General features: G+C 68.4%; 60 protein-coding genes (2 of these 60 only partly in view). 34 read left to right on the top strand and 26 right to left on the bottom strand.

Features of this window, described 5'->3' with window-relative positions; translation table 11 throughout:
* Positions 1-2,533, top strand: the 3' portion of a protein-coding gene (locus ACFWFP_RS16595; protein WP_379295860.1) for an ATP-dependent Clp protease ATP-binding subunit. Its footprint begins 35 nt before the window's first position; 2,533 of the gene's 2,568 nt are visible here — the last part of the coding sequence; the start codon falls outside the window, past its left edge; its stop codon occupies positions 2,531-2,533.
* Positions 2,534-2,730: 197 nt separating this feature from the next.
* A complete protein-coding gene (locus ACFWFP_RS16590) occupies positions 2,731-3,579 on the top strand; it encodes a helix-turn-helix domain-containing protein (RefSeq protein WP_379295858.1) in 849 nt (282 codons plus the stop codon).
* Here ACFWFP_RS16590 and ACFWFP_RS16585 read toward each other — a convergent pair.
* The gene (locus ACFWFP_RS16585) at positions 3,560-4,750 is read right to left on the bottom strand and encodes an MFS transporter (protein WP_379295856.1); all 1,191 of its coding nucleotides are present in this window, start codon (positions 4,748-4,750) and stop codon (positions 3,560-3,562) included. The genes ACFWFP_RS16590 and ACFWFP_RS16585 overlap by 20 nt on opposite strands.
* A gap of 96 nt (positions 4,751-4,846) precedes the next feature.
* Positions 4,847-5,305: a DUF1877 family protein gene (locus ACFWFP_RS16580; protein ID WP_379295854.1), complete on the bottom strand. Its 459-nt coding sequence runs from the start codon at positions 5,303-5,305 to the stop codon at positions 4,847-4,849.
* A 126-nt stretch (positions 5,306-5,431) separates the two neighbouring features.
* Between ACFWFP_RS16580 and ACFWFP_RS16575 the strand changes: the two genes are divergently transcribed.
* Complete coding sequence (locus ACFWFP_RS16575) at positions 5,432-6,079, top strand: VWA domain-containing protein (protein ID WP_379295852.1); 648 nt, start codon at positions 5,432-5,434, stop codon at positions 6,077-6,079.
* A gap of 4 nt (positions 6,080-6,083) precedes the next feature.
* Here the strand turns inward: ACFWFP_RS16575 and ACFWFP_RS16570 are convergent, their stop codons facing one another.
* Positions 6,084-6,779: a response regulator gene (locus tag ACFWFP_RS16570; protein ID WP_379295850.1), complete on the bottom strand. Its 696-nt coding sequence runs from the start codon at positions 6,777-6,779 to the stop codon at positions 6,084-6,086.
* Positions 6,776-8,062 (bottom strand): sensor histidine kinase, encoded by a 1,287-nt coding sequence (locus tag ACFWFP_RS16565; protein WP_379295849.1) that lies wholly within the window; start codon positions 8,060-8,062, stop codon positions 6,776-6,778. Before ACFWFP_RS16565 ends, ACFWFP_RS16570 begins: the two co-directional genes overlap by 4 nt.
* A gap of 145 nt (positions 8,063-8,207) precedes the next feature.
* On the opposite strand from ACFWFP_RS16565, the gene ACFWFP_RS16560 reads away from it, so the two are divergent.
* Together ACFWFP_RS16560 and ACFWFP_RS16555 are read left to right on the top strand one after the other, a co-directional pair.
* A complete protein-coding gene (locus ACFWFP_RS16560; protein ID WP_379295847.1) occupies positions 8,208-9,107 on the top strand; it encodes an ABC transporter ATP-binding protein in 900 nt (299 codons plus the stop codon).
* Positions 9,104-9,964, top strand: coding sequence for an ABC transporter permease (locus ACFWFP_RS16555; RefSeq protein ID WP_379295845.1), 861 nt, complete (start codon positions 9,104-9,106; stop codon positions 9,962-9,964). Before ACFWFP_RS16560 ends, ACFWFP_RS16555 begins: the two co-directional genes overlap by 4 nt.
* A gap of 10 nt (positions 9,965-9,974) precedes the next feature.
* On the opposite strand, the gene ACFWFP_RS16550 is transcribed toward ACFWFP_RS16555, so the two are convergent.
* Positions 9,975-10,451, bottom strand: a complete 477-nt coding sequence (locus tag ACFWFP_RS16550; protein WP_379295843.1) for a DUF4240 domain-containing protein — start codon at positions 10,449-10,451, stop codon at positions 9,975-9,977.
* A gap of 45 nt (positions 10,452-10,496) precedes the next feature.
* On the bottom strand, positions 10,497-11,102 hold the full coding sequence (locus tag ACFWFP_RS16545; RefSeq protein ID WP_379295841.1) for a TetR/AcrR family transcriptional regulator: 606 nt from the start codon (positions 11,100-11,102) through the stop codon (positions 10,497-10,499).
* A 103-nt stretch (positions 11,103-11,205) separates the two neighbouring features.
* Between ACFWFP_RS16545 and ACFWFP_RS16540 the strand changes: the two genes are divergently transcribed.
* The 4 genes from ACFWFP_RS16540 to ACFWFP_RS16525 are packed head-to-tail and all read left to right on the top strand — an operon-like array spanning position 11,206 to position 13,172.
* A complete protein-coding gene (locus ACFWFP_RS16540) occupies positions 11,206-11,859 on the top strand; it encodes an FMN-dependent NADH-azoreductase (RefSeq protein WP_379295839.1) in 654 nt (217 codons plus the stop codon).
* Positions 11,856-12,176 carry a DMT family transporter gene (locus ACFWFP_RS16535; protein WP_379295837.1) on the top strand — a complete coding sequence of 107 codons (321 nt, stop codon included), beginning with the start codon at positions 11,856-11,858 and terminating at the stop codon, positions 12,174-12,176. Before ACFWFP_RS16540 ends, ACFWFP_RS16535 begins: the two co-directional genes overlap by 4 nt.
* A gap of 55 nt (positions 12,177-12,231) precedes the next feature.
* Positions 12,232-12,678, top strand: a complete 447-nt coding sequence (locus tag ACFWFP_RS16530; protein WP_379295835.1) for an SRPBCC domain-containing protein — start codon at positions 12,232-12,234, stop codon at positions 12,676-12,678.
* Between the two features lie 56 nt (positions 12,679-12,734).
* Positions 12,735-13,172 carry an OsmC family peroxiredoxin gene (locus ACFWFP_RS16525; protein WP_379295833.1) on the top strand — a complete coding sequence of 146 codons (438 nt, stop codon included), beginning with the start codon at positions 12,735-12,737 and terminating at the stop codon, positions 13,170-13,172.
* 14 nt (positions 13,173-13,186) lie between these two features.
* On the opposite strand, the gene ACFWFP_RS16520 is transcribed toward ACFWFP_RS16525, so the two are convergent.
* The 4 genes from ACFWFP_RS16520 to ACFWFP_RS16505 form a co-directional block, all read right to left on the bottom strand.
* Entirely contained in the window at positions 13,187-13,639 is a 453-nt protein-coding gene (locus ACFWFP_RS16520; RefSeq protein ID WP_379295831.1) for a hypothetical protein, read from the bottom strand.
* A 36-nt stretch (positions 13,640-13,675) separates the two neighbouring features.
* On the bottom strand, positions 13,676-14,461 hold the full coding sequence (locus ACFWFP_RS16515; protein ID WP_379295829.1) for a CbtA family protein: 786 nt from the start codon (positions 14,459-14,461) through the stop codon (positions 13,676-13,678).
* Positions 14,452-14,652: a CbtB-domain containing protein gene (locus ACFWFP_RS16510; RefSeq protein ID WP_379295827.1), complete on the bottom strand. Its 201-nt coding sequence runs from the start codon at positions 14,650-14,652 to the stop codon at positions 14,452-14,454. Before ACFWFP_RS16510 ends, ACFWFP_RS16515 begins: the two co-directional genes overlap by 10 nt.
* Positions 14,653-14,878: 226 nt before the next feature.
* The gene (locus ACFWFP_RS16505; protein ID WP_379295825.1) at positions 14,879-15,202 is read right to left on the bottom strand and encodes an antibiotic biosynthesis monooxygenase family protein; all 324 of its coding nucleotides are present in this window, start codon (positions 15,200-15,202) and stop codon (positions 14,879-14,881) included.
* Positions 15,203-15,247: 45 nt separating this feature from the next.
* Here ACFWFP_RS16505 and ACFWFP_RS16500 point away from each other — a divergent pair, with 45 nt between their 5' ends.
* A complete protein-coding gene (locus tag ACFWFP_RS16500; RefSeq protein WP_379295823.1) occupies positions 15,248-15,991 on the top strand; it encodes an alpha/beta fold hydrolase in 744 nt (247 codons plus the stop codon).
* Positions 15,992-16,039: 48 nt separating this feature from the next.
* On the opposite strand, the gene ACFWFP_RS16495 is transcribed toward ACFWFP_RS16500, so the two are convergent.
* A complete protein-coding gene (locus tag ACFWFP_RS16495; RefSeq protein WP_379295821.1) occupies positions 16,040-16,918 on the bottom strand; it encodes an A/G-specific adenine glycosylase in 879 nt (292 codons plus the stop codon).
* Positions 16,919-17,008: 90 nt separating this feature from the next.
* On the opposite strand from ACFWFP_RS16495, the gene ACFWFP_RS16490 reads away from it, so the two are divergent.
* On the top strand, positions 17,009-17,632 hold the full coding sequence (locus tag ACFWFP_RS16490; protein WP_379295820.1) for a carbonic anhydrase: 624 nt from the start codon (positions 17,009-17,011) through the stop codon (positions 17,630-17,632).
* 81 nt (positions 17,633-17,713) lie between these two features.
* Entirely contained in the window at positions 17,714-18,391 is a 678-nt protein-coding gene (locus ACFWFP_RS16485) for a hypothetical protein (protein WP_379295819.1), read from the top strand.
* A 154-nt stretch (positions 18,392-18,545) separates the two neighbouring features.
* Here the strand turns inward: ACFWFP_RS16485 and radA are convergent, their stop codons facing one another.
* Entirely contained in the window at positions 18,546-19,946 is a 1,401-nt protein-coding gene (gene radA, locus ACFWFP_RS16480; RefSeq protein WP_379295817.1) for a DNA repair protein RadA, read from the bottom strand.
* A gap of 81 nt (positions 19,947-20,027) precedes the next feature.
* Complete coding sequence (locus ACFWFP_RS16475) at positions 20,028-20,750, bottom strand: hypothetical protein (RefSeq protein WP_379295815.1); 723 nt, start codon at positions 20,748-20,750, stop codon at positions 20,028-20,030.
* Positions 20,751-21,101: 351 nt separating this feature from the next.
* Between ACFWFP_RS16475 and carD the strand changes: the two genes are divergently transcribed.
* From carD to ACFWFP_RS16445, 6 genes are all read left to right on the top strand, one after another.
* Positions 21,102-21,590, top strand: coding sequence for an RNA polymerase-binding transcription factor CarD (gene carD, locus ACFWFP_RS16470; protein ID WP_019044685.1), 489 nt, complete (start codon positions 21,102-21,104; stop codon positions 21,588-21,590).
* 14 nt (positions 21,591-21,604) lie between these two features.
* Positions 21,605-22,351 carry a 2-C-methyl-D-erythritol 4-phosphate cytidylyltransferase gene (gene ispD / locus ACFWFP_RS16465; RefSeq protein WP_379295813.1) on the top strand — a complete coding sequence of 249 codons (747 nt, stop codon included), beginning with the start codon at positions 21,605-21,607 and terminating at the stop codon, positions 22,349-22,351.
* Positions 22,348-22,815 carry a 2-C-methyl-D-erythritol 2,4-cyclodiphosphate synthase gene (gene ispF / locus ACFWFP_RS16460; protein WP_379295811.1) on the top strand — a complete coding sequence of 156 codons (468 nt, stop codon included), beginning with the start codon at positions 22,348-22,350 and terminating at the stop codon, positions 22,813-22,815. The genes ispD and ispF overlap by 4 nt, the downstream gene beginning before the upstream one ends.
* Positions 22,816-22,946: 131 nt before the next feature.
* Positions 22,947-24,350 (top strand): cysteine--tRNA ligase, encoded by a 1,404-nt coding sequence (gene cysS / locus ACFWFP_RS16455; protein WP_379295809.1) that lies wholly within the window; start codon positions 22,947-22,949, stop codon positions 24,348-24,350.
* Positions 24,350-25,333, top strand: coding sequence for a 23S rRNA (guanosine(2251)-2'-O)-methyltransferase RlmB (gene rlmB, locus ACFWFP_RS16450; RefSeq protein ID WP_379295807.1), 984 nt, complete (start codon positions 24,350-24,352; stop codon positions 25,331-25,333). Before cysS ends, rlmB begins: the two co-directional genes overlap by 1 nt.
* Before the next feature lie 287 nt (positions 25,334-25,620).
* On the top strand, positions 25,621-25,899 hold the full coding sequence (locus ACFWFP_RS16445; protein WP_379295805.1) for a DUF4190 domain-containing protein: 279 nt from the start codon (positions 25,621-25,623) through the stop codon (positions 25,897-25,899).
* 2 nt (positions 25,900-25,901) lie between these two features.
* Here ACFWFP_RS16445 and ACFWFP_RS16440 read toward each other — a convergent pair whose 3' ends face one another.
* From ACFWFP_RS16440 to kstR, 7 genes are all read right to left on the bottom strand, one after another.
* A complete protein-coding gene (locus ACFWFP_RS16440; RefSeq protein ID WP_379295803.1) occupies positions 25,902-26,705 on the bottom strand; it encodes an enoyl-CoA hydratase/isomerase family protein in 804 nt (267 codons plus the stop codon).
* Positions 26,706-26,719: 14 nt separating this feature from the next.
* On the bottom strand, positions 26,720-27,895 hold the full coding sequence (locus ACFWFP_RS16435; protein ID WP_379295801.1) for an acyl-CoA dehydrogenase family protein: 1,176 nt from the start codon (positions 27,893-27,895) through the stop codon (positions 26,720-26,722).
* A gap of 71 nt (positions 27,896-27,966) precedes the next feature.
* Positions 27,967-28,833 (bottom strand): metal ABC transporter permease, encoded by an 867-nt coding sequence (locus tag ACFWFP_RS16430; RefSeq protein WP_379295799.1) that lies wholly within the window; start codon positions 28,831-28,833, stop codon positions 27,967-27,969.
* On the bottom strand, positions 28,833-29,681 hold the full coding sequence (locus ACFWFP_RS16425; protein WP_379295797.1) for a metal ABC transporter ATP-binding protein: 849 nt from the start codon (positions 29,679-29,681) through the stop codon (positions 28,833-28,835). Before ACFWFP_RS16425 ends, ACFWFP_RS16430 begins: the two co-directional genes overlap by 1 nt.
* Positions 29,682-29,689: 8 nt before the next feature.
* Complete coding sequence (locus ACFWFP_RS16420; RefSeq protein ID WP_379295795.1) at positions 29,690-30,574, bottom strand: metal ABC transporter solute-binding protein, Zn/Mn family; 885 nt, start codon at positions 30,572-30,574, stop codon at positions 29,690-29,692.
* 134 nt (positions 30,575-30,708) lie between these two features.
* The gene (gene otsB, locus ACFWFP_RS16415; protein ID WP_379295793.1) at positions 30,709-33,279 is read right to left on the bottom strand and encodes a trehalose-phosphatase; all 2,571 of its coding nucleotides are present in this window, start codon (positions 33,277-33,279) and stop codon (positions 30,709-30,711) included.
* Between the two features lie 343 nt (positions 33,280-33,622).
* Complete coding sequence (gene kstR / locus ACFWFP_RS16410; protein ID WP_378631587.1) at positions 33,623-34,240, bottom strand: cholesterol catabolism transcriptional regulator KstR; 618 nt, start codon at positions 34,238-34,240, stop codon at positions 33,623-33,625.
* Positions 34,241-34,387: 147 nt separating this feature from the next.
* On the opposite strand from kstR, the gene ACFWFP_RS16405 reads away from it, so the two are divergent.
* From ACFWFP_RS16405 to ACFWFP_RS16375, 7 genes are all read left to right on the top strand, one after another.
* The gene (locus ACFWFP_RS16405) at positions 34,388-36,511 is read left to right on the top strand and encodes an acyl-CoA dehydrogenase family protein (protein WP_379295791.1); all 2,124 of its coding nucleotides are present in this window, start codon (positions 34,388-34,390) and stop codon (positions 36,509-36,511) included.
* A 4-nt stretch (positions 36,512-36,515) separates the two neighbouring features.
* Positions 36,516-37,595 (top strand): acyl-CoA dehydrogenase family protein, encoded by a 1,080-nt coding sequence (locus ACFWFP_RS16400; protein ID WP_379295789.1) that lies wholly within the window; start codon positions 36,516-36,518, stop codon positions 37,593-37,595.
* On the top strand, positions 37,580-38,743 hold the full coding sequence (locus ACFWFP_RS16395) for an acyl-CoA dehydrogenase family protein (protein ID WP_379295787.1): 1,164 nt from the start codon (positions 37,580-37,582) through the stop codon (positions 38,741-38,743). The genes ACFWFP_RS16400 and ACFWFP_RS16395 overlap by 16 nt, the downstream gene beginning before the upstream one ends.
* A gap of 14 nt (positions 38,744-38,757) precedes the next feature.
* The gene (locus ACFWFP_RS16390; protein WP_379295785.1) at positions 38,758-39,747 is read left to right on the top strand and encodes a bifunctional MaoC family dehydratase N-terminal/OB-fold nucleic acid binding domain-containing protein; all 990 of its coding nucleotides are present in this window, start codon (positions 38,758-38,760) and stop codon (positions 39,745-39,747) included.
* 76 nt (positions 39,748-39,823) lie between these two features.
* Positions 39,824-40,246 carry a MaoC family dehydratase gene (locus tag ACFWFP_RS16385; protein ID WP_379295783.1) on the top strand — a complete coding sequence of 141 codons (423 nt, stop codon included), beginning with the start codon at positions 39,824-39,826 and terminating at the stop codon, positions 40,244-40,246.
* On the top strand, positions 40,243-41,442 hold the full coding sequence (locus tag ACFWFP_RS16380; protein ID WP_379295782.1) for a lipid-transfer protein: 1,200 nt from the start codon (positions 40,243-40,245) through the stop codon (positions 41,440-41,442). Before ACFWFP_RS16385 ends, ACFWFP_RS16380 begins: the two co-directional genes overlap by 4 nt.
* 25 nt (positions 41,443-41,467) lie before the next feature.
* On the top strand, positions 41,468-41,905 hold the full coding sequence (locus tag ACFWFP_RS16375) for an NUDIX domain-containing protein (RefSeq protein WP_379295780.1): 438 nt from the start codon (positions 41,468-41,470) through the stop codon (positions 41,903-41,905).
* Here the strand turns inward: ACFWFP_RS16375 and ACFWFP_RS16370 are convergent.
* Entirely contained in the window at positions 41,878-42,516 is a 639-nt protein-coding gene (locus tag ACFWFP_RS16370) for a TetR/AcrR family transcriptional regulator (RefSeq protein WP_379295778.1), read from the bottom strand. The two genes, ACFWFP_RS16375 and ACFWFP_RS16370, sit on opposite strands and share 28 nt — an antisense overlap.
* A gap of 64 nt (positions 42,517-42,580) precedes the next feature.
* Here ACFWFP_RS16370 and zapE point away from each other — a divergent pair, with 64 nt between their 5' ends.
* The 6 genes from zapE (at position 42,581) to ACFWFP_RS16340 (ending at position 48,092) form a co-directional block, all read left to right on the top strand.
* Positions 42,581-43,768, top strand: a complete 1,188-nt coding sequence (zapE, locus tag ACFWFP_RS16365; protein ID WP_379295776.1) for a cell division protein ZapE — start codon at positions 42,581-42,583, stop codon at positions 43,766-43,768.
* A 138-nt stretch (positions 43,769-43,906) separates the two neighbouring features.
* Positions 43,907-44,836 carry a DUF4129 domain-containing protein gene (locus ACFWFP_RS16360; protein ID WP_379295774.1) on the top strand — a complete coding sequence of 310 codons (930 nt, stop codon included), beginning with the start codon at positions 43,907-43,909 and terminating at the stop codon, positions 44,834-44,836.
* 64 nt (positions 44,837-44,900) lie between these two features.
* Positions 44,901-45,395 (top strand): hypothetical protein, encoded by a 495-nt coding sequence (locus ACFWFP_RS16355; protein WP_101464691.1) that lies wholly within the window; start codon positions 44,901-44,903, stop codon positions 45,393-45,395.
* A gap of 17 nt (positions 45,396-45,412) precedes the next feature.
* Positions 45,413-46,375 (top strand): AAA family ATPase, encoded by a 963-nt coding sequence (locus ACFWFP_RS16350; RefSeq protein ID WP_378970823.1) that lies wholly within the window; start codon positions 45,413-45,415, stop codon positions 46,373-46,375.
* The gene (locus ACFWFP_RS16345) at positions 46,372-47,646 is read left to right on the top strand and encodes a DUF58 domain-containing protein (RefSeq protein WP_379295772.1); all 1,275 of its coding nucleotides are present in this window, start codon (positions 46,372-46,374) and stop codon (positions 47,644-47,646) included. The genes ACFWFP_RS16350 and ACFWFP_RS16345 overlap by 4 nt, the downstream gene beginning before the upstream one ends.
* Positions 47,643-48,092 (top strand): hypothetical protein, encoded by a 450-nt coding sequence (locus tag ACFWFP_RS16340; RefSeq protein WP_379295770.1) that lies wholly within the window; start codon positions 47,643-47,645, stop codon positions 48,090-48,092. The genes ACFWFP_RS16345 and ACFWFP_RS16340 overlap by 4 nt, the downstream gene beginning before the upstream one ends.
* 7 nt (positions 48,093-48,099) lie before the next feature.
* Here the strand turns inward: ACFWFP_RS16340 and ACFWFP_RS16335 are convergent, their stop codons facing one another.
* Positions 48,100-48,933 carry a GNAT family N-acetyltransferase gene (locus ACFWFP_RS16335; protein WP_379296007.1) on the bottom strand — a complete coding sequence of 278 codons (834 nt, stop codon included), beginning with the start codon at positions 48,931-48,933 and terminating at the stop codon, positions 48,100-48,102.
* A 65-nt stretch (positions 48,934-48,998) separates the two neighbouring features.
* Positions 48,999-49,346, bottom strand: coding sequence for a winged helix-turn-helix transcriptional regulator (locus ACFWFP_RS16330; RefSeq protein WP_379295768.1), 348 nt, complete (start codon positions 49,344-49,346; stop codon positions 48,999-49,001).
* 70 nt (positions 49,347-49,416) lie between these two features.
* Here ACFWFP_RS16330 and ACFWFP_RS16325 point away from each other — a divergent pair, with 70 nt between their 5' ends.
* Positions 49,417-50,178, top strand: a complete 762-nt coding sequence (locus ACFWFP_RS16325) for an SDR family oxidoreductase (RefSeq protein ID WP_379295767.1) — start codon at positions 49,417-49,419, stop codon at positions 50,176-50,178.
* 80 nt (positions 50,179-50,258) lie between these two features.
* Here ACFWFP_RS16325 and dmpG read toward each other — a convergent pair whose 3' ends face one another.
* From dmpG to ACFWFP_RS16310, 3 genes are read right to left on the bottom strand one after another with little or no spacing between them, the layout of a single operon-like run.
* Positions 50,259-51,308 carry a 4-hydroxy-2-oxovalerate aldolase gene (gene dmpG / locus ACFWFP_RS16320; protein WP_379295766.1) on the bottom strand — a complete coding sequence of 350 codons (1,050 nt, stop codon included), beginning with the start codon at positions 51,306-51,308 and terminating at the stop codon, positions 50,259-50,261.
* 12 nt (positions 51,309-51,320) lie between these two features.
* Complete coding sequence (locus ACFWFP_RS16315) at positions 51,321-52,226, bottom strand: acetaldehyde dehydrogenase (acetylating) (RefSeq protein ID WP_379295765.1); 906 nt, start codon at positions 52,224-52,226, stop codon at positions 51,321-51,323.
* A 24-nt stretch (positions 52,227-52,250) separates the two neighbouring features.
* On the bottom strand, positions 52,251-53,036 hold the full coding sequence (locus tag ACFWFP_RS16310) for a 2-keto-4-pentenoate hydratase (protein ID WP_379295764.1): 786 nt from the start codon (positions 53,034-53,036) through the stop codon (positions 52,251-52,253).
* A 214-nt stretch (positions 53,037-53,250) separates the two neighbouring features.
* Here ACFWFP_RS16310 and kstD point away from each other — a divergent pair, with 214 nt between their 5' ends.
* Together kstD and ACFWFP_RS16300 are read left to right on the top strand one after the other, a co-directional pair.
* Positions 53,251-54,945 (top strand): 3-oxosteroid 1-dehydrogenase, encoded by a 1,695-nt coding sequence (kstD, locus tag ACFWFP_RS16305; protein ID WP_379295763.1) that lies wholly within the window; start codon positions 53,251-53,253, stop codon positions 54,943-54,945.
* A gap of 93 nt (positions 54,946-55,038) precedes the next feature.
* Positions 55,039-55,198, top strand: the beginning of a protein-coding gene (locus tag ACFWFP_RS16300) for a MaoC/PaaZ C-terminal domain-containing protein (RefSeq protein WP_379295761.1). 701 nt of this gene lie beyond the right edge of the window; only the first 160 of its 861 coding nucleotides appear in the window; it begins with the start codon at positions 55,039-55,041; its stop codon lies beyond the right edge, outside the window.

Genomic DNA, 55,198 nt, shown 5'->3' with positions numbered 1-55,198 from the left:
CGTTGTCCTGGCCCAAGAAGAGGCCCGGATGCTCAACCACAACTACATCGGCACCGAGCACATCCTGCTTGGGTTGATCCACGAGGGCGAGGGCGTGGCGGCGAAGTCGCTGGAGTCGCTTGGCATCTCGCTGGAGGGTGTGCGTAGCCAGGTCGAGGAGATCATCGGGCAGGGCCAGCAGGCGCCGTCCGGTCACATCCCCTTCACCCCGCGTGCCAAGAAGGTGCTGGAGCTGAGCCTGCGCGAAGCGCTGCAGCTCGGCCACAACTACATCGGTACCGAGCACATCCTGCTCGGCCTCATCCGCGAGGGCGAGGGCGTCGCGGCCCAGGTGCTGGTCAAGCTCGGCGCCGACCTCAACCGTGTCCGTCAGCAGGTCATCCAGCTGCTGTCCGGGTACCAGGGCAAGGAGCCCGTCGAGGGCGCCGGTCCGCGCGGCGAGGCGGGTACCCCGTCCACGTCGCTGGTGCTCGACCAGTTCGGTCGCAACCTCACTCAGGCGGCTCTGGAAGGCAAGCTGGATCCCGTCATCGGGCGCTCGAAGGAAATCGAGCGCGTGATGCAGGTGCTCTCGCGCCGCACCAAGAACAACCCGGTGCTGATCGGCGAGCCCGGTGTCGGTAAGACCGCGGTCGTCGAGGGCCTGGCACAGGCCATCGTCAACGGCGAGGTCCCCGAGACCCTCAAGGACAAGCAGCTCTACACCCTCGACCTGGGCTCCCTGGTCGCGGGCAGCCGCTACCGCGGTGACTTCGAAGAGCGCCTCAAGAAGGTGCTCAAGGAGATCAACACCCGCGGCGACATCATCCTGTTCATCGACGAGCTGCACACGCTCGTCGGCGCGGGTGCTGCCGAAGGCGCCATCGACGCGGCCTCGATCCTGAAGCCGAAGCTGGCCCGTGGCGAGCTGCAGACCATCGGTGCCACCACTCTCGACGAGTACCGCAAGTACATCGAGAAGGACGCCGCTCTGGAACGCCGTTTCCAGCCGGTGCAGGTGGGCGAGCCGACCGTCGAGCACACCATCAACATCCTCAAGGGTCTGCGCGACCGCTACGAGGCGCACCACCGGGTCTCCATCACCGATGGCGCGCTCGTCGCCGCCGCCACCCTGGCCGACCGCTACATCAACGACCGGTTCCTGCCGGACAAGGCGATCGACCTGATCGACGAGGCGGGCGCGCGCATGCGCATCCGCCGGATGACCGCTCCGCCGGACCTGCGCGACTTCGACGACAAGATCGCCGATGCTCGCCGGGAGAAGGAAAGCGCGATCGACGCGCAGGACTTCGAGAAGGCCGCGCGTCTGCGCGACAAGGAGAAGCAGCTCGTCGCCAAGCGTGCCGAGCGCGAAAAGCAGTGGCGTTCCGGTGATCTGGACGTCGTGGCCGAGGTCGACGACGAGCAGATCGCGGAGGTGCTGGCCAACTGGACCGGCATCCCCGTCTTCAAGCTCACCGAGGAGGAGACCACCCGTCTGCTCCGGATGGAAGAGGAGCTGCACAAGCGGATCATCGGCCAGGAGGATGCCGTCAAGGCCGTCTCCAAGGCGATCCGCCGCACTCGCGCCGGTCTGAAGGACCCCAAGCGCCCGTCGGGCTCGTTCATCTTCGCCGGTCCCTCGGGTGTCGGTAAGACCGAGCTCGCCAAGTCGCTGGCGAACTTCCTGTTCGGCGACGACGACGCGCTCATCCAGATCGACATGGGCGAGTTCCACGACCGCTTCACCGCTTCTCGTCTGTTCGGTGCCCCTCCCGGGTACGTGGGCTACGAGGAGGGCGGCCAGCTCACCGAGAAGGTGCGCCGCAAGCCGTTCTCGGTGGTGCTGTTCGACGAGATCGAGAAGGCGCACCAGGAGATCTACAACACGCTCCTGCAGGTGCTCGAGGACGGCCGTCTCACCGACGGTCAGGGTCGTACGGTCGACTTCAAGAACACCGTGCTGATCTTCACCTCGAACCTGGGCACCTCCGACATCTCCAAGGCAGTCGGGCTGGGCTTCACCCAGTCCAACGCCGAGGGCTCGAACTACGAGCGGATGAAGCTCAAGGTCAACGATGAGCTGAAGAAGCACTTCCGGCCCGAGTTCCTCAACCGCATCGACGACGTGATCGTCTTCCACCAGCTCACGAGCGAACAGATCGTGCAGATGGTGGACCTGATGATCGCCCGCGTCTCGAAGCAGCTGAAGAACAAGGACATGGCGATGGAGCTGACCGATCAGGCCAAGAGCCTGCTCGCCAAGCGCGGCTTCGACCCGGTCCTGGGTGCTCGTCCGCTGCGTCGCACGATCCAGCGCGAGATCGAGGACCAGCTCTCGGAGAAGATCCTCTTCGGCGAGATCGGCGCGGGCCAGACCATTCTGGTCGACGTCGAAGGCTGGAACGGCGAGGGTCTCGGCGAGGACGCCAAGTTCACCTTCGAGGGCAAGACGAAGCTGACCAAGGCCTCCGCGACCGACGACAAGCCCGAGGTGGTTCTCACCGGAGCAGCCGAGGGCACCGCGCCCGACGCCGCCGCCTCCGGCGAGTAACCAGCTGAACCGAAAAAGCCCGCCCCCTGCACCAGGGGGCGGGCTTTTCGCGTCGCGCATTCGAGGCCCGCTCGCCGCGAATGCGCGATGAGCGACGACATCGGCCGCGAGAACTGATCCGGCGTACGTCACCGCGCGTACAGGTCGCCGACCGGTACCGTGCAGTGGATCGGAGTTCCATCAGGAGGGGGGCCACAGTGACGCAGATCGATGGCGCGCACAGCCTCGATGATGTGCTGGCCGGTGTGCAGTGGCGGTTCGCGGGGCGCGACGAGTTCGCATTGACGGCGGGTCAGTGGGAGTTCATGACCGAGCCGAGCGCGCTGGTGGTGCTGGACGGGCTGGTCCGGGTCGAAGGGCTCAGCAAGACCGAAGACCTGGCGAGCGGGGACTTCCTGTTCGTTCCTGGCACAGACCGATTCGCGATCAACGCGCTGTCGGCCGGCCGGGTGCTTCGGGTGCGACTGGAACCCGTCGGGACGGGCAGCGCCATGACCGCGCTGCCACAACGGCTGCTGCTCACCGGTTTCGTCGACCACACGCCCTTGGCCGCGACCATGTTTCGCCACTTGGTCCAGCAATGCCCTGACCCGTTCGGCGTCCAGGGCGACCGGGTGGCCACCTTGCTCACTTCGATGGCGATCGAGTCCTGGCATGCGCGTGGTTGCGCGCCGCCCCGGTGGCTGCTGAAGGTGAACGAGCCCGGGGTGGCGCAGGCGGTGGCCGCGATGCACGCCGACCCGGGACAGGAGTGGACCGTCGAGGGGCTGGCGAAGATCGCGCTGGCCTCGCGGTCCGGGTTCGCCGCCCGGTTCCAGGCGGCGACCGGCCTCACGCCGGGCCGGTACCTGGCGAAACTGCGGATCGAGCGGGCGCAGCTGCTGCTGGTCGATCACGCTGTGCCGGTCGGCACGGTAGCCCGCCGCCTCGGCTATCGCTCGGAGACGGCATTCGGGCGCGCGTTCCGGCGGCACACGGGCCGCACACCGTCGCAGTGGCGGCGGGCGGCCCGGGAGCAGACGGGTGTCAGTGCCCCGCTCGGGTGAGTGAGTGCCGGATCAGCACACCGCCGAGGACCGCGGCGATGGCACCGAGACCGTAGGTGGCGGCCAGGCCGATGCTGTCCACCCCGCGGCCGCCGATCGCCGAGCCGAGGATGATCGCCAGCTGGAAACCGCCGACGATCAGCCCGCTACCCGCTTCCATCCGATCGGGCAGCACCCGCGACACCCACACCTGCACGAGGTTGAGGATGCCGCCGAACGCGGCGCCCCAGACGACCACGGCCAGGTAGGCGAGCGGAGCGAACGTCGCGGAGGCGATGATCGCGAGCAACGACAGGCCGATAGCCGTCGGCACCGCCAGCAGCAGGGCGCCGAGGTGGCGGTCGGCGAGTGCGCCGAGGACGAAGTTGCCGAGCAGACCACCGACGCCGAACAGGGCGAGCAGGACCGGGATCACCGCCGGGCCCGCGCCGAGCAGTTCGGCCAGGGCCGGGCGGATGTAGGTGTATCCGGCGAAGTGCCCGCCGACGACGGCGACCATGCTGACCAGCCCGAGCGTCACGCCCGGGGCTCGCAGGGCGTTGCCGAGCGCGGCGAACCCGATGCCCTTGCTCGGCGCGATCGGGGGCAGCATCAGCCGCACGGCGACGGCGGTGGCGGCGGTCAGCGCGGCCGCGACCAGAAAGGTCGTCCGCCAGCCCGCGTAGGTGCTCAGCAGCACGCCGAGCGGCACTCCGGCCACCGTCGCGACCGTGGTTCCCGCGTTCACGATCATCATCGCCTTGCCGAGCCGTTCGGCGGGGACGAGCTTCGCGGCGATCACCAGCGCCATCGACCAGTAGCCGCCGACAGCCAGGCCGAGCAGCAGCCGCGCGATCAGCAACAGCACGATGTTCGGCGCAACGGCGACCACCACGTTCGATACCGCCGCGCCGATGGTCAACCAGATCAGCAGGGTGCGCCGATCCAGGCGGGGAAACAGCGCGCCCGATCCGAGCGCGGCCACCGGCGCGGTGAGCGCCGTCGCACTCACCGAGAGCCCGACCACGCCCTCCGCCACATGCAGATCGGTCGCCAGCGCGGTGAGTACACCGGGCGGCAGGAATTCGGCGGTCACCAGCGTGAAGCTGCCGAGGAACATGGTCAGCAGGGCGGGCCAGACCCGGCGCTCGGTGCTCTGCACCGCCGCATCGGCCGTCGAAGTCGTAGTCATGCCAGATGCAACATCGCCCGACGGCGCCGCACTCGCCCGAAACGCCACCGCATCCGACTCAAACGCCGCGGTGTCGACCAGCCGCGATGGTCGCGGCTATTCGAATCGGCTCAGCGCGGGCGAGTTCTGCTCGGCGGCGAAGGCCAGGAAGGTCAGCAGCCCTTCGTAGTGTTCTCGCAGGTATTCGTGGCAGAACTCGGTGTTCCAGATGTCGGGGTACACGTCGTTGTCATCCATGTCGTCGGAGTCGAAGTGTGCGGCGAGGACGGTGAACGGCGTCGAGGCCATGGTGCGGGCCGCTACCGACACCTCGTCGGCTGTCCAGATCCGAGGTTCGCCGTCGCCTGCCCACGGGTCGAGATCGCGCAGCAGGTCGAGGTCTACTTTCGCGGCCGCCAGCAGGTACCGCAGTCCGTCCCAGGCCTTGTCGATGTCGCCGCACGGTTCGCCGATGCGGTCGGCGGCTTCGATCAGTTCGAACGCGGCCTCGGCATCGGCGGTGATGCGGGCGGCGTCGGCGTCGGAGATGCGATGGAATGCGAGTACTGGTCCCATGGCCGGAAAGGTAGAAATCCCGGCTTGGCGATACCTTGGCGTCTTCTTTTCGCGGGTCGGACAGGGCTATTTCGCGGCGTACGGTGGGAATTGCTTATCCACACCGACACGGGGGTGTTCGCACACATGACTGATTCCGACCGCACGCTGATCGCCGTTCTGCTCGACCGTTCGGGGTCGATGCAGACGATCAAGGCCGATACCGAAGGTGGGTTGGCCGCCTATTTCGAACAGCAACGCAGTGTGCCGAAGAAGATCGAGGTCACGCTCGCGCAGTTCGACACCACCTATGACGTGGTCTACGCGAATGTGCCGCTGGCTCAGGTGCCCGCGCCGAGCTTGCAGCCGCGTGGCGGGACCGCGCTCTACGACGCGCTCGGCAAGCTCGTCACCAGTGTGGGCAGCGAACTGGCCGAGCGCCCCGAACACGAGCGGCCCGGCACCGTGATCATTGTCGTTCTCACCGACGGTCACGAGAATTCCAGCCGCGAATGGACCCACGCCGCCGTGAAGTCCCTCATCACCCAGCAGCAGGACGTGTACAACTGGACCTTCGTCTTCCTCGGCGCCAACATGGACGCCGTCGAAGTCGGGTCCAACCTCGGCTTCGACCCCGGCTCCGCCATCACCTACGCCCCGGTCGCAGGCGGCGTCCGAGGCGCCTTCGACGCCCTCGCCGCCTACTCCGCCCGAGCCCAAGCAGCCCCCGCGGGCGCCCCCCGCCGCGCCCGCTTCTCCGCCGCCGAACGCCGACAGGCCGACCAGGGTGAGTAGCCGACTACTGCCAGCCCGGGCGGACCAGGCCTGATTCGTAGGCGAGGACTACTAGTTGGGTGCGGTCTCGGGCGTCGAGTTTGGTGAGGATCCGGCTGACGTGGGTGCGGGCGGTGGCGGGGGACATGTAAAGGCGGGCACCGATTTCGGCGTTGGTGAGGCCTTCGGCTACCAGGGTCATCACTTCGCGTTCGCGGTCGGTGAGTTCGGTGAAAGCGGCGGGGGGTGGTTGTTTGGCGTGGGTGGAGAATTCGGCGAGGAGCCGGCGGGTGACGCCGGGGGAGAGCAGGGCGTCGCCCGCGGCGACGACGCGGACGGCGCGGAGCAGGTCGGCGGGTTCGGTGTGTTTGACCAGGAAGCCCGCGGCGCCCGCGCGGATCGCCTCGAAGACGTACTCGTCGAGTTCGAAGGTGGTGAGGACGACGACGCGAACCGGCGCGAGCTGGGGATCGTCGGCGATCATGCGGGTGGCGGCGAGCCCGTCGAGGATCGGCATGCGGATGTCCATCAGCACCACATCGGGGACCAGCGCGCGGGTCATCCGGACGGCCTGCTCGCCGTTCTCGGCCTCGCCGATGACTTCGATGTCGTCTTGGGCGTCCAGCAGCGCGACGAAACCGCCGCGCACCAGCGCTTGATCGTCGGCGACGAGAAGCCGGATCTTGGCAGGCCCCGCGCCGACCGACGGCAGTTCGGTCATGCGCCTGCCCCTGTGGCGGGTGAATCCGACGATCGCGCGGACGTCGCCGAAGTCACTGGCCGAGCGGGCAATCGGGCCGCCACCCGGAACCCGCCGGATGGTCGCGGCCCCGCGGTGAGTGCCCCGCCGAGCGCGTGCGCCCGCTCGCGCATCCCGATGATCCCGTTGCCGCCGGTCCCGGTGCGGACAGCCGTCCCGGTCGGCCGGGTGTTGTCGACGGTGATGTCGACCGATTCCGGGGTGTATCGCAGGGTGACCAGGGCTGTCGCGCCGGGCGCGTGGCGCACCACATTGGTCAGCGATTCCTGCACGATCCTGGCCGCGGCCACATCGATGACGCTCGGCAGCTTCTTGGGCGTACCGATGATCTTGGTGTCGACGTCGAGCCCGGTCGCGCGGGTGCGCTCGAGCAGCGTGTCGAGGTCGTCGAGGGTCGGTGCGGGCGCGCGCGGCGCGGGACGCGGCGGCGGGGGCGGGGGCGAATCCGCCACGACAGCACTGTGTTCCGGGTACTCCGGCACCACCGCCGAGCCACTGCGGATCGCGTGCAGCAGCGTGTGCACCTCGGTCAGTGCCTCTTTCGATGTCGTCTTGATGGTCGCCAAGGCCGCGGCCGCCTGCTGCGGCTTGCGATCGAACAACTCGAGCGCCACCGACGACTGCACATTGATCAGCGAAAGACTGTGTGCCAGCACATCGTGGAGTTCCCGAGCGATCGCCAACCGTTCCTCGGAGGCCGCCCTGGCCTGCTGCGCTTGCTCGTCGCGTTCTGCCGCCTCGGCCCGCTGCTTGCGCGCGAGCACCACCGCGCGCCGCTGCCGCACGCCCTCCGCGATCGCGACCAGGACACCCATCCAGGCCAGCAGGCCGAAGATCTGCCACGCGTCGGTGTGCCGCCCGAGCAGGGCGGGCAACGGCCAGACCATCGTCAGGTACCCGATCGCGACCACCGGATAGGTGCGCCAGCGTGGTCCGACGATGGCCGCCGACAGGAAGGCGATCACCAGCGACAGGAAGATCGGCCCGTACCCGTAGTCGCGCAGTACATAGGTCACCGTGGCGATCAGCGTCACCGCCAGCACCACTTCGGGCACTATCCGCCGGAAACCGAGCGCCACCGGCCCGGCCAGTAGCAGCAGATACGCGAACGCGTCCAGCGACCGCACTCCGGTTTGATGCGAATTCGCACCGGAACTACCGGCCAGTTGGATCACCGCGACCACCACTGCCAGGCCCCAGTCCCGCACGACTGAGCCACGCTCCCACTTCGCAGACGCTCCCACGTGCCCAACCCTATTGGGTGCGCCCACCCACCGCGTCGGCCTGCGCACGTATTTCTCGCGGGAGCGGGCGTAGTCCGCGCGGCGTAGCGCCGTACACGCCGCGGGACGGATGTCCCGGCGCCGCTGAGCGCGGATTCTGATTCCCATGAACGCATCGATCGTGGTCACCACCGGGTTGACCAAACGCTATGGCGAGCACCGCGCGGTGGACGCGGTGAGCATGCGGGTCGCGGCCGGGGAGATCTACGGATTCCTCGGGCCCAACGGCGCGGGCAAAACCACCACGTTGCGCATGCTGGCCGGTCTCATCCGGCCCAGCGCGGGCACCGCGACCGTGCAGGGCCTGCCGCCGGGCCATCCCGACGTGCTGCGCCGAACGGGCGTACTCATCGAGGGGCCCGGCTTCTACCCCTACCTCTCCGGCCGCGACAACCTGCGGGTACTGGCCCGCTATCGCGGCCTCGGTCAGGCCGAGGTCGAGAGGGCACTGAACCGCGTCGGCCTGGCAGACCGCGCGGGCGACCGCTTCCGGACCTATTCGCTCGGCATGAAACAGCGTCTCGGCGTCGGCGCGGCGATGCTCGGCGATCCGGACCTGCTCATCCTCGACGAACCGACCAACGGCCTCGATCCGGCTGGCTTGGCCGAAATGCGCACGCTGATCACCGATCTCGCTGCCGACGGACACACTGTGTTGCTGTCGAGCCACCAGCTCACCGAGGTGCAGGAGATCTGCCACCGCGTCGGCGTGATCTCCGGTGGTCGGCTGCTCGCGGAATCGACGGTGGCCGAATTGCGCGGCACCGCGACCCTGCTGGTGCGCGCCGAGCCGGTGGACGTGGCTCTGGACGCCGTGCGCGCCGTCACCGATGCCCCCGCTCGCGCGGGCGCGGACGGCATCAGAGTCGACACCAGCGCCGCGCTGGCCCCCGAGGTGGCGCGAGCCGTCGTATCGGCGGGCGCGGACCTGCTGGAACTGCGGGTGGACGAGAAATCCCTGGAAGAAGTGTTCTTCGAGATGACAGCTGTGGAGGTAGCGAAATGAACGCCATGACAAGGGATCTCACGGCCAGCGTCCGCGCGGAAGCGGTACGCCTTGGCCGATGGCCTGCATTCTGGATCGTCCTCGGCACCTGGATCCTGCTCAATCTGACCTTTGCCTACCTCTTCAACTACCTCGCTTACACCTCGGGCGAAAACGGTGCGATGTCGGACGGCCTGCCGCGTGATGTGTTGCTCGGCCAACTCATGCCCGCCGCTGTCCCCGAGGTGTTCACGCAGGGCATGTCGATGTTCGGCGGCGCGCTGGTGCTGATCCTCGGCGCTCTCGCGGTGGGCAGCGGATATGGCTGGGGTACGTGGAAAACCGTGTTCACCCAGGGGCCGAGCCGAGCTGCGGCGGTAGCGGGTCTGCTGTTGACGCTGCTGGCAGTGGTCGTCGCTCTCGTCCTGGTGGCCTTCGCCGTCGATGTCGGCATCGCCACCGTGATCGCGGTCGGCGAATCCCAGCCGGTCACGATGCCCTCACTCGACGACTCTTTGATCGGAATCGGCACCGGTACAGCGATTCTCGGTATGTGGACCCTCGCGGGAGCGCTCATCGGCGCCGTCGCTCGTGGCCCTGCCCTTGCCGTCGGCCTCGGCTTGCTCTGGGTTCTGGTGGTGGAGAACCTGCTCCGCGGTGTGGCGGGGATCTTCGGTCCGATCGAAGCCGCTACCAACGTGCTCCCCGGTACGGCCGCGGGCTCGCTGGCGGGCGCGATGCGCACGGTGCAGGGACCGGCCAACCCCGGTGTCCTCGACATCCTCACCCGCGGCGAATCTTTCGCTCTTCTGGCCGTGTACGTGGCGGCCTTCGCCGGCGGCACCATCTGGTTGATGACCCGCCGCGATCTCACCTGAGACCTTCGGGTCAGGACCAGCCGACCGGGTTCGAAGCCGTCTCGCGGGAGATGCCCGAGCCCGTATCGGGGAAGGTGCCGAAGCGCTCATTGTGCAGGTGAGCGAAGAAATAGCACATCTCCTCGCATTCGGCGTCGGCGGTCGCGGTCACGGGGTCGGAGCTGACGGCGTCGTAGTAGTCGCGACCCATGGCCACGATGAATCCGCGGGCGTAGAGGAAACCGTCGTCGGAGCCGCCGGTGATCGCCTGGAGGTCGGCCCGGTCGACGTCGTAGAGCGCGCGCTCGGCGACGCGGTCGAGCGCGGTCAGTTCCGCGCTGCTGAAATCTTTTGACAGGGTGCTCAACTGGGCCAGGAAGGCGTCCAGTCGGCGCTCGAGGTCGCCTTCCGTCAACCGCAGGGCGGCGGACGGTTCGGTACCGGTGGCCGTCCAGGCCGACGCGATCAGATTCCAGAATCGGGAGATGTCTTCGGGGGTGCTAGTCACCTGCCGGACGGTACTGCTCGGGTCCGACAGGTAGCGGGTCATCGATCAGGCGCGCAGGAGGCGCTGGGCGAGTGTGGACAGCCCGGCGGTGATCTGCTCGGGTGACAAGCCACGTTCGCGTTGCTGGAGGTACACCTCGGCGGCGAGCGGCGCGAGAACCGTGTCGACCAGCGAATCCGGCTGTGCCACATCGGCGTCGACCAGCAGCGATCGAACGTGCACCGACCAGAACCCGTAGGCGCCGGTAGCGAAGCGGGCGCCGCCGGTCTCCGCGCCGAGCACCAGATGGGCGTGGGCGGTGAGGAGTTCGATCATCGCCGCGTAGAAGGCGGCGAGGCGTTCGGCCGGGGGTGCGCCGGGTCCGAGCGGGGGCGCGCCGCGGAGGAGCTGTTCCTGGAGGGCGCGTTCGTGCTCGTCGAGGAGGGCTACGGCGATCGCGTTGCGGTCGGGGTAGCGGCGGTAGAGGGTGCCGCGGCCCACGCCCGCGGCCTTGGCGATGTCGTCCATGGTGACCGTGCGTGGGTCGCGAGTGGCGAAGAGTTCGGTGGCCGCTGTCAGTACCTTCGCGCGATTGCGGGCCGCGTCGGTGCGTTCGGTGGGTGGCTGCGCATCGAGCGCCAAGCCGGTGATCAGGTCGGATCGTGGCTCCATGGGTCGACTGTAACCCGACCACGAATATATGGACAACATGTCCACTTGTGTTCTATCGTCGAGAAATCAACAAGTGGACATGATGTCCAGATAGGAATCGGTCATGACGCACCTGCTGCACCTCGACGCCAGCGCTCGGACGAACTCCCTCAGCCGCCGGCTCGGCGCCGAATTCGTCCAGGCCTGGCGCGACGCCGAACCCGGCGGCACCTACACCTACCGCGACCTCGCCGCCGAACCGACGCCGTTCATCGACGAGGGCTGGACCGAACTGTGCGACGCCGTCCTCGCCGCCGGGTCCACCGACCTCGACCGGCTCGCGGAACTCGCCGTCACTCCCGCGGCGAAGGCCGCGTGGCAGGTGGTCGAACCGCTGCTGGCGCAGGTGCTGGCCGCCGACGTGATCCTGATCGGCACACCGATGTACAACTACTCCGTCCCCGCGGCTCTGAAGGCATGGCTCGACCAGGTCACCTTTCCGCGAATGTCGCTGGGGGAACGCAGGTTCGTCGTGGTGACTGCCCGCGGTGGCGCGTACTCGCCCGGCGCGCCCAAAGCGGCGTTCGACTATCAGGAACGCTTTCTGCGCGACTTCTTCGCCGGCCACTTCGCCGTCACCGACACGGTCTTCGTCAACGCGGAACTGGCCAATGCCGCACAGGATCCGAACCTGGCCCATCTGCGCGACGCCCACGCCGCCTCGCTCGCGGCCGCACGGGCCGAAGTTCGTTCGATCGCAAAGGATTACGTGCGATGAGCTGGATAGTGCTCGGACTGGCCGGGCTCGTCGAAATCGTCTGGTCGCAGACCATCAAACCGACCGAGAATTTCACCAGACTCGGCCCGACGCTGCTCTGCATCGCGCTCGGTTCGCTGGCCGTGTATCTGCTCTCGCGCGCCATGCAGACCCTGCCGGTGGGCACCGCCTACGCGGTTTTCACCGGAATCGGCGCGCTCGGCGCGATCAGTCTCGGTGTGCTCGTGCACAAGGATCCGCTGAGTGCGGGCCGCGCGCTGGCGCTGTCGCTGATCCTCGGCGGCATCGTGCTCGCGCGCGTGACGAATCCTGAGTAACTCCGTCGCACACCCGATGCGAGGATCGGCCGGTCATGACCGGTAAGGTCGGCTGATGGACCAGCCAGTTCGCCCCCCGGACCTGTCCACGCGGCCACACGAGCTCACGGTCGAGCGCGTGATGAAAGCCCAGCCCAGCCTGCTCTACGCGGCCTGGACCCAAGGCCTGGATTTGTGGCTGGCCGTTCCCGGATCGGTGCTGATGCGCCCCGCCGTCAACGAGCCGCTCTACTTCGACACCGGCTCGCCCGACAAACGCAACCCCCATTACGGCCGCATTCTGCTGCTGGAGCCGAATCGGCGGATCGAATTCACCTGGGTCACCGCCGCCACCGACGGGGTGGAAACGGTGGTCGCCGCCGAATTCCTCAAACAACCACGCGGCATCCGCCTGCGCCTACGCCACACCGGATTCCCCACCGCGGCGATCCGGGACCTGCACCAGCAGGTCTGGCCGGCCAAACTCGAGCGTCTCGACGAAATCACCAGCGCCACCGACTGAGCACCCGAGTAGGTTCGTCATCGCCAGGTAAGACAACTCGAACCGAAAGGATCGCGATGCCGACTCGCAGCGCACGCACACTCTGGTCAGGCGGACTGCAGGACGGGTCCGGACAGGTCGAACTGGTCAGCTCGGGTGTGGGCAAGTTCGATGTGAGCTTTCCGCGCCGTGCGGCCGAGACGGCCGAGGGCACCAGCCCGGAGGAGATGATCGCGGCGGCGCATTCGTCGTGCTATTCGATGGCGCTCTCGGCGGAGATCGCCAATGCGGGCGGGACACCGGAAAGCCTCGACGTCAGTGCCGATGTCACCCTCGCGCCCGACCCGGCCGGTGGCTTCCAGATCAGCAGGATCAAGCTCACCGTGCGCGGACGGGCCTCGGGGCTCGACGCCGACGGGTTCGCCGCGGCTGCCCTCGCGGCCAAGAACGGCTGCCCGGTCAGCAAGGCCCTCACCGGTGTGGCCGAGATCGAGCTGGACGCGGCACTGGCCTGATCCGGCGCCCGCCGTCACCGCTGGGTGAACCAGCGGTGCGCGGCGGGGGTGTACATGGCCGGGATCGCGATGACGACGGCCAGGATGTGCACGGTCCGGCAGCCTGCCAGCACGGTCGAGCTGGGGGACAGGTCGTCGAGCAGGGTCGCGTAGTCGTCGGCCGACAGCACCACCGCCAGTGGCTCGATGATCAGCGAGACCAGGCCCACCACGCCGATCCCGACGGTCAGCAGCGCACGGGCCACCCGGCTGCCGTTCAGCATGTACAGGGCCACCCCGGCGACGGCCAGGTAGATGGCGAGACGGGGTAGCAGACCCGTTGCGGTGGCGCCGAATTCACCACCACCACGAACGGCGCGCAACAGTCCTTCGGCGACCCCGGCGGCGAGGGCGGTGATGAGCCCGCCGAACGCGACATTCACGGCGCGGGGTCGAGTGCTGGAAACAAGAAAGGCAGTGCCGGTCATGACACCGACACTGCCGTTCTCAGCTGCTCGCGAGGATCACCCTGCGGTAGGAACCTGGTCCACTACCGGAGTGCTACGCCGCGAAGCGAATTCCGTGAGCGCGGCGAACGCCAGCCCCAAACTCACCCACAGCGTGGTGGTTTCGGCCAGCGAGGCCACCCGGAAGTTCCACAGCAGGGTGGCGGGGAAGTCGTCGGCCACCTCGTTCACGCCGGGCAGCAGCACGTAACCGACCGTGGTGACCACGACGAACGCGCCAACCCCGGCGATGAGCCGCAGCGTGTCCGACGCGGCGAGCGCACGGTAGGCCGCGACGGCGGCGGCGACGGCCAGCAGGCCGAGCACGACAGCCGCGACCCACAGCCAGGTGCGCTCGTTGATGGTGTCCGGATCACCCACCGCGGGCGGGTTGGCCGGATATTTGAAGAACGGCACGGCGACGATCGCGGCCCACGCGAGAACCGCCGAGGTCAGCGACAATTGCGGCCCCGACAGGTTGGTGAACCGGCGAGCCACGTTCACCGCCGAGGCGAACAACGCGCCGAACGCCATGCCCGCCACACCGAGCGCGAGGAACTGCCCCGCCTTCTGGCCCGACCGGCTGACCAGTGGTTCTTCCTCGTCACCGTGGGAGTGGCCCGCTGGTTCCGCGGCTTCGTGGCCGTGTTCGGCCGGAGCGGCCGCGGCCTCTTCGATGGCGATCGCGGCGTCCACCTGGGGCTCGCCGACGAAGTAGCCCACTGTCGCGGCCAGCAGGCCGGCGATCAGGCCGGCCAGCAGGCCGCGCAACAGCAGGGTCTTGAGTGATCCGATCAGTGGCACGGAACACCCAGCAGATGACGTCCGTCGTGCATCAGCTCGTGCAGGTACATCCCGCTACGCGAGACGGCCCCCTGGTCGAAACCGACCAGGTACAGGGTGAGCAGTGCAAGCAGGACGACACCGACCGTGACGAGCACGGTTGCGAGGGTGTCGAGGCCGGTAGACCGGCTGGGTGAATGCGCGATAGCCATTCGGGTCCTCCTCTGGGGATACGCGTCCCACGGTTGAAGTGTGGTGCGAAGGTGCCGGTGTCTGGCTCTCCGGCACCGGGGACCCGGTACTTGGACACAGTGGCGCGACCGCTCCGGATTTACACCGGAATTACCGCGCACCCTCGCGGATGTTCCCTCGAACTGTGACAGCCGCGAGCCACCCACGTCAATACACGCAACCGCATGTCCAGCGGAAACGCCGCTGTCAGGACTTCGCGGGCACGTCGAGGACGACCTCGAACTCGAGCAGCGAGGCGCCCGTCGACACCGGCTTGGGACGCTCGCCGTCGCCACCGTTTCCGGCATGCGCCGCACGGGCCGGACCGTCACGCCACGCGGCGAACGAATCCTCCGAATCCCATTGCGTCACCACGAAATACCGGTTGTCGCCGGCGACGGGACGCAGCAACTGGAACCCGAGGAAACCGGGGGAGTTCTCCACCGCCCCCGCACGAGCGGCGAACCGCTTCTCCAGCTCGGGGCCCGCGCCCTCGGGAACTTCGATCGCATTGATCTTCACAACAGCCATGGAGACAGTATCTCTGCCGGCCGTAGCTGGGGCAGTATCGGAGGTGTGTTGTATGACGAAGGTGGGTCGGGGGTTCCGATCCTGCTGTTGCACGGGCTGATGGGCAGCGCACGGACCTGGGCCGATCAGGTGCCGTGGTTGCGGGAGTACGGGCACGTGTACGCGGTCGACGCCGCCGGTCACGGTCGGCCGGCGCCGCCCGAGCTCACGACGGAGGCGTTCGTGGCCGATCTGGCCGAGCGCACCGCCGCGATCACCGAGCCGATGGTGATCGTCGGGCACTCGATGGGCGCGATCCACGGGTGGGTCTTCGCGGCGACCTGGCCGGAGCGGGTGCGCGCGATCGTCGTCGAGGACATCGCGCCCGATTTCACCGGCCGCACCGCCGCCCACTGGGCCGAGCTGATCCACTCCTGGCCGCAACCGTTCGCCGGCGAACAGGCGGTGCTCGACTATTTCGGCCCGGTAGCGGGCGCGTATTTCCTGCGCGCGTTCACCGCCGGGGCCGACGGCTACCGGCTGCACGGCGAGGTGGACACCTTCCGCGCGATCTCCGAGGAGTGGGGCACGCGCGAGTTCTGGACCGAATGGAAGTCGCTGCGGGTGCCCGCGCTGCTCATCGAAGGTGAGCACACCATCACCCCGCCGGGACAGATGCGGACGATGGCCCAGGTGCACCCCGATGCGGAGTATGTGCGCATCGCCGAAGCAGGGCACCTCGTGCACGACGAACAACCCGGGGCATACCGCGAACACGTCGGCCAGTTCCTGGAGCGCGTTACGCGGTGAGGTGGTCGGCAGCCGTCCCGATCCCTCGGCACGTACCGAGGCCCGACGTCAGCCGGTGGGGCTTCCTTCGCCCGCGAGTGCGAACAGCCCATCGTCGGTCTGCTCGATCAAACCGTCCACCAGCAGCGAGTCCAGCGCCCGTGCGCGCTGACCCGGGTCGCGGGTCCAGGCCAGGTCGAGGCGAATCCGCTCGACCGGGCCCGACGCGTCGCGCAGCACATCGAGCAGCCGCCCACGGGCCTGCCGGTCGGTGCCCTCGTACTTCTGCACCTTGCGCACCACGTCGGCGGCCGGTTTGCCCGCCGTGACCCACGCACAGCTCGGCAACGGGCAGCGGGTGCAATCGGGGTTGCGGGCCGTGCACACCAGGGCGCCCAGTTCCATCAGGGCGGCCGAGAATCTCGCGGCTCGTGGCACCGCAACAGGGAGCAGCGCCTCGGTTTCGGCGAGATCGCGGGAGGACGGGTTCCCGGGTTCCCTGCCGTGCACCGCGCGGGCGACAACGCGCCGAACATTCGTGTCCACCACGGGAACTCGCTGTCCGTAGGCGAAACAGGCCACCGCGCGAGCGGTATACGCGCCGATGCCGGGCAGGCTCAGCAGCACCTCGACATCGGTGGGAACCACATCACCGTGCTCGGCCGCCAGCACCCGCGCGCACTCGTGCAGCCGCAACGCCCGCCGCGGATATCCCAGCTTGCCCCACGCTCGCAGCACCTCCGCTTGCGAGGACGCCGCCATCGCCGACGGCACCGGCCAGCGCGCCACCCATTCGCGCCAGATCGGTTCCACTCGCACCACCGGCGTCTGCTGGAGCATGATCTCGCTCATCAGGATGTGCCATGCGGTCGCGTCCGGTTCGCGCCACGGCAGCGCGCGCGCCGTGTCGTCGAACCAGTCGAGCAGGGCCTGCGCGTCGATGCTCACTGTTCCCGTTTCCTCTGAGCCAGTCTCTCTTTGCCGACGCGTAACGTGGCGGACTCGCTGGTAACCAAGGGTCTGTGCACAATGGTCGGTATGCCTGGTTCCAATCCGATAAGCGCCTGGAAGTCGTTGCGCGAAGGCAATGAGCGCTTCGTCAACGGCACCCTCCAGCATCCTAGCCAGGGGGCCGCGGACCGAGCCAAACTCGTGAAGGGCCAAAACCCCCACGCGATCCTGTTCGGCTGCGGTGATTCCCGCGTGGCCGCTGAGCTGATCTTCGACCAGGGGCTCGGCGACATGTTCGTGGTGCGCACCGCGGGCCACGTCGTGGACAGTTCGGTGCTCGGCTCGATCGAATACGGCGTCGAGGTGCTCAATGTGCCCCTGATCGTCGTCCTCGGGCACGACAGCTGCGGCGCCGTGAAGGCCACCATCGACGCCCTCGACGGCGGCGAGGTGCCCGGCGGGTTCATTCGCAGCGTGGTCGAGCGGGTGACCCCGTCGATCCTGGTGGGACGCCGCGAAGGCCTCACTACGCTCGACGAACTCGAGGCGCGCCACGTGGTGGAGACCAGCAAGTTGCTCATGCAGCGCTCGATGATCATCTCCCAGCGCGTTGCCACTGGTCAGTGCGCTATCGCGAGCGTCACCTACAAGCTCGAAGACGGTCGCGCGCAGCTGCGGCGCACCGTCGGCAATATCGGCGAGGTGGCCTGAACCGGGACTCCTACCCGGTTCGCCCCCCGACACGCCGAGGTCATCGAGCGCGCCCCTGCGCGCTGCGCTTACCGTTGAGGCGTGCTGGAACCGAATGGACCGCTGTCACCGGAGATCTACTGGCGCCGCCGTGCACTCGCGATCGGCGTCATCATCGTCGCGCTCGCGATCGTGATCTGGCTCGTCACCATGGTCGCGCGCGGTGGCGACTCGGCCGGCGCCGACAAGGCGGCCGCGAGCACGACGACGTCGGCGGAGTCGAGCGCGTCCGCGACGAGCGCGCCGTCGAGTAGCGCGTCGGCCACGCCCAGCAGTGGGTCGGCCACACCCAGCGCGACGACGAGCGCCGCCGCCGAGCCGGCGGCACAGCCGTGCTCGGATCAGTCGCTGGCGCTGAAGGTGACGGTCGGCCAGCCGACCTACCGGGTCGGCGACCAGCCCGCGTTCGGCACCGTCATCACCAATATCTCGTCCGCGGCCTGCGCTCGCGATCTCGGCGCTGGCCCGCAGTTCCTCGTCTACACCCTGGACGGCCAGCGCAGGCTCTGGGCGAGCAACGACTGCAACCAGGACGACCCGGCGGAGATGAAAACGCTCAAGGCCGGTGAACAACTCTCGTACAAGGGCACCTGGTTCGGCACCACCTCGCAGCCGCAGTGCGCGGGCGACCGCCTCCAGGTGCCGGCGGGTGCGTACATGGTCGTGGCCCAGCTCGGTGCCGTACGCAGTGCCGCGGAGCCGTTCAACCTCGCCTCGTGATGTCGTGCTCCCGCGTGCCGGGGCATTGTGCGGGTGCGCCATAGGTCACATGTTCAAGATGGGTTGATTTGCAGCGTTCGCAGGATCGACCATCCCGTCAATGGACATTGGCGCGGCAATGGCGAACCGGCGCAGAATCGGGCGGTTGCCGGAGTTATTCCACCGCCACCACCTCGCGGGGTGCGCGGGATTTGCGGAGTTCGGCCAATCGCAGTGCCGATCGCAGATCCCCGACCTCGTGGATACGCATCGTGGTGGTCTTGGTCTTCTCCGAACCGGGCGGAACGAGCGCGGTGGTGAACCCCAGCCGTTCGGCTTCGGCCAGGCGCCTGCCGAGCCCGGTGACCTTACGAACCTCACCTGCCAGCCCGACCTCGCCGAGGATCACCCACCCCGCGGGCAGGGCGATGTCGGCCTCGGCGGACGCGATGGCCAACGCGATGGCCAGATCTGCGGTCGGCTCGAGCAGGCGCATCCCGCCGACGGTCGCGGCGTACACATCGTGCTTACCGAGGAAGACCCGGCCCCGGCTCTGCAACACCGCGAGCACCATGGCGACGCGGTTGTAGTCCAGCCCGCTCACCGCCCGGCGTGGCTGCGGGATCTCGGTCTTGACGGTCAGTCCCTGCACCTCGGCCACCAGCGGCCGTTTGCCGTCCATCGCGACGGTCACCGCGGTGCCGGGAACGGTGTCGGTGCGGTGGTGCAGGAACAACCCGGACGGATCGTCGACGCAGGCGATGCCGTCGTCGTGCAGTTCGAAGCAACCCACCTCGTCGGCGCTGCCGAACCGGTTCTTGATGCCGCGAACCATCCGCAGCGACGAATTCTTGTCGCCCTCGAACTGCAACACCACGTCCACCAGGTGTTCGAGCGTGCGCGGGCCCGCCACGTTCCCGTCCTTGGTGACGTGCCCGACCAGCAGCACCGCGATCCCGGTCGCCTTGGCCAGCGAGGTCAATGCCGCGGTGACCGCGCGCACCTGGGTGACGCCGCCGATCACACCGTCCACCTCCGGCGCCAGCATGGTCTGCACGGAGTCGACGACCAGCAGCGACGGCCGCACCTGCTCCACATGCCCGAGCACGATCGACAGATCCGATTCGGCCGCCAGGTACACCCGGTCGTGCACCGCGCCCGTGCGATCGGCCCGCAGCCGCACCTGCCCAGCGGATTCCTCGGCGGTCACATACAGCGCGGTCTCCTCGCGCGCCGCCGCCCACCGGAACGCGACCTCGAGCAGCAGTGTCGACTTGCCGACGCCCGGCTCGCCGGACAGCAGCACCACCGATCCCGGCACCACGCCGCCCCCGAGCACCCGATCGAGCTCGCTCACCCCCGTCGACCGCGCCCGCGTGACCTTGGCGTCGATCTGCGACAACGGTGCCGCCGCGGTACTCGGCAGCATCGCTCGCCGCCCCGGAGCGGCGGTGGAGGCCGAAACGGCCACCTCGTTCACCGTTCCCCAGGCACCGCAATCAGGGCACTTACCCACCCATTTGGACACCTCGTGCGTGCACGCGGAGCACTGGAAGACTGCTTTGGTCTTGGCCACACGCGCACCCTACGGACCCGGACCGACACACAAAGGAAGAGCCGCCGCGAAGTTCGCGACGGCTCTTCCCTGTGGCTGGTGTCAGTGACCGCCCGCGCCCTCGGGCGCCGGGCCGGACTTCTCGTTCTCGATGCGCGGGACGGCCGCGGCATCGACCGGGACCGACACCTGCACGGTGCCCGCGTCCTTGAAGTTGAAGGTGACGTTGTAGGTCAGGCCGGGGACGATGTCCTTGGTCAGGCCCGTGATCTCGATCGTGCCCGGGGTCTTCACCGGATCCTTCGAGGGGACGTCGACGCCCGCGGCGGCGCTGGTCGGCGCGGCTGAGGTGGTGGTCGGTGCGGCCGAGGTGGTGGTCGGCGCGGCCGAGGTGGTGCCGTGGTGATCGTCGGCCGCGGCGGGCTGGGTCTCGCCCGGTCCCACGACCACGGTCTGCTGCGGCTTCAGCACGAACTTGGGGTCGCCCGCGGGCCCGGTGATCTTGACCTGGCCCAGGTCGGTGCTCACGCTGGTCAGCTCGTCGGTGACGATCTCGCTGTTGTTGATGATCGACAGCGCGATCACCGCCTTGCCGCCCTTGTTGTGCTCGGCAGCGGCCTCCGGGTACACGATGTGCACGTTGCGCAGGGCGATGGCGCCGACGTTGGCGTGGTTGCCGTTGATCGCGGCGGCCTGCGACGAGGTCTGGGTGTGCTGGCCGGCACTGCAGCCGGTCAGGGCGATGCCCGCGGCAGCGGCGAGCGCGGCAACCGTCACCATGCGACGTCGCGCCGACTGGGCGGTCACAGCTTTCAGGGCAGTCACGGTTTGTCCTCCATGTCGACCGGGCTCACTCCGTCCACACGGGGATCGGAGGGTAGTAACTAGGCAGCGTAGTAGTTCACTTCGCGCGGGTGACGTTCGGGCTCGCGACGCGCGGGTGCGGAAGTAACAGTTCGGTGTCTCGGGGGAGTTTGCCGGATCGATGCCGGGATCGCGCTGCGCGATAACCTGTCGCTGTGCTGGTGGTTAACCCGTTCTGCCACAACACAATGCACAACAATTCTGTATTGTCAACCCCTGCGATGGCCTCGTTGTGGCCCTGACCTGCACAGTTGATCGCGCCGTTATCGAGTCGCATGTTAAACTGTGAACATCGAAAGGGGCACGGGACACATGATTTTTAAGGTCGGAGACACCGTCGTTTACCCCCACCACGGAGCGGCGCTGATCGAAGCAATCGAGACCCGCACCATCAAGGGTGTGCAGAAAGAGTATCTGGTCCTGAAGGTTGCGCAAGGCGACCTGACCGTTCGGGTTCCCGCAGAGAACGCTGAATACGTCGGCGTCCGTGACGTCGTCGGCCAGGAAGGTCTCGACCGCGTCTTCCAGGTGCTGCGCGCGCCACACACGGAGGAGCCGACCAACTGGTCCCGCCGTTACAAGGCCAACCTCGAGAAACTCGCCTCCGGCGATGTGAACAAGGTGGCCGAAGTGGTGCGTGACCTGTGGCGTCGTGAGCAGGACCGCGGCCTGTCCGCCGGTGAGAAGCGGATGCTTGCCAAGGCTCGTCAGATCCTCGTCGGTGAGCTCGCGCTCGCCGAGGGCACCGACGACGGCAAGGCCGAATCGCTGCTCGACGAGGTTCTCGCCGCGGCGTCCTAGAAACAAACGAACAAGTGCGACCTGTCGTAGCACTGGTCCCTGCCGCCGGTCGTGGCGTGCGCCTGGGTGAACCCACCCCGAAGGCGTTCGTCGCGGTCGGCGGCACACCTATGGTCCGGTTGGCCGTCGACGGTCTGATCGCGTCCGGTGCCGTGCACCGGGTTGTCGTGGTCGTGCCCGCCGAACTGGTCGAGGCCGCATCCGCGTTGCTGTCCACCACCACCTCGCTGACCGGCGGTTCGATGCCCCCTGTGCCGGTGCAGGTGGTGGTGGGCGGTGCCGAGCGCACCGATTCGGTGCGCGCGGGCATCACCGCCGCGCCCGACGCCGCGTTCTATCTCGTGCACGACGCCGCTCGCGCGCTCACCCCACCGGAGCTGATCGCGCGGGTGGCCGCCGAGCTGCAGGCAGGCAGCCAGGCCGTGGTTCCCGCGTTGCCCGTCGTGGACACCGTGAAATCGGTCGACGACGCGGGCATTGTCACCGGGACCCCCGATCGCGCCCACCTGCGCGCCATCCAAACTCCCCAGGGCTTCGCCGCCGACCTGCTTCGCCGCGCCTACGCCACCGACGACGGCGCCACCGACGACGCGGGCCTGGTCGAACGCCTCGGTGCCGCCGTGCACACCGTCCCCGGTGACCCACTGGCCTTCAAGATCACCACCCCGCTCGATCTACGCCTGGCCGAGGCGCTTCTCGCCGACGGCACCGGGTCCACGGTCGCGGGCACGCCCTCTGTCGAGCAGGCGGTTGCCCGATGAGAGTCGGCATCGGCAGCGATGTGCACCCCATCGAGCCGGGACGACCCTGCTGGATGGCCGGTCTGTTGTTCCCCGATGCCGACGGCTGCGCGGGCCACTCGGACGGCGACGTCGCCGCCCACGCGCTCTGCGACGCCCTGCTCTCCGCCGCAGGCCTGGGTGACGTGGGCGCCGTCTTCGGCGTCGGCCGCCCCGAATGGGCCGGTGTCACCGGCGCCGCCATGCTCGCCGAGGTCCGCAGGCTGCTGGCCGAGGAAGGCTTCGAAGTCGTGAACGCCGCGGTGCAGGTGATCGGTAATCGCCCGAAGATCGGCCCGCGCCGCGCCGAGGCGCAAAAAGTACTCGGCGAACTTCTCGACGCTCCCGTTTCGGTGTCCGGCACCACGACCGACGGTCTCGGGCTGACCGGTCGCGGTGAGGGAATCGCCGCCATCGCCACCTGTCTGATCGCGGCGTGTTCGTAGCCCCGACGGGCCACTGAACCTTTCTTTCCGCGCATCGCTTTTCGCCGATTCGATCAGCCGTTCCGTTCACCACGGCGCCACGAACCGGCCGGTCAACCCCACCCCAATCCCACCGACTAGGATCGAATGCCGTGACCTTGCGCCTTTTTGACACCGACACGCGGACCATGCGGGAATTCACCCCGCTGGTCCCCGGCCGTGCCTCGGTGTATCTGTGTGGGGCCACCGTGCAGGGGCAACCCCATATCGGCCATGTGCGTAGTGGCGTCGCCTTCGACGTGCTGCGTCGCTGGTTGCTCGCGCACGACTACGACGTGCAGTTCATCCGCAATGTCACCGATATCGACGACAAGATCCTGAACAAGGCCGCCGAAGCGGGCAGGCCGTGGTGGGAATGGGCCGCGACCCACGAGCGCGCGTTCGACAAGGCCTACGAGACGCTCGGCGTGCTGCCGCCGTCGGCCGAACCGCGCGCCACCGGCCACATCACCCAGATGGTCGACCTGATGCAGCGCCTGATCGAGCGCGGGCATGCCTATGCCGCCGAGGGCGATGTGTATTTCGACGTGATGAGCTGGCCGAATTACGGCGAGCTGTCCGGTCACCGCCTCGACGACGTGCACCAGGGCGAGACCCCCACCCGCTGCAAACGCGACCCCCGCGACTTCACGCTGTGGAAGGCCGCCAAGCCCGGCGAGCCGAGCTGGCCGTCGCCGTGGGGTCCCGGGCGTCCCGGCTGGCACCTGGAATGCTCCGCGATGGCCGAGTTCTATCTCGGCTCCGAATTCGATATCCACTGCGGTGGAATGGATCTGATTTTCCCGCACCACGAGAACGAGATCGCCCAGTCCAAAGCGGCAGGCGACGGTTTCGCGCGTTACTGGCTGCACAACGGCTGGGTGACGATGGGCGGGGAGAAAATGTCGAAGTCACTCGGCAACGTGCTCTCGGTGCCCAATGTCCTCACCCGGGTGCGCCCGGTAGAATTACGTTTCTACTTGGGCAGCGCGCATTACCGCTCGATGCTCGAATACTCCGACAAGGCACTCGACGACGCGGTCGCCTCGTATCAGCGCATCGAAGCCTTCGTGCAGCGAGTGCTGGACCGAGCGGGCGAGGTGCCCGTCGGTAAATGGACCGACGGATTCGCCGCCGCGATCGACGACGATCTGGCAGTCCCGAAGGCGCTCGCCGAAATTCACCACGTGGTGCACGAAGGCAATCGCGCGCTGGAAGCGGGTGCGGTGGAGACCGCGGTCGAACTGGCCGGTCAGGTGCGGGCGATGCTGGGAATTCTCGGCGCCGACCCGCTCGACGAACAGTGGTACACCCCCGCCGACAATTCGGCGGCGATCGACGCGCTCGACGTGCTCGTCCGCACGGAGCTGGATCGCCGCGCGAACGCGCGGGCCGACAAGAACTGGGCAGAAGCCGATGCCGCACGGGATCGGCTCATCGCCGCGGGTATCGAGGTAACCGATACCCCGCAGGGGCCGGAATGGTCGCTGGGCGCATCGAGCGGAAAGGCGAACTGATGGCAGGCAATTCACAGCGACGCGGAGCAGTCAGGAAGAGCGGCACCAAGAAGGGCGCCGTCGCCGGTTCCGGCGGGAAGCATCGCCGCGGTCTCGAGGGCAGGGGCGCCACCCCGCCCGCGTCCGAGCGCACCAAGCACCCCGCCGCCAAGCGGGCCAGAGCGGCCGCCAAAGCCAATGCGGCACAGGGTCGTCCGACCGGTAAGTCCGGCGTGCCGCGCGCGGGTCGTAAGTCCGACGAGGGGCCCGAGTTGGTGCTCGGCCGCAACCCCGTGCTCGAGTGTCTGCGCGCCGACGTGCCAGCGACCGCCCTGTACGTGGCGGTCGGCACCGAGAACGACGACCGGCTCTCGGAGAGCGTGCAGCGCGCCGCCGATATGGGCATCTCCATCCTCGAGGTGCCCCGCACCGATCTGGACCGGCTCAGCGCCAACGGTTTGCACCAGGGCGTGGCCCTGCAGGTGCCGCCGTACCGCTACGCCCACCCCGACGACCTGATGGACCGGGTGAAGTCCACCGCCGAACCCGCCCTGCTGGTCGCGCTGGACAACATCACCGACCCGCGCAACCTCGGCGCCGTCATCCGCTCGGTGTCCGCGTTCGGCGGCCAGGGCGTGGTGATCCCGCAGCGTCGCAGCGCGAGCGTCACCGCCGTGGCCTGGCGGACCAGCGCCGGTGCCGCCGCCCGGCTGCCCGTCGCGCGGGCGACCAATCTGACTCGCACGCTGAAGGATTGGGCCGCCAACGGCATCCAGATCGTCGGTCTCGACGCCGACGGTGACACCACCCTCGACGACTTCGACGGCAGTGTCCCGACGGTCGTTGTCGTGGGTTCGGAGGGCAAGGGCCTGTCGCGTCTGGTGCGCGAGAACTGTGACTCGATCCTGAGCATTCCGATGGCGGGTCCGGTCGAGTCGCTCAATGCCTCGGTCGCGGCGGGTGTGGTTTTGGCTGATATCGCCCGACAGCGCCGGTTGGGGTGATGCGTCGATTCTGGGTTTGAGTAGTCCCAGATGGTTTGACGCTGTGTTTTTGGAGCGCTGGCGCGCTCGAGCGCGGCCCCTGGGGGGCCGCGAGTTAGCCGCCGTTGCTGGCGGCTGCGCCGCGGACGCAACGGCGGCTAACTCGCGGCCGGGCCGCTACCGCCGCTGCGCGGCGGGACCCTCCTCGAGGTCGGGTCGTGGGGGTTGGGGAGTGCGGTCATGGCGGATTTGGGGTGTGGGGTGTGTAGAGGGGGTCAGCAGCCTTCCGGCACAGTAAGATTCGGCGGGTGGCGATCCCTAATCAGCCGATCGGTGAGACGGTCGAGCACCCGCAGGCCAACCTGATCCTTGTGCTCGGGCTGCTCAGCCCGTTCTGCTGTGGGATCTTCGGGCCGGTCGCGTGGGTGCTCGGTAAGCGGGCACTCAACGACATCGACGCGTCCTACGGTGCGCTCAGTGGCCGGTCGCAGGTGGTGATCGGCTATATCGCCGGCATCATCGGCACCATCTGCATGCTGCTGTTCGCGATGCTGTACCTGGCGGGGTCCTGCAACGGGAACTTCTAGGCTCAGTCCAGGCTGGGGCGCACGCTGGGAGCGTCCCAGGCCGGCCACTCGCCGCTGACGCTGCCGGTCCAGTTCGGCGGGCGGCGCTCCTTGAACGCCACCATCGCCTCGCCACCGTCGATGCTCTTGGCAACCTGCGCGTTGAGCTCGGACTCGAGCTGCCCGACCACCGCCGGCGTCATGCCGAGACTCTCCCAGAGCAGCCGCTTGGTGAGCGCGACCGGAAGGGGAGCGGTGCCGGTGGCGATGTCGTTGGCCACCGCCATCGCGGTCATCAGCACCTCGTCGGCGGGCAGGGCGGCGTTGGCCAGTCCGAGTGACTTGGCTTCGTCGCCGTCGAAGGTGCGCCCGGTGAGCATGATGTCGGCGGCGTTGGCCAGGCCGGCCAGTCGCGGCACCGTCCAGTGCGCGAACCCGTCGGCGAGCACGCCGCGACGCACCTGGTTCAGCCCGTACACCGCGTCGCGCGCGAAATAGCGCAGGTCACACTGCAGCGCCAGCGCCAGTCCGATACCGACAGCGTGGCCGTTCACCGCGGCGATCACCGGTTTACGGACCTGCCAGGGGGGCGGATCGAGCGTGGCGCTCACGTCGCCACCGCGCGCGGCCAGGTCGGCGCCCGCGCAGAAGGCCGGTGGCGTGCCGGTGATCACGACGGCGCGGATCGCGTCCTCGGTATCGCACCGGCGTAGCGCGGCGCTCAGCTCGGCCGCCATCGTCGGGGTGACAGCGTTCTGCTTGGCTGGCCGGTTGAGCGTCAGCAGGGCGACGCCGCCTTCGACATCGACGAGCAATTCCGAACTCATGGGATCGAATCGTACTAGCGACCGGCCAGCAAGTGTCTGCCGATCGCGTACTTGTGCACTTCCGTCGGGCCATCGTACAGACGGAACGCGCGCATGTCCCGGAACAACATCTCCACGACCGTCTCGTCGCTGATCCCGATCCCGCCGAGCACCTGCACACAGCGATCGGTGACCTTGAACAGTTCCTCGGACACATACGACTTGGCCATCGACGATTCGTGCCTGGCCTGCTGCCCCTGATCCATCAGCCAGCAGGCGTGCCAGATCGTCAGCCTGCACTGGTGCAGCGCCACCTCGTTGTCGGCGAGCATGAACGACACGCCCTCGTGCTCGCCGATCGGCTTGCCGAACGCGGTGCGGGTGCGCGCGTAGTCCAGCGCGATGGACTGGGCGCGAGCGGCCGCGCCGAGCCAGCGCATGCAGTGTGTGAGCCGGGCGGGGGCGAGCCGCAACTGCGCGTACCGCAGGGCCTGCCCGGTGCGTCCGAGCACGGCTGTGGGCGGCAGGGTGAGATTGTCGAACCGCACGACCGCGTGCCCGCCGACGTAGTTGCGGTCCATCGTGTTCATGATCCGCTCGATCACGATGCCCGGCGCGTCACCGTCGGCGAGGAACAGGGTCGGTCCGGCGGGCAGGTGGGGATTCTCGGCGAGCAGGGCCATGATGATCCAGGTCTTGGCGCCGTCGGCGCCGGTGATCAACCATTTTAGGCCGTTGATCACGAAGTTCTCGCCGTCGAACACCGCCTCGGTGCTGAGCTGTCCGGGGTCCGAACCGGCCCCACCGGGTTCGGTCATCGCGAACACCGAGCGCTGTTCGCCCCGGATCACCGGCATCAGATACTGGTCGATCTGCTCGGGATCGGCGACCTTGCCGAGCAGAAACATGTTCCCCTCGTCGGGCGCGGCGCAGTTCATGGCGACCGGGCCGAGCGTGGACCACCCCGCCGCCTCGTACACCAGCGCCTGCTCGACGTGGCCGAGGCCGAGGCCGCCGTATTCCACCGGCGCCTGCACGGTCAGCAGCTTCTCGGCGCGGGCCAGTTCGACGAGTTCGGCCCGCAGGTCGTCGTTCGGGCCGTGCGCGGTGAGCCGGGGATCGCGCTCGAACGGCACGATCTGCTCGACGACGAAGGCGCGAACCCGATCTCGCAGCGCGGCCAGATCATCCGGAACGGTGAAGTCGATCATGCTGGCCATTCTGCGCGCCGAGCCACCCGGCTCGCGGCCGTTCGGGCATCGGGGCGAGATCTGGTGTGGGTTCAGCGCGCGTGCGCGAGTTGCCGATTGCGATGTCCGGCGAACCGGCACACCAGGTAGATGCTGAACGAGATCGCGGTGACGAAGGTCGACACCGGGACGCCGGGCGCCAGCGACAGCAGCAGCCCGCCGACCGCGGCGATCTCGGCGAAGATCACCGACAGCACGGTCGCCCGCATCGGGCTCGAGGTCACCTGCGCGGCCGCGGCGGCCGGGGTGATCAGCAAGGCCAGCACCAGCAGCGCGCCGACGATCTGCACGCCGAACGCGGCGGTGATGCCGAGCAGTACCGCGAACACCACCGACAGCGCCCGCACCGGAACCCCGCGCGCGATCGCGACCTCGGGATCGGAGCTGGCGAACAACAGCGGCCGGTACACCACGGCCAGCACGGCGAGCACGCCCGCGGTACAGGTGACCAGCAGCGCGAGCCCGTCGTAGCCGACCCCGGCGACCTGCCCGGTGAGCAGCGAGAACTTCGACCCGGCCCGCTCCGGCGCGAGCCACAGGAACAGCACCGACAACCCCAGCCCGAACGACAGCACCACCGCGATCACCGAATCACGTTCGCGCGCACGAGAACCCAGCCACCCGAACAGCACGGCCGCGACCACCGAACCGGCGATCGCCCCGAATCCGACCCCGATACCGACGAGCAGCGCCGCCGACGCGCCGGTGAGCGAGAGCTCGCTGGTTCCGTGCACGGCGAACGACATCTGCCTGGCGACGATCAGCGGCCCGATCAAGCCGGCCAGCAACCCGAGCAGGGCGCTCGCCACCAGCGCCTGCTGCACGAAGTCGTAGCCGAGCAGGTTCGCGGTGGTGCCGAAGTCGAACATCTGCTGGAACACCTTGACGAGCTTTTCCATCAGGCGGTACCGCCCAGCGCGTCCATATCGTCACCGGTTCCGACGACCACCAGGCGGCCGCGCACTCGCAGTACCTCGACCTCGGTGCCGTAGAGCTCCGACAGTGTCTGCGAGGTCATCACCTCATCGGGGGTACCGATCCGGAAGCCGCCGTCCACCAGGTACAGCACCCGGTCCACCAGCGGCAGGATCGGGTTGATCTCGTGGGTCACGAACAGCACCGCGGTGTCGTGTTCGCGGCGGCGCTTGTCGACCAGTTCGGCGACCAGCCGTTGGTTCGCCAGATCCAGGCTCAGCAGCGGTTCGTCACACAGCAGTACCGACGGATCGCCGACCAGGGCCTGCGCGACCCGCAACCGCTGCTGCTCGCCACCGGACATCGTCTCCAGCGACGCGTGCGCGAACGACCCGGCGCCCACCGCGGCGACGGCTCGCTCGACCTTCTCGGCCCGGCTGCGACGACCACGCCAGCCGAGCCCCCACCGATGCCCGTCCACGCCGAGGCCGACCAGGTCGACCCCGCGCAGCTGCACGCCGGCGTCGATGGTCTTCTGCTGCGGGATGTAGCCGATGCCCGGATTGCCGACCCCGGCTCGCCTGCCCGCGATCTCCGCGCTGCCCGCGCTCAGGTCCAGGGTGCCGAGCAGCGCGCGCAGCAGCGAGGTCTTGCCCGAGCCGTTGGGTCCGAGGACGGCGATGAACTCACCCGGCCGCACGTCGAGGTCGAGGTCACGCCAGAGGGTGCGGTCGCCGAAGGCCATGCTCGCCCCGCGCAGCCGGATCGCCGCGTCGGCGGTCTCGATGTCGGGTGCGGCGGTGGTGTCCGACAGTGCGGTTGCCTCGGTCATGGGGGTCCTCAGCGCAGGGCCGCGGCGAGCGCCTTGGCGTTGGCGGTCTGCCACTGGATGTAATCCATTCCGGCGGGCAGGGTTTCGGTGACCTCGACCACGGCGATGCCCGCGGACTGCGCGGTGGCCCGCAGGTCCTGGGTGATCTTGTCCTCGGTCTGGGTGTTGTAGATCAGCGCTTTGACCAGCTTGGCGGTGATCAGGTCGCGGGTGGCGGCGACGGCGGCCGGGGCCGGGTCGGTCTCCTGCTCGATCGCTTCCTGGAACTCGTGCGGGGTCTTGTCCTGCGCGGTCGCGGCCGTCAGCAGGTAGTGCGCGAGCGGCTCGGACTGGGCGACCGGCGCGTTCGGGGTCTGGGTGGCGATGGTGCCGGTGATGGTGCTGACGCCGATCAGCTGATTCTTGAAGGCCACCGCGCGCTCGGTGTAGGCATCCGCGTGTGCGGCGTCGACCTGGCCGAGCTGGGCCGCGATCTGGTCGGCGACGGCGGCGACGGTGCTCACGTCGTACCAGACGTGCTCGTTCTCGTCGTTCTTGTTCGCGCGCTGCTCGAACGCCTCGACCGTCCGCTTGTCCTTGCCCGAGATGGCCTTCTCGATGAACTCGTCGTAGTGGCCACCGTTGAACACGACGAGATCGGCGTCGCTGATCTTGGCGGTGTCGGTGGCCGAGGTCTCGAACGAATGCGGGTCGGCGGCGGGATCGCTGATGATCGAGGTCACCTGCGCGTCCGGCCCGGCGACAGCGGACGCCACGGAACCCCACACGTTGGTGGAGGCGACGATCTGGGGGGTGCCGGAATCGGAGGAGCTGGTGCCGCAGGCGCTGAGGACGACCACGGCCGCCACTCCCGCCGTGAGACCGGCAAACAAGCGGGCGAATCGAGGGTTCACGCGGCACTCCTGGCGAGCAAGCTGTAGATCATAATGGAAATCGTTACCGTTTTAGATTAGCAGCATCGAATACCCAGTACGAACCGCATCGAAAAGCCGGGCTCGAAATTCGAACCCGGCTTTGTCGAGCGTTGTCAGACCAGGGCGTTGACCGGCTGGCTGAGCAGTTGGGCGCAGCGCAGCAGACCCAGGTGGCTGTACGCCTGGGGGTGATTACCCAGGGAACGTTCGGCGACCGGGTCGTATTCCTCGCTGAGCAGGCCGGTGGGGCCCGCGGCGGCGACGAGCTGGGCGAACAGCGCCTCGGCGTCGGAGCGCCTGCCGATCAGCAGGTACGCCTCCACCAGCCAGGCGGCACACAGGTGGAAGCCACCTTCGCCGCCGGGCAGCCCGTCGTCGTGGTGGTACCGGTACACCGTGGCGCCGCTGCGCAATTCGGCCTCGGTGGCCACCACCGTCGCGGCGAAGCGCGGGTCGGCGGGGTCGATCAGGCCGCTCAGGCCGATGTGCAGGGTGGCCGCGTCCAGGTCGGTGCCGTCGTAGGCGGCGGTGTAGGACTGGACCTCGTCGTTCCAGCCCTTCGCCTTCACCTCGTCGGCGATCGTGTCGCGCAGTGTCACCCAGTCGGGATCGGCGGGGCGGTCGAAGCGGTCCGCCAGGGTCAGGGCGCGGTCGATGGTGAGCCAGCCCATCACCTTCGAGTACACGTGGTGGCGTGGGTTGCCGCGGATCTCCCAGATGCCGTGGTCGGGTTCGGTCCAGCGACGCTGCACCGCCGACACCATCGCGTGCACCAGTTCCCAGTCGGCATCCGGCAGGGCCTTGGCCGGGGCGGTGATGCCCTGGCGCTCGCGTTCGTGTGACATCGAGGTGATCAGGTCGACGATCGGCCCGAACACGTCGAGCTGCACCTGCATATTGGCCGCGTTGCCCACCCGCACCGGTCGCGAACCGGCATAACCGGGCAGCGCGTCGATCACGGCCTCGGGCGGCAGGGTCTCGCCGTAGATGGTGTACAGCGGGTGCAGGCGTTCCGGCCCCGGCAGGGTGTCGAGCACCTTGTGCACCCAGCCGAGGAATTCCTCGGCCTCGGTCAGCGAGCCAAGAGTCACCAGTGCCTGCGCGGTCAGCGACGCGTCGCGCAGCCAGCAGTAACGGTAGTCCCAGTTGCGCACGCCGCCGATGTCCTCGGGCAGCGAGGTGGTCGCCGCGGCCAGGATCGACCCCGACGGGCGATGCACCAGCCCGCGCAGCGTCAGCGCCGAACGCTTCATCAGATCCGGCTTGAGCGGCGGGAGCTGCAACCCCGACGCCCACTGCGACCAGTACTGCTCGGCGAGCTGGCGACGCTGCGGCTCCGGGGTCATCGAGGGTGCGAAATCGGCTGTTCCGCAGCGCAATTCGAGCACAACCGGCCCGAGCGACGGGTCGACCACCGCGTGCGCCTGCTCGTTGATGCCGTCGGACAGGATCTCCCACTTCACGCCAGGGGAGCGGAGCACCATCGGATCATTGGTGCCGCTGACCTGAATTCCGCTGCGCACCGCCTGCATTCGCACCGGCACCTGGCCGAATTCCGGCTGCGGCGCGAAGGTGACCACGGCCTTGGCGGTGCCGGTGATCACCCTGGTCAGATCGGTACGATCGGGGGCGACGTCGTGCGGCAGATAGTCGGCCACTTGCAAACTGGCCCACCGGGTTTCCACCGTCATCGTGCCGTCCACATACCGCTGCGACAGCGGCAGGCTCGGCCGCTCCGGCGCCACCGTGAAGTGCCCGGCCGCCGCGCCGCCGAGCAGGTGTGCGAACACCGCCGCCGAATCGGGCTCGGGGTGGCAGAACCAGGTGACCGTCGCGTCGGGGGTGAGCAGTGCGACCGAGCGCGGGCTGGCCAGCATGCTCAGCCGCTCGATCCGGGGGGCGCTCGCCCCGGCCAGCCAGGTGCGCCGCTCCTCGACGAGGAACGCCAGCGCGCGCGCCACGTCCTCGGTGGAGTCCACGTGCAGCTTGGCGATGCTCTCGCCCTCGCCGACCTTGATGCCGACGTCGGGTCCGGAGAGCACCCGGAACGCCTTCTCGTCGGTCACGTCGTCGCCGAAGAACACTGCGGCGGAAGCGCTTTCCTGATGACGGATGGTGTCGAGCGCGGAGCCCTTGTCGGTGGGGATCACCGCGAGCTCGATCACCGACTTGCCTTCGGTCACCTGCACGCCCACCCAGCACGCCGGACCCTGGCGCACGGAGGACAGTGCGCGCCTGCCGATTTCGGCGCTGGCGTTGCGCACGTGCAGCGCGGCGCTGGCCGGCTTCATCTCGACGGTCACGCCCGGGTTCGCGGCGGCGATCTTCGAGAACGCGGAATTGATTTCTGTCAGTAGCTGTTTGGCGTCGTTGTCGATCGCGTGCACGAAGCCGACGTCGAACTCCGAGCCGTGACTACCGATCAGCTGCACCTCGACCGGCAGGCGCGACAGCGCTGCCAGATCTCGTAGCGCTCGACCGGAGATCACCGCCGCGGTGGTGTTCGCCAACCCCGCCAGCGCGCGTAGCGCGCTCACCGATTCCCGCTGGGGAAACGCTTTCGACGGGTCGGACACGATCGGGGCGATGGTCCCGTCGTAGTCCGAGGCAACCAAGAGCCGTGGCACGCGCGCAACCGACGCCAGTGCACGGCGGACATCCAAGGGCAGTTCCTGTGCGCTCACGCATCCAACCTAGTGATGGGAGGAGTTGATCAGGGGGCGCGAAAAACAATACTGCGTCAATTTTGCCGCGCGAGCGGCGCGGCGCGTTGTGCGCACTATCCCCGGTCGTTTGCTCGCGACCTTACGGCAAATTCCGTACCGGCGGCCCACCGCCCTCCGTCGGATTCGTCGAGCTCACCGGGCATACGGGGGCACGGCGAGGCACGCGCGCCCGGTAGATGCGCTGTTTCGCATATGCGACGTCGGCTATGCATCTTCCTACTGGAAGGCGCACAGCCGACGGGTGTCAACAGCGATGGGCGATTTGTGATGTTGCGGTAGTGAGCTTTGCCGGGTTGCTGGGCTATCCGCGATCGCCCAGCAACAGGTCGACGGTGAGCTCGAGTCGTTCCGTGACATCGGTCGCGGACGCGCGCCGGGTGAGCCAGGCCACCAGGTTCGACAGCCACACATCGGAGATGACGCGGGCGATGGCGAGCTGACGGTCGTCGGGTTCGCCGTCGCTCATCGCGCGGGCGAAGACCCGGTCCATCACCTTGCCGACCCGATCCACTTCCGCGGCGGCCGAGGCGTCGGCGAACATGAACGCGCGCGTCATCGCCTCGGTGAGCAGTGGGTCGCGCTGCATCATCCGGGTGATCTGGGTGAGCAGGGTGTGCATGCGCTCGGACGGGCCGTCGCCGTCGGGTAGTGGCTTGCGCTTGCCCTCGAACATCTCGAATTCCCTGGCCAGCGCCGAAACGAGCAGGTGCACCTTGGACGGGAAGTAGCGGTACAGCGTGCCGACGGCCACGTCGGCCCGCTCGGCGACCGCGCGCATCTGCACGGCGTCGTAGCCGCCCTTGGAGGCGAGCGCCAGGGTCGCGTCGAGAATGCGCTTGCGCCGGTCGCGCTGTGCGCTGGAGCTGAGCTCGTCCTCGGACAGCGTCGTCACGGTGGGCGTTGGTGCGGGACTGTCCATCGTGGAAACCCTTTCGCTGCAGTGGCAATTCATCGGCCGAGCCGTGCCCGGAGCTTAGTGCGAGTGTAGGTCTCTTGACTTATACCCGGCTTAGATATTAGAACATGTTCTAGAAGTGTGAACCACGCCGGAAGGGCGGATCTTCTTGTGACCATCGCCACCACTGACGAGCACAAAGCCGTCGCGGCGTCGCTGCGAGGCTGGGCGAGCACGGTCGCGCCGATTGAAACAATGCGGGCCGGCGGCTCGGCCGCCTGGCGGGGGTACTGGACCGGGCTCAGCGAGTTCGGGCTGTTCGAGGTCGCGCTGCCCGAGGACAATGGCGGTCTCGGCGGCACGGTCGCCGACCTCGCGGTGATGCTCGAGCAGACCGGCGACGACCTGGTCGGCGGTCCGGTGCTGGCCACCGCGCTGGCCGGGCTGATCACCGAGGGCGCGTTCGCCGACGGCACACCGTGCGCGGTCGCGGTGCCCGGCGACGAGCGGGCGGCGAAGGCGGTCGCCACCGATGCGGGCTGGACTGTCTCCGGCACTTGGGATTTCGTCTACGGCGCCGATGAGCAGACCCGAGTTCTCGTGCCCGCCAACACCATCGACGGCACCCGCTGGCTGCTGCTGTCCGCCGACGCGGTGACGGTGACGCCGCTGGCACACGGTGACCACACCGTGTCGCTGGCGCGGGTCAGCGCCGCCGAGGTGGCCGTTCCGGCCGATCACGGATTCGCGCCGACGGCCGACGTCACCGATCTCTTCGTCGCGCTCGCGGTCTCGGAACTGGCGGGCATCGCCGGTTGGACCCTGCGCACCGCGGTCGAATATGCCCGGGTCCGTGAACAATTCGGCAAGCCGATCGGCAGCTTCCAGGCGATCAAGCACCTGTGCGCCTGGATGCTGTGCCGCACCGAGCTGATCCGCGCGGTCGCCGCCGACGCCGCCGCCGCGATCGACGAAGGCGGCGACGAGCTTGCGATCGCCGCGGCCGTGGCCGCCTCGGTGGCCCTCGACGCCGCCGTCGACAACGCCAAGGACGCCATCCAGGTGCTCGGCGGCATCGGCTTCACCTGGGAACACGACGCGCACTTCTACCTGCGCCGGGCGAGCTCGCTGCGCCAGCTCCTCGGTGGTTCGGCGCGCTGGCGTGCCCGGGTCGCCGAGCTCACCAGGGCCGGTCAGCGTCGCACCACCGGTGCCGAACGGGTGCTCGGTGACGCCGCCGTGGACACCGCGCTGGCGGACGAGGTCGCCGCGATCGCCGCCCTCGAGCCCGCCGACCAGGCGCGCGCGCTGGTGGAAGCGGGCATGGTGATGCCGCACTGGCCGCGGCCCTACGGCCGCGCCGCCGATCCGATGACCTGCCTCCAGATCGCCGAACAGCTACGTCGTGCCGAGCTGGCGACCCCCGACCTCGCCGTCGCGGGCTGGGCCGTGCCCACGCTGTTGCGTTTCGGCACCGAGGAGCAGATCGAACGCTATGTCTGGCCGACCCTGCACGGCGAGGTCATCTGGTGTCAGCTGTTCAGCGAGCCGGGCGCGGGTTCCGATCTCGCCGCCCTGCGCACCACCGCGGAGAAGGTCGACGGCGGCTGGGTGCTGCGCGGCCAGAAGGTGTGGACCTCGCTCGGGTCCACCGCGAACTGGGGCATCTGCCTGGCTCGCACCGATCCGGCCGCGGCCAAGCATCGCGGCATCAGCTATTTCCTCGTCGATATGCGCGCCGCGGGCGTGCAGGTGCGGCCGCTGGTGCAGATCACCGGCGAGGAGAAGTTCAGCGAGGTCTTCCTCGACGATGTGTTCGTGCCCGACGATTGCCTGGTCGGCGCGCTGAACAACGGCTGGAAGATCGCGCGCACCACGCTCTCGGCCGAACGGGTCGCCATGGGTGGCGGCGGTATCGGCGGTGCGCTCGAGGCCCTGCTCGATCGTTTCCCGGTCGGTGGCTGGGGAACGGAACTGCGTGAGGACCGTTTCGGCGCACTGATCACGTCATCGGTTGCTGGATCGTTGCTGGAACAGCGGATCGCGGTAGCGACGATGGCGGGCGTCGACGCGGGCGCCCAAGCCGGCGTCCGCAAGCTGGTCGGGGTCCGGCATCGGCAGGAGCTGGCGGAATACGCGCTGGAACTTGTCGGCCAAGAAGGTTCCCTGGACAACGATGCTCTGAAAGAATTCCTGCTTACGCGGTGTCTCTCGATTGCGGGCGGTACCGAGCAGATCCTGTTGACCGTGGCCGCCGAACGGATTCTCGGCCTGCCGCGCGATGCGGACAGTTAGCTCGATGAGGGAGGACGCCGTGGATTTCACCCGCGACGAAAGCGCCGACGCCGTAGCCGAGGTAGTGGTAAGCCTGCTCGAACGTGAGTCGGCCAGGGATATGGCCCTGTGGCCGAGCCTGGTCGACTCCGGCCTGCTCGCCGTGCCGGTACCGGAACGGTTCGGCGGCGACGGTATGGGACTGCTGGAGGTATCGGCCCTGCTCATGGAGCTGGCCACCGATGCCGCGGCGGTCCCGGCACTGCCGACCTTCGGGTTTGGTGTGCTGCCGCTGCTTGGCGTGCTGTCGGACGAACTGGCCGAACGAGTGCTCGCCGAGGTCGGCAAGGGCACCGTGCTCACCGCCGCGCTCAACGAACCGGGCGCGCCGTTCACCACCGCGCCGACCACCAAGGCTGTGCGCGCGGGCGACACGGTGCGGATCACCGGCCGCAAGTCCGGCGTGATCTACGCCGCGCAGGCCCGGTGGATTCTGGTGCCCACCGATGCCGGTGTGGCACTGGTCGATTCGGTGGCGCCGGGGCTCGAGATCATCCCGGTGGCGGGTTCGGCGGGCATCCCGGAGGCGACGCTGGTCCTCGACGACGTCGAGATCCCGGCCGGCCAGCTGCTGCCCGACGCGCTGCCCGGACTGCACCGCCACGCCCTGGCCTGTATCGGCGCGGTCGCCGACGGCCTGTTGAAGGGTGCGATCACGCTCACCGCCGAGCACGTGCGCACCAGGGAACAGTTCGGCAGGCCGCTGGCCGAATTCCAGGCCGTGGCCCAGCAGATCGCGGACCTGTACGTGGTCTCGCGCACGCTGCACGTGGCCGCGGAGTCGGCGTGCTGGGCGCTGGCGCAGGCGGACACCTCGCCCGAGCATCAGTACCGCACCGACGAGGACCTCGACGTGCTCGCCTACTGGGCCGCGGCCGAAGTTCCGCGCGCCATGCAGAAATGTCACCACTTGCACGGTGGACTGGGTGTGGATATCACCCACCCGATGCACCGCTACTACTCGCAGGCCAAAGACCTCGCCCGGCTACTCGGCGGTGCGGGTCTGCGGCTCGACCTCCTGGGAGCAAGATGTTCATCGATCTGACCGCCGAACAGCGGCGGTTGCGCGAAGAATTGCGTTCCTACTTCGCCGACCTCATCAGCCCGGCCGAAGCCGCGACGATGGCGGTGGACCGGCACGGCGACACCTACCGTGAGGTGGTGCGCCGGATGGGCCGCGACGGCTGGCTCGGTGTCGGCTGGCCCAAGGAGTTCGGCGGCCAGGGTTTCGGCCCGATGGAGCAGCAGATCTTCTTCAACGAGGCGGTCCGCGCCGATGTCCCGCTGCCGCTGGTCACCCTGCTGACCGTGGGGCCGACCCTGCAGAAGTACGGCACCGACGCGCAGAAGAAGAAGTTCCTGCCCGGAATCCTGTCCGGCGACATCCATTTCGCCATCGGCTACTCCGAGCCGTCGGCGGGTACCGACCTCGCCGCGCTGCGCACCACCGCGGTGCGCGACGGCGACGGCGACTGGATCGTCAACGGGCAGAAGATCTTCACCACCGGCGCCCACGAAGCCGACTACGTCTGGACGGCGTGCCGCACCGGCACGGTCGAGTCCCGCCACCGCGGCATCACGATCCTCATCGTCGATACCAAGGACCCCGGCTACTCCTGGACGCCGATCATCACCTGCGACGGCGCCCACCACACCAACGCCACCTACTTCGACGACGTGCGGGTGCCCGCCGACATGCTGGTCGGTGAAGAGAACCGCGGCTGGCGGCTGATCACCACCCAGCTCAACCACGAGCGGGTCAGCCTCGGCCCGTCGGGCAAGATCGAACAGCTCTACGACCGCCTGCGCGACTGGTCGGCCCAGCACGGGCTGCTCGGCGAGCCCGAGGTCCGTCGCGCGCTCGGCCGGGTGCGCACCATGGTGCGGCTCAACGAATTGCTGAACTGGCAGGTCGCGGCGGCCGACACCGCGGCGGCGCAGAACGCGGTGATCGCCGACGCCTCGGCCACCAAGATCTTCTCCACCGAGTCGCTGCAGGAAGCGGGTCGTGTGGTCGAGGAGATCATCGGCCGCTACGGCGACCCGGCCGAGCCCGATACCGCCGAATTGCTCGACTGGCTGGATCGGCGCACCAAGCAGAACCTCGTCGTCACCTTCGGCGGCGGCGTGAACGAGATCATGCGCGAACTGGTGGCCACCGCGGGCCTGGACCTCCCGCGCGTGCCCCGATGAACAAGGAGCGGCGCGTGCCGGACAGCATCACCCCCGAAGATCTCCCGGAAGCGCTGGCGACATTGTCGGCGGCGGGGCAATCGGCGCCGCGGGCCGGCCGTGACCCGGTGAACCAGTCGATGATTCACAACTGGGTCGAGGCGCTGGGCGACACCAACCCGATCTACGTCGACGCCGAAGCCGCGAGGGCGGCAGGCCATCCCGGCATCGTCGCCCCGCCCGCCATGGCGCAGGTGTGGACGATGAACGGCCTGCACGGTACGCGCACCGCCGACGACCCGCTCGGCCTGGCGACACAGCTGCTCGACGACGCAGGCTATACCTCCGTTGTCGGCACCAATTGTGAACAGACCTACCACCGCTACCTGGAGCCAGGGGAGGAGGTGACTGTTGCCAGCAGGCTCTCGGAGTTCAAGGGCCCCAAGCGAACCGGACTCGGCGACGGCTGGTTCTTGACCTTCGCCACCACCTGGTCGGTCGGCGACGAGGTCGTCACCGAAATGCTGTTCCGCATTCTGAAGTTCGCGCCGATTCCCGCCGCCACCGCCGAGCCGACGACCGATGGATCCGGAGTAACGGCGCAGGGGCAGACGTCGGCGCCGAGCATCGCACCGGCAGGTCGGGTCGGCCCGGTCATCTCGCGCGATACCGAGTTCTTCTGGGCGGGAACCGAAGTCGGGGAGTTGCGGATTCAGCGTCTGCCCGACGGCACGCTGCGTCACCCGCCCATTCCCGCACTGTGGCAGGACAAATCGGAGACGACCGACTACGTGGTCGCCGCGGGCACCGGCACGGTGTTCAGCTTCGTCGTGCACCACGCGCCCAAGGTGCCGGGGCGCGACCTGCCCTTCGTGGTCGCCCTGGTGGAACTCGACGAGGGCGTGCGGATGCTCGGCGAACTGCGCGGCGTCGAGCCGAACGACGTCGCCATCGACCTGCCGGTGCGTGCCGCCTTCGAGAAGCTCGCCGACGGCACCGTGCTGCCGTACTGGCAGGCCGTGTGATGACCGCCGCCGATCGCCGCTTCGGCGCCCGCCTCGCCGTGCCGACTCGCTCCGCCCGTCCGGAAAGGACGCCACGATGACCCCCACCGTCGAGATCGCCACCATCGCGGTGGGAACCACTCTGCCGGAGTTGGTGATCCATGCCGACCCGACCTTCATCATCAGTACGGCCGTGGCCACGAGGGACTTCCAGGATGTGCACCACGACCGCGACAAGGCTGTGGAGCGCGGGTCCAGCGACATCTTCGTCAACATCCTCACCGACACCGGTCTGGTGCAGCGCTTCGTCACCGACTGGGCGGGCCCGCGCGCGCTGGTCAAGCGCATCGCCCTTCGCCTCGGTGTGCCGCTGTACGCCGGTGACACGCTGACCCTGTCCGGCACGGTCACCGAGATCGACGGCACCCAGGTCACCATCGACGTGCACGGCACCGACAGCCTCGGCGAGCACATCACCGCCACGGCCGTCATCGTCCTTCCCGATCTGGAGCCGAAATGAGCACCACCTCAGCCGAATCCGCCGACCGCACCGGCCTTTCCGGCCGCGCCGCCATCGTCGGCATCGGTGCCACCGACTTCTCCAAGGACTCCGGACGCAGCGAATTGCGGTTGGCCGCGGAGGCTGTCAGCGCGGCGCTGGCCGACGCGGGTCTCACGCCCGCCGACGTCGACGGCCTCACCACCTTCACCATGGACACCAACACTCAGGCCGCGGTGGCCAGGGCGGTCGGCATTCCGAGCCTGAAGTTCTTCAGCCACATCGGATACGGCGGTGGCGCCGCCTGCGCGACCGTGCAGCAGGCCGCGATGGCCGTGGCCACCGGGGTGGCCGATGTCGTGGTGGCCTATCGCGCGTTCAACGAACGATCCGGCGCCCGGTTCGGTCAGTTCTCGCCCGCGCTGGCCGCCGCGCCCACGTCGTCGGGGATCGACGCGGGCTGGGCCTACCCGCAGGGGCTCGGTACGCCCGCCGCGCAGGTCGCCATGGTCGCCCGCCGGTACATGCACGTCACCGGCGCGACCAGTGCCGATTTCGGCGCGGTGGCGGTCGCCGACCGCAAGCATGCCGCGGTGAACCCCAACGCCTTCTTCTACGGCAAGCCGATCACCCTGGAACAGCATCAGGATTCGCGCTGGATCGCCGAACCGCTGCACCTGCTCGACTGCTGCCAGGAGTCCGACGGCGGCGTGGCCATCGTGGTCACCAGCGCCGAACGCGCCCGCGACCTCCCGCAGCGCCCCGCGATCATCGCGGCCGCCGCCCAGGGCAGCGGCGCCGACCAGTACGTGATGACGAGCTACTACCGCGACGCCATGACCGGCCTGCCGGAAATGGGCCTCGTGGGCGACCAGCTGTGGGCGCAGAGCGGCCTGACCGCCGCCGACATGCAGGCCGCGATCCTCTACGACCACTTCACCCCGTTCGTTCTCATGCAGCTCGAGGAACTGGGCTTCTGCCCCCGTGGCGAAGCCAAGAACTTCATCGCCGACGGCGCCATCGAGCTCGGCGGCCGCCTGCCGCTCAACACCCATGGCGGCCAGCTCGGTGAGGCCTATATCCACGGCATGAACGGCATCGCCGAAGCGGTTCGCCAGATCCGCGGCACCTCGGTGAACCAGGTCGACGCCCTGGAACGCATCCTGGTCACCGCGGGCACCGGCGTCCCCACCTCCGGACTCGTTCTGACCTCGTAGCCTCGGCTCTCGTACGCTCGACCGGGTGACTCCCCGCCACCTGGTCGACGTGCACATCCTGCTGATCCGCGGTGACGAGGTTCTGTTGAGCCTGCGCCGCAGCGGTGACGCGTTCGATCACCGCTGGCACCTGCCGTCGGGAAAGCTCGAAGCCGACGAGTCGGTGGCGACGGCCGCGGTGCGCGAAGCGGCGGAGGAGGTCGGGGTCGACATCGATCCCGCCGCCTTGCGGTTGTTTCACGTCGCTCACGTCACTGCCCCCGGTCGCGACTCCCGTCTCGGCCTGTTCTTCCGCGTCGAGGCTTGGCGCGGTGAGCCTGTCAATCGGGAACCCGATAAATGCTATGCGCTGCGATGGTTTCCGCTGGCCGAGTTGCCCGACGAACTGATCGAGTATTCCGCGCTCGGATTGGCCGCGCTGCGTTCGGCCGCCACCTATTCCGAATTCGGCTGGCGGGATTGACCGCTCGTCAGAAATTCAGTGAGCGGTCGGGCGAGCTGGTCCACACTGCCCGGCGATCCCGCGCGCAGCCCGGCGAACCGGTCGAAGACGAGCCCTTCCAGCAGTGCGAGGAAGTCGTGGGCCGACTCGCGCGGTTCGGCGGCACCGAGGGCGCTGAACAGGTCTGTTGCGCGATCGAGGGAGAACAGGCTGCCTGCCAGGCGGCCATGGAGTTCCGGGTCGGACAGGACCTCGATGATCAGGGCGTGCCGGGCGATCAGCTCGTGACGGCGATGTGCGAGTAGATGATCGAGCCAGACCGCGATGTCGTGCGCGACCTGCACGGGATCCATGGGCCGAGTGACCGATTCTTCGCGCGTGACTTGTGTCAGGTCTCCCAGGTTGGTCGCTGATTCGCGCTGTGCGGCAACGAAATCCGCGCGTGAACGAGCGGTGATCCCGTCGGCTACCGCCTCGATCAGGGCTCGTCGCGTGCGGAAGTAGTACGAGGTCGAACCCGGTGGCAGGGTCAGCTGGGTATCCAGCGCGCGGTGGGTGAGCGCGCGGATTCCCCGGGTCGCGATGAGTTCGATGGCCGCCGCCACGATCTGTCCCCGTCGGTCTGTGGACATCGTCACCTCTCCTGGCCGTCGGCGAGGCCCGTCCTCTACAACTGTAGAGGACGAGGAGGTACGCATGAAACCCGACACCGTGATGCTCGATCCCGCACAGCAAGCGGCCCTACACGCGCTCGAATCCCTGCTCTCTCCGGTCGACGGGCACCGCACACGCGGTGGGCACCCCGCTCGACGCACTGGCCCGTTCGGCATCCCGCGCCTCGCTGAGAGCGGCGGTCGACGCTGGAATGTCATGGCCGCACCGCGCGCGCGTTCCGCCGCCCGAGGCAACCAGCAGACAGCTCGACCCGCCGAGCGCGGTGCCCTGCGGGCCGATCGCGCCGGTATCTACCTGCACGGCCGACCGGGTCGCGGCAAGACGATGCTGATGGACCGGTTCTTCGGCGCGGTCGAGACACCGCACAAGCGCCGCTTCCACTTCCACACCTTCTTCGCGGCCCTCCACGCCGCCACCCACACCCTGGGCTCGGTCGAACGTGCCATCGACGAACTCCTCGGCGACGCCGACCTGGTCTGCTTCGACGAATTCCACGTCACCGATATCGGCGATGCCATGCTCATCGCCCGCCTGCTCGAGGCCCTCTTCGCCGACAGGCGCACCCTCGTGGTCACCTCGAACTACCGTCCCTCCGATCTCCTGCCCAACCCGCTGTTCCACGACGCCTTCGTGCCCACCATCGAGTTGATCCTCGCCAACCTCGGCACCGTCGCCCTCGATGGACCACTCGACTACCGGACTCGCACGCCACACCGCGACACCGGCTTCCTCGCGGGTCGTTATGTGCTCACCGCGGGTGCCTGGTCGGACTCACCCCGCACGGCGGGCTCGCGATCGGCCGCTGTGGCTCGGGCGAATCGTCACGACATCGAACTGTTCGCCGACGTGCCCCTCGGCAACGGCCGCACCATCCGCGCCCATGCCGCCGCCGACGCCATCACCCTCGACTTCCACGACATCTGCGCCGCTCCCACCAGCGCCGCCGACTACCTCCGCCTCACCGAGCGCTACCGCCGCTGGACCCTGCGCGAGGTCCCGCCACTGCGCGAGGTTCCGCCGGACTGGTCGATGCGCCTGGTGAATCTCGTCGATGTCCTCTACGACGCCGATCTCCCGTTTACCATCCACGCACCGGAGCCCGCACACGACCTGACAGCGGGCGTCCCGGCGATCCCCGATCTGGCTCGCACGGCCAGCCGCCTCGGTGAGTTGCCATTAACTCGCGTGTCGAACGTTCGCACTGCGTAGCAAGCCCTTGATCGCGGGGGGACAATGAGAGGGGAGAGGTCCAAAAGCATCGATTTCCTCTCGAGCGGACCACTCGGCATGTAACTATGTGGCTGTTTTGTGCAGTCTCTGGGGTTTGGTGGTACAGCTGTGATCGGGGTGAATCAGCCCATTACGCGGGCGATCGTCGTGATCGCACTGGTCGTCGCTTCGACGATCGCGTTGCAGGGCACGCTGCCCGGCTCCGGCGCGACCTCGACCGGAGCCCCCTCCGCGCTGCTCATCGCCGTGATGCCGGTATTGCTGCTGGTCTCGATCGTCATCCTGGTCGCGGGCGTGATCGCCAGCCAGCATCGCCTGCCCCTGGCGATGCCGGAGGCCGAACGCGAGGCCATGCCGCGCATCCAGTGGCGCAGGCTGGCGCTGCTGGTCCCGATCGCCGTCGCCGCGGTGGCGCTGATCTTCGCCGGCGGGGTCACCGCGCTGTTCCTGCTGCCCGGCGCCCGCCCGATGCGCCCGGCCTCCGAGACGCTGACCGAGGGCTCCGGCCCCGTCCCCACCACCGACACCCATGCCGCGGACCCCACCACCGGACCCACCGAACTCACCGGCACCGCCCTGGTGATCGCGGCGATCCTGGCCATCGTGCTGATCGTGGTCGCGCTGGTCGGCCTGGTCGTCGTGGCTGTCGCCGCGCGTCGCGAACCGGCCCCCGTCGCGCCCGTCGAGGACGAGCCGACCCCCAGCGAGGTCGACTCCCTCACGCGCGCCGCCGAAATGGGCCTGGCCGCGATGAACGCCCCGGGCCAGGATCCGCGCACCGCCATCATCGCCTGTTATGTGGCGATGGAGCGCGGTCTGTCCAGCGACCGCGCCGCCCGCCCGCTGGCCTCGGACACCCCGATGGAAGTACTGGCCAGGGCCTTCGAAAGTGGTGTGCTCCACGATGCTTCGGCCCGCGAGCTGGTCGCGCTGTTCGAGGAGGCGCGGTTCAGCCCGCACTCGATGCTCGAATGGCAGCGCATGCGCGCCGAACAACTGCTGCGCATCGTGCTCACAGACCTGCAGCGCAGGCTGGTGACGGCATGAGCGGATCGGAAGCGGTAGCTCGCGTAATCACGCAGGTCGCCGAAGCACGCCAGGAGGGCTCAGCGTGAATCGGACTTCGGTGATTGTGACGGCCGTGCTCGCGGTCGCGGTGATCGAAGTGACGTTGGTGCGTCTTGATCGTGACTCGGTGCTGCTCGCGGTCGCCGTGCCGGTGGCCGCGGCGCTCGCGATGCTGGTCTGGTCGCTGCGGCACCGGGTGATCCGCGAGGAACCGCTCACCGAGTACATCGACAACGGTCCGGCGGAGATGCTCGGTCGCTGGCATGCGCGCGCCGAGATGCTCACCGCCCGCGCCGACGGGACCCGCGCCGACTGGGACCGCCACCTGCGGCCGCTGCTCGCCAAGGAATTCGAGCTGTCCACCGGACTGAGGGTTTCCAAGAATCGCCGGGCCACCGAGGCCGCCGGTCAGCTGCAGTTCGGACCTGAACTGTGGCGCTGGGTGGATCCGGCGAACTCCGCGCTGCGCGATCACACCGGTCGCGCACCGGGTAGAGAGGCGCTGGATGAGATCCTGCGCCGTTTGCAGACGATGTGAGGGGTTAGAGGCCACCGATGACAATGCCGTTGAACGTGACCGTCCAGCGCTCCGATGCCGTACTGCGTGAGCTGGGCCGAGTCGTGGTCGGCAAGCGAGATGAGTTGCAGCTCATCATGATCGCCGTGCTGGCCGGAGGCCACGTACTCATCGAGGACCTGCCGGGCCTCGGAAAGACCCTGATCGCGCGGTCTTTCGCCGCCGCGCTCGGCCTGGACTTCACCCGCGTGCAGTTCACGCCCGATTTACTGCCCGCCGACCTGCTGGGTTCGACGATCTATGACATGGCGTCGGGCCGGTTCAACTTCCGTCGCGGTCCGGTGTTCACCAATGTGCTGCTCGCCGACGAGATCAACCGCACTCCGCCCAAGACCCAGGCCGCGCTGCTGGAGGCGATGGCCGAGGGGCAGGTGAGCATCGACGGCGAAACCTTCCTGCTGCCACAGCCTTTCGTGGTGCTGGCCACCGACAACCCGATCGAGTACGAGGGCACCTACCCGCTGCCGGAGGCCCAGCTCGACCGCTTCGCCATCCAGTTGCGCCTCGGTTACCTCTCCGAGGCCGACGAGACGCAGATGATCCGGCGCAGGCTCGAACGCGGCTCCACCGCACCGCAAGTGGGCCAGGTGGTCGACGCGCAGGGTCTGATGGAGATGCGGCAGTCGGTCGAGTTCGTCACCGTGCACCCGGACGTGGTGAGCTACGTCGTCGCGCTGGCCTCGGCCACCCGCAGTCATCCGCAGGTGGAAGTCGGCGCCAGCCCGCGCGCCGAACTCGACCTGGTGCAGATGTCGCGGGCGAGGGCGCTGCTCCTCGGACGCGACTATGTGATTCCCGAAGACGTGAAAGCCCTGGCGGTGGCGGCGATGTCGCATCGCATCACGTTGCGCCCCGAGATGTGGGTGCGCCGTATCCGCGGCGAGGACGTCATCACCGAACTACTCCGCCGGCTACCGGTGCCCCGCGCCACGAGCACATGAAGCACCGCGACGAATCCAGATCGGTCGAGGTCGACCTCCGGTGGCGGCCCGCGCCGCTGGTGTTCATCCTGGCCGGTTGCGCGGCAGCGGCACTGGTCGTCGCGGTGCTGCTGGGGCAGTGGCAGCTGGTCGTCTTCGCGGCGCCGATGCTCGGTGTGCTCGCCACCGCGCCGTGGCAGCAGGCGCCGACCAGAGTCCAGGTCGACGGCAGCGGCACCGTGCGCTGTTTCGAGAACGAGGTGATCGGGTGCAGCGCGGTCGCTTTCGTCGAGAGCGGGCACGCGCTGCTGCGGATGACCGCCCTGGCGATGCCCGGCCTGGAACTCGAGGTCGAGGAAGCCCACGATTCCGGCGGTGCGCCCGCGGGCATGCGACTCGGCCTCTCGGCCACCCGCTGGGGCCGGTATCCGGTGCAGGTGAAGGTGTCCGCGCTGAGCCCGGCCGGTCTCGCGGTCGCGACCACCGAGCTGCCCGCGGCCAAGCTCTACGTGTACCCCATCGCCGATCCGCAGCGCATGCGCATGCCGCGCACCGAACTTCCCGACCGCATCGGCACCCATCTGACCCGCAGGCACGGTCCCGGCGTCGAATACGCCGACATCCGCGCCTACACGCCCGGCGATCAATTGCGGGCCGTCAACTGGCCGGTGAGCGCGCGGCGCGGCAGGCTCTACGTCACCCAGCGGTTCACCAACCGCTCCGCCGATGTGGTCGTCATGGTCGACACGTCCTTGCAGGCGCCCGGCCCCGCCAGCGCGTCGCTGGAACTGTCGGTGCGCGGCGCGGCCCAGGTGGTGCAGTCGACCCTGCAATCCGGCGACCGCACCGCCGTGGTCTGCCTCGGCGAATCGCCGCGCTGGCTGCGCCCCGACATCGGCCGCAGACAGTTCTATCGCATCGTCGACACCGTCCTCGGCGTCGGTGACGAACACGTCGAGACCACCGGCACCCTCGCACCGCACGCCGCCGTGCCGATCGGCGCGATCGTGGTGGCCTTCTCCACCCTGCTCGACACCCAATTCGCGCTGGCTCTGATCGACCTGCGCAAACGCGGGCACGTGGTGGTCGCGGTCGACGTCCTGCGCGGTACGCCTTTCGCGGACGGCCTCGACCCGACCATGGCCAAGATGTGGCAGCTCGAACGCGCCTCGATGTATCGGGACATGGGCACCGTCGGCGTCGACATCATCGCCTGGCCCGAAGACACCCGCCTCGACCAGGCCATGCGGCTGCTGCCTGAGCATCGCCGAGCGGTACGGGTACGCCGATGACGAGATTTCTTGCCCTGCTGGCCGGTCTGCTCCTGGTGGCCGCGGTCGCGCTGATCAATCCCCTCGCCGGCGTGCCCGCGCTGGTGCTGGTGATCGCGAGCTGGTGGTGGCGCCCGGCCTCGGTCGGCGCGGTGCTGATCACCGTCGCCGCTCTCGCCTTCGCCGATGTCGGCGTAATAGCGGCAGCGGCAACAGGTTTGGTCGCCACCACCTATCTGCTCAACGCCGCCGTCCTGCACGCCCCCGAGGGCGTGGTCCCCACCACCATCCCCTCGGTCGGCGGCGCGATCCTGTTCACCATCGCGGCCGCCACCGCCGCCTGGGTCCCCGTCCAGCTGATCTGGGCGCCACTGGCCGCTCCCATCCTCATCGTCGCGATCTACGCCCTGCTGGTGAGCGGCCTCTCGGCCAAGGGCCCCACCGTCGAAGAGATCCGTACCGAGTAGGACGTGGTCAGGCGGGCTCTTTGACCAGCACCGCTCGGGTGTAGAGCACAGCGAAGCCTTGGGACTGGGAGTTCTGCTGGGATTTCGATCCGGGCTGGGTGGTGACGACCGCGAGGTCGCAGTCGGCCGCGGACGCCGCGTTGAGCCGGGTGGCGAGCAGCGCCGTCTGGACGCCTCGCCGACGGTGCTCGGGCAGCGTCGACGCCCCGGCGAGCGCGGCGATGCCGCCGGTCAGGCGAAGGCTCGCGCCGCCCGCGGGCTCGCCGGCGCGGTAGGCCAGATAACGATGGGTGTTGTTGGTGGCAGCCAGGTCTCGGACGGCGGAGGCGAGGACATCGCGAGGGAAGTCCTCGGTGGCGGGTAGGCCGTCGTCGTCGGGGTGGGCGAAGCCGTCGACGACGATATCGAGCCAGGTATCCGCGTCGTCGTCGTCATCGCGGCGCACCTCGACCGACTCCGGAACCGGCCACGCACGTCCGCGCAGGCGCAGGCCGAGAACGTTTTCGAAGGAGGTCAGCCGGTATCCCCGCGCGGTCAGTTCGGCGCCGATCCGCGGGTCGGCGAGATGGGCCAACTCGACCTGGACCGGCGCTCCGACCTCGGCATAAGCCTGTTCGACCGCTTCCCACTGCGCCGACGAGGGCACCCCGGCGAAGCCGACCCCGGCCACCTTGTTCAACGGCGAGTTCGGTCCGGCGAAACACGCTGCGCCACCGGCGATCTCCTGGGTGAACCCACTGGCCGCCGAGGTCGCCCGACGGAGTCCCGCGCGCACCCCACCGGCAATGGCCTCGGTCTCCATCCGCTCGATCCGACCGGCCATGCCGGTATCGCAGAACAACGCGGCCGTCTCCTCGCTCATCAGCCAGTTATATCGCCCCTGTCCAGCGAGTTTTCCGAGGCGGACTATCGGTCGGGCCGCCAGGGGATGTGCCCGTTGCCGTCGCCGGTGGGGGTCCGGTTCTCGGACCAGTCCCACAGTGGCTGGAGGGATTCGGCGAGGAGCGCGCCCTCGGTGGTGAGCTCGTAGGCGCCACGCTGGCCGTTCTTGCGGATCAGCGCCGCGGACTGGAGTTGCTGGAGCCGGTCCGACAGCATGCTCGACGAGCAGTTGCCCATGCGCCGGCGGATGTCGAGGAAGCCGAGGGGGCCTGGCTCCAGTTCCCAGATCACGCGCAGCATCCAGCGCTGGCCGAGGAGGTCGATCGCGGCCAGGATCGCTGGCGAGGGTTCGTCGCCGGTTGCGCTTCTCATTCAGAAGCACGATAGTTGCTTCTGAATCAGAAGCATGACGGCCGGTCGGGGATGGACGAGGAGATCGACGATGGATTCGACAGTGCGGCACGATCAGCGGATCGTGCTGGTCACCGGGGCCTCGCGGGGGATCGGGGCGGAGGCGGCCGCGCAGTTCGGCGCGGCGGGGGCGCATGTCGTGGTGAACTTCCGGGAGAAGCGCAAGCGGGCCCAGGATGTCGTCGACGGGATTGTCGCGGCCGGCGGGAGCGCCTCGGTGCTCGGTGCCGATGTCTCCGATCCGGCGGCTGTCGAGACGTTGGCCGAGGAGGTCGGCCGGACGTTCGGGCGGCTGGATACTTTGGTGCTCAACGCATCCGGCGGACTCGAGCGGGATGCCGATCCGGGGTACGCGCTACGGCTCAACCGGGATGCGCAGGTGAACCTGGCGACAGCGATGCTGCCGCTGATGGCCGAGGGCGGCCGGATCGTGTTCGTCACCAGCCATCAGGCGCACTTCATCCACGAGAACGACAACGTGCCACAGGGTTACACGCCGATAGCACGGAGCAAACGGGCAGGCGAAGATGCGCTGCGGGCGCTGATCCCCGAATTCCGCGAGCGCGGAGTCGGTTTCACGGTGGTGTCCGGCGACATGATCGACGGGACGATCATCGTCCGCCTGCTGGAACGGCGTGACCCTGGCAGTGTCGAATCCCGCCGCGCGGCAGGCCCGTTGCCCACGATCGAGGACTTCGCGCGCGTGATCGTTCGGGCAGGCACCGAAGCGGTCGCCGACGGCCACACGTTCTACGTCGGCGGTCACGACTACCAGATGGCATCGCGGCGGTGACGGACTCGATCCAATGGGATCGAGTCGAACCCGTACCGGGCCGGCAGGATGTGTGCCGGCCCGGTGCTGGTGGGGAACTATCAGGCGGTCACCGAAGCTTCGCGCTGGAGTTCCAGGGCGATGTCGATCAGCTGGTCTTCCTGGCCGCCGACGAGCTTGCGCTTGCCCGCGCGGACCAGCATTTCGGCGGCGGAGACACCGTAGCGTTCGGCCTGGCGTTCGGCATGGCGCAGGAAACTGGAGTAGACACCCGCGTAGCCCATCATCAGCGCCTGACGGTCGAGCAGGCATTCCGACGGCATGGCCGGGCGGACCACGTCCTCGGCGGCGTCGGTGACGGCGAAGAAGTCCACGCCGGTCTTGACGCCGAGCTTGTCGCAGACGCCGATGAAGGCTTCGACCGGCAGATTGCCCGCGCCCGCGCCGAAGCGGCGAGCCGAGCCGTCGATCTGGGTGGCGCCCGCGCGCACGGCGTAGACCGAGTTCGCCACGGCGAGGCCGAGGTTCTCGTGGCCGTGGAAGCCCACCTGTGCGTCGTCGCCGAGTTCGGCCACCAGCGCCGAGACGCGGTCGGAGACCTGCTCGAGGACCAGCGCGCCCGCGGAATCGACGACGTAGACGCACTGGCAGCCCGCGTCGGCCATGATGCGGGCCTGCTGGGCCAGCTTCTCCGGCGTGGTGGAGTGGGCCATCATGAGGAAGCCGACGGTCTCCAGGCCCAGATCCCGCGCGTAGCCGAAGTGCTGGATGGACACATCGGCTTCGGTGCAGTGGGTGGCGATGCGGCAGATGGACGCGCCGTTGTCCTGCGAGATCTTGATGTCTTCTTTGACGCCGACGCCGGGCAGCATCAGGAAGGCGATCTTGGCCTGCTTGGCGGTCTCCGCGGCGGCCTTGATCAGTTCCTGTTCCGGGGTCTTGGAGAACCCGTAGTTGAACGAGGACCCGGCCAGGCCGTCACCGTGGGTGACCTCGATGACCGGGACACCGGACGCGTCGAGCGCGCCGACGATGTCGCGAACCTCGGTCACGGTGAACTGGTGACGCTTGTGATGCGAGCCGTCGCGCAGCGAGGTATCGGTGACGCGCACATCGAGTTCGCCCGAGTAGGGCTTCAGGATGTTGTTCATGGTCGAATCTCCTTACACCCGAGCTGAGAGGATTTGATCGGCCAGCACGTCGCCGACCTTGGTGGCCGCGGCCGTCATGATGTCGAGGTTGCCCGCGTACGGCGGCAGGAAGTCGCCCGCGCCCTCGACCTCGACGAAGATCGACACCTTCGCCAAGCCGCCGGATACCAGCGACGGGTCGTCGAACTGCGGGTCGTTGAGCAGCCGGTAGCCGGGCACGTACTCCTGAATGGACTTCTCCATCCGGAAGATCGACTCGGAGATCGCGTCGCGATCGGCCTCCTCGGGGATGGCGCAGAAGATGGTGTCGCGCATGATCATCGGCGGCTCGGCCGGGTTCAGGATGATGATGGCCTTGCCGCGTTCGGCGCCACCGATGGTCTCCACACCCTTGGAGGTGGTCTTGGTGAACTCGTCGATGTTCGCGCGGGTACCCGGACCGGCCGACACCGAGGACACCGAGGCCACGATCTCGGCGTAGGACACCGGGACTACCCGCGAGACCGCGTTGACCATCGGAATCGTGGCCTGGCCACCGCAGGTGATCATGTTGACGTTCGCCGCGTCCCGCAGCGAATCCAGGTTCACCGGGGGGATCACGGCCGGGCCGACGGCGGCCGGGGTGAGGTCGACGGCGCGGATACCCGCGGCCTCGTACTTCGGCGCGTACGCGCGGTGCACGTAGGCGGAGGTGGCCTCGAACAGCAGATCGGGCTTCTCGTCGAGGGCGAGCAGCCAGTCCGCGCCCTCGGCGGAGGTTTCCAGACCCAGCCCGCGTGCCCGCTTCAGCCCCTCCGAATCAGGGTCGATGCCGATCATCCAGCGCGGCTCGATCTTGTCCGAGCGCAGCAGCTTGTACAGCAGATCGGTGCTGATGTTGCCGGACCCCACGATCGCGGCGGTGACTTTGCTGGTCACGGTGTACTCCTTGGGAAGTCTGGTTCAGCGGAAACGCAAACGGACGGAACCGAGTCCGGTGAACTCGGCGAGGAAGTCGTCACCGGGGCGGGCGTCGATGGCGCGGGTGCAGGAACCGGGGAGCACGATGTCGCCCTTCTTCAACCGCACCCCGAAGGTCGCGACCTTGCGCGCCAGCCACGCGACCGCGATCACCGGATCGCCGAGCACCGCGTCGCTGCGGCCCTCGGCGATGACCTCGCCGTTGCGGGTGAGTACGGCGTCGATGGCCTTGATGTCGATGTCGCCGGGTGCGACGCGTTCTTTGCCGAGCACCCACCCGGCCGAGGAGGCGTTGTCGGCGATGGTGTCGGTCAGGCCGATCTTCCAGTCGTTGATGCGCGAGTCGATGAGTTCGATCGAGGGCGCGTACGCGACGGTCGCGGCCAGCACGTCGGCCTCGGTGCAGTCCTCGCCGGGCAGGTCGGCGCCGAGCACGAATCCGACCTCGACCTCCACGCGCGGCAGCAGGAATTTCGAGGTGTCGACGGGGACGTCTTCGTAGACCTCCATGTCGGCGAGCAGGTGACCGTAGTCGGGCTCGTCGACGCCCATCATCTCCTGCATCGCCTTCGACGACAGCCCCACCTTGTGCCCGACGACCTTCGCGCCGGACCGGAGCCTGCGCTGGATGTTGAGCAGCTGGATCTCGTAGGCGTCGACCACATCGATATCGGGGAACCGGTCGACGAGCGGCAACACGGCCACGCGCTCGTCTTCGGCGCGTGCCAGTTCGTCGGCGAGATGGGTTCGTACCGCGTCAGGCAGCACGCGGACCTCCTTGGCAGCACGGTCGGAAGGATCTAGACGCCAAAACTGTAACCGGTGTCGAACGACTACGTCAGCCTTTCACCTGACAATACAACGCAACCAAAGGTGATTTCTATAACACGTTCCACTGTTTTGAAGGCAAACTGCGGAGACCACTAGAACGAGTTTCAGTTTGGCGGGTCAAACTTCGGACCCCTCCTATAACGTGTTCTACATGAGTGATCGGGAATACGATGTCGTGGTCGTCGGTAGCGGCGCCGCCGGGATGACCGCCGCCCTCGCGGCGGCGCACAAGGGACTGAGCGTTGTGCTGCTGGAGAAGGCCGCGCACTACGGCGGGTCGACGGCCCGATCCGGCGGTGGCGTCTGGATTCCGGGCAACAAGGCGCTGCTCGCCTCCGGCCGCCCCGACGACCGCGAGGACGCGCGCACCTACCTGCACAGCATCATCGGCGACGTGGTGCCCGCCGAGAAGATCGACACCTACCTCGATCGCGGCGCCGAGGCGTTCGACTTCGTCCTCGACCACACCCCGCTGAAGATGAAGTGGGTTCCCGGCTACTCCGACTACTACCCCGAGGCGCCGGGCGGGCTCGGTCAGGGACGTTCGTGCGAGCCGACGCCGTTCAACGGCAAGGTGCTCGGCGCGGAACTGGTCAATCTGGAACCGCCCTACGCCAAGGCGCCGCTGAACGTGGTCGTCATGCAGGCCGACTTCGTGCGGCTCAACCTGATCCGCCGTCATCCCAAGGGTGCGATGCGGGCGCTGCGCGTCGGCGCGCGCACCTACCTGGCCAAGTGGACCGGCAAGCATCTGCTCGGCATGGGGCAGGCCATCATCGCCGCCATGCGCAAGGGCCTGCTCGACGCCGGCGTGCCGGTGCTGCTCAACACTCCGCTCACCGAACTGGTGGTCACCGACGGACGCGTCACCGGCGTCAAGGCCGTGGCCGACGGCGAACCGGTCACCTTCACCGCGCGCTACGGCGTGGTCCTCGGCGCGGGCGGGTTCGAGCACAATGCCGACATGCGGGCCAAGTACCAGCGTCAGCCGATAACCACTGAGTGGACAACCGGTGCCGCGGCCAACACCGGCGATGGCATCGTCGCGGGCATGGCAGTGGGTGCGACGGTCGGGTTCATGGAGGACGCCTGGTGGGGTCCGACGATCTTCAAGGGCGGCAAGCCCTGGTTCGCGCTGGCCGAGCGCAACCTGCCCGGCACCATCATGGTCAACGACCGGGGCGAGCGGTTCGGCAACGAGTCGGCCCCCTACGTCGAGGCGGTGCACACCATGTACGGCGGTGAGTACGGTCAGGGCGCGGGGCCCGGCGAGAACGTGCCGTCGTGGCTGGTGTTCGACCAGCGCTACCGCAACCGCTACATCTTCGCGGGCCTGCAACCGGGGCAGCGCTTTCCGTCGCGCTGGCTGGAGAACGACTACATCGTCAAGGCCGACTCGATCGCGGAACTGGCCGAGCGCATCGGCGTGCCCGTCGAGAACCTGACCTCGACGGTCGAGCGCTTCAACGGCTTCGCCACCACCGGCAAGGACGAGGACTACGGGCGCGGCAACAGCCACTACGACCGCTACTACGGCGACCCGACCGTGAAGCCGAATCCGTGCCTGGCCGAACTGTCGCAGGGCCCGTTCTACGCGGCGAAGATGGTGCCCGGCGACCTCGGTACCAAGGGCGGCCTCGTCACCGACACGGCCGGACGGGTACTGCGCGAGGACGATTCCGTCATCGACGGCCTCTACGCCGCGGGCAACACCAGCTCGCCGGTGATGGGCCACACCTACGCGGGCCCCGGCGCCACCATCGGCCCCGCGATCACCTTCGCCTACCTGGCGGTGCTCGACATCGTCGCCAGGAAGACGACCGAATCGGCGAAGGCGAGCGCATGAGGGTGAGCCCGACGATCACCATCGGCTACCTCGCGGTGCTCGACCTCGCCACGACCGGTTCGACAGACGAGCCGACATCCACAGGAGTACACCGTGCCCATTGATCTAGCGACCGCGCTCGGCGCGACTCTGCCTACGCGCGAGTTCAGTTGGACCCCCACCGACGTGCAGCTCTATCACCTGGGTCTGGGTGCGGGCGCCCGCCAGACCGACCCGGCCGAGCTGGCCTATCTGGACGATCGCGCACCCCAGG

This window comes from Nocardia sp. NPDC060249 (genome assembly GCF_042728755.1).
Classification (GTDB): domain Bacteria; phylum Actinomycetota; class Actinomycetes; order Mycobacteriales; family Mycobacteriaceae; genus Nocardia.
The sequence above is the reverse complement of the archived record's forward strand: the minus strand, read 5'-3'. Positions and strand labels throughout refer to the sequence as shown.

Excerpts from the sequence above, each read along its gene's own strand:
- ACFWFP_RS16585 (WP_379295856.1), bottom strand. The coding sequence starts at position 4,750 with ATGACTACGACTTCGACGGCCGATGCGGCGGTGCAGAGCACCGAGCGC.
- ACFWFP_RS16580 (WP_379295854.1), bottom strand. The coding sequence starts at position 5,305 with ATGGGACCAGTACTCGCATTCCATCGCATCTCCGACGCCGACGCCGCC.
- ACFWFP_RS16575 (WP_379295852.1), top strand. The coding sequence starts at position 5,432 with ATGACTGATTCCGACCGCACGCTGATCGCCGTTCTGCTCGACCGTTCG.
- ACFWFP_RS16570 (WP_379295850.1), bottom strand. The coding sequence starts at position 6,779 with ATGACCGAACTGCCGTCGGTCGGCGCGGGGCCTGCCAAGATCCGGCTT.
- ACFWFP_RS16560 (WP_379295847.1), top strand. The coding sequence starts at position 8,208 with ATGAACGCATCGATCGTGGTCACCACCGGGTTGACCAAACGCTATGGC.
- ACFWFP_RS16555 (WP_379295845.1), top strand. The coding sequence starts at position 9,104 with ATGAACGCCATGACAAGGGATCTCACGGCCAGCGTCCGCGCGGAAGCG.
- ACFWFP_RS16545 (WP_379295841.1), bottom strand. The coding sequence starts at position 11,102 with ATGGAGCCACGATCCGACCTGATCACCGGCTTGGCGCTCGATGCGCAG.
- ACFWFP_RS16540 (WP_379295839.1), top strand. The coding sequence starts at position 11,206 with ATGACGCACCTGCTGCACCTCGACGCCAGCGCTCGGACGAACTCCCTC.
- ACFWFP_RS16535 (WP_379295837.1), top strand. The coding sequence starts at position 11,856 with ATGAGCTGGATAGTGCTCGGACTGGCCGGGCTCGTCGAAATCGTCTGG.
- ACFWFP_RS16530 (WP_379295835.1), top strand. The coding sequence starts at position 12,232 with ATGGACCAGCCAGTTCGCCCCCCGGACCTGTCCACGCGGCCACACGAG.
- ACFWFP_RS16525 (WP_379295833.1), top strand. The coding sequence starts at position 12,735 with ATGCCGACTCGCAGCGCACGCACACTCTGGTCAGGCGGACTGCAGGAC.
- ACFWFP_RS16520 (WP_379295831.1), bottom strand. The coding sequence starts at position 13,639 with ATGACCGGCACTGCCTTTCTTGTTTCCAGCACTCGACCCCGCGCCGTG.
- ACFWFP_RS16510 (WP_379295827.1), bottom strand. The coding sequence starts at position 14,652 with ATGGCTATCGCGCATTCACCCAGCCGGTCTACCGGCCTCGACACCCTC.
- ACFWFP_RS16505 (WP_379295825.1), bottom strand. The coding sequence starts at position 15,202 with ATGGCTGTTGTGAAGATCAATGCGATCGAAGTTCCCGAGGGCGCGGGC.
- ACFWFP_RS16490 (WP_379295820.1), top strand. The coding sequence starts at position 17,009 with ATGCCTGGTTCCAATCCGATAAGCGCCTGGAAGTCGTTGCGCGAAGGC.
- carD (WP_019044685.1), top strand. The coding sequence starts at position 21,102 with ATGATTTTTAAGGTCGGAGACACCGTCGTTTACCCCCACCACGGAGCG.
- ispF (WP_379295811.1), top strand. The coding sequence starts at position 22,348 with ATGAGAGTCGGCATCGGCAGCGATGTGCACCCCATCGAGCCGGGACGA.
- rlmB (WP_379295807.1), top strand. The coding sequence starts at position 24,350 with ATGGCAGGCAATTCACAGCGACGCGGAGCAGTCAGGAAGAGCGGCACC.
- ACFWFP_RS16440 (WP_379295803.1), bottom strand. The coding sequence starts at position 26,705 with ATGAGTTCGGAATTGCTCGTCGATGTCGAAGGCGGCGTCGCCCTGCTG.
- ACFWFP_RS16435 (WP_379295801.1), bottom strand. The coding sequence starts at position 27,895 with ATGATCGACTTCACCGTTCCGGATGATCTGGCCGCGCTGCGAGATCGG.
- ACFWFP_RS16430 (WP_379295799.1), bottom strand. The coding sequence starts at position 28,833 with ATGGAAAAGCTCGTCAAGGTGTTCCAGCAGATGTTCGACTTCGGCACC.
- ACFWFP_RS16425 (WP_379295797.1), bottom strand. The coding sequence starts at position 29,681 with ATGACCGAGGCAACCGCACTGTCGGACACCACCGCCGCACCCGACATC.
- kstR (WP_378631587.1), bottom strand. The coding sequence starts at position 34,240 with ATGGACAGTCCCGCACCAACGCCCACCGTGACGACGCTGTCCGAGGAC.
- ACFWFP_RS16400 (WP_379295789.1), top strand. The coding sequence starts at position 36,516 with ATGAGGGAGGACGCCGTGGATTTCACCCGCGACGAAAGCGCCGACGCC.
- ACFWFP_RS16395 (WP_379295787.1), top strand. The coding sequence starts at position 37,580 with ATGTTCATCGATCTGACCGCCGAACAGCGGCGGTTGCGCGAAGAATTG.
- ACFWFP_RS16385 (WP_379295783.1), top strand. The coding sequence starts at position 39,824 with ATGACCCCCACCGTCGAGATCGCCACCATCGCGGTGGGAACCACTCTG.
- ACFWFP_RS16380 (WP_379295782.1), top strand. The coding sequence starts at position 40,243 with ATGAGCACCACCTCAGCCGAATCCGCCGACCGCACCGGCCTTTCCGGC.
- ACFWFP_RS16370 (WP_379295778.1), bottom strand. The coding sequence starts at position 42,516 with ATGTCCACAGACCGACGGGGACAGATCGTGGCGGCGGCCATCGAACTC.
- zapE (WP_379295776.1), top strand. The coding sequence starts at position 42,581 with ATGAAACCCGACACCGTGATGCTCGATCCCGCACAGCAAGCGGCCCTA.
- ACFWFP_RS16350 (WP_378970823.1), top strand. The coding sequence starts at position 45,413 with ATGACAATGCCGTTGAACGTGACCGTCCAGCGCTCCGATGCCGTACTG.
- ACFWFP_RS16345 (WP_379295772.1), top strand. The coding sequence starts at position 46,372 with ATGAAGCACCGCGACGAATCCAGATCGGTCGAGGTCGACCTCCGGTGG.
- ACFWFP_RS16340 (WP_379295770.1), top strand. The coding sequence starts at position 47,643 with ATGACGAGATTTCTTGCCCTGCTGGCCGGTCTGCTCCTGGTGGCCGCG.
- ACFWFP_RS16330 (WP_379295768.1), bottom strand. The coding sequence starts at position 49,346 with ATGAGAAGCGCAACCGGCGACGAACCCTCGCCAGCGATCCTGGCCGCG.
- ACFWFP_RS16325 (WP_379295767.1), top strand. The coding sequence starts at position 49,417 with ATGGATTCGACAGTGCGGCACGATCAGCGGATCGTGCTGGTCACCGGG.
- dmpG (WP_379295766.1), bottom strand. The coding sequence starts at position 51,308 with ATGAACAACATCCTGAAGCCCTACTCGGGCGAACTCGATGTGCGCGTC.
- kstD (WP_379295763.1), top strand. The coding sequence starts at position 53,251 with ATGAGTGATCGGGAATACGATGTCGTGGTCGTCGGTAGCGGCGCCGCC.